Annotated in this window: 44 protein-coding genes and 2 tRNA genes (1 of these 46 running past the window's edge); 22 read left to right on the top strand and 24 right to left on the bottom strand. The window is 46.2% G+C overall.

Going from position 1 to position 50128, the window contains the following annotated elements; all coding sequences use genetic code 11:
- The 5 genes from BC792_RS03825 to BC792_RS03845 form a co-directional block, all read right to left on the bottom strand.
- Window positions 1-1429 carry the 5' portion of a sensor histidine kinase gene (locus BC792_RS03825; RefSeq protein ID WP_170249944.1) on the bottom strand. 731 nt of this gene lie to the left of the window's left edge, so the window shows 1429 of its 2160 coding nt (coding positions 1-1429); the start codon lies at window positions 1427-1429; the stop codon falls past the left edge of the window.
- A gap of 31 nt (window positions 1430-1460) precedes the next feature.
- Window positions 1461-2549, bottom strand: coding sequence for an Rv1355c family protein (locus BC792_RS03830; RefSeq protein WP_148907659.1), 1089 nt, complete (start codon window positions 2547-2549; stop codon window positions 1461-1463).
- Window positions 2550-2562: 13 nt separating this feature from the next.
- The gene (locus BC792_RS03835; RefSeq protein WP_148907660.1) at window positions 2563-3375 is read right to left on the bottom strand and encodes a hypothetical protein; all 813 of its coding nucleotides are present in this window, start codon (window positions 3373-3375) and stop codon (window positions 2563-2565) included.
- 966 nt (window positions 3376-4341) lie between these two features.
- The gene (locus BC792_RS03840) at window positions 4342-4533 is read right to left on the bottom strand and encodes a hypothetical protein (RefSeq protein ID WP_148907661.1); all 192 of its coding nucleotides are present in this window, start codon (window positions 4531-4533) and stop codon (window positions 4342-4344) included.
- Between the two features lie 92 nt (window positions 4534-4625).
- Complete coding sequence (locus tag BC792_RS03845; protein WP_148907662.1) at window positions 4626-5369, bottom strand: dienelactone hydrolase family protein; 744 nt, start codon at window positions 5367-5369, stop codon at window positions 4626-4628.
- Between the two features lie 171 nt (window positions 5370-5540).
- Here BC792_RS03845 and BC792_RS03850 point away from each other — a divergent pair, with 171 nt between their 5' ends.
- Complete coding sequence (locus BC792_RS03850) at window positions 5541-6740, top strand: metallophosphoesterase (RefSeq protein ID WP_148907663.1); 1200 nt, start codon at window positions 5541-5543, stop codon at window positions 6738-6740.
- 133 nt (window positions 6741-6873) lie between these two features.
- Window positions 6874-7368 (top strand): hypothetical protein, encoded by a 495-nt coding sequence (locus tag BC792_RS03855; RefSeq protein WP_148907664.1) that lies wholly within the window; start codon window positions 6874-6876, stop codon window positions 7366-7368.
- A 243-nt stretch (window positions 7369-7611) separates the two neighbouring features.
- Here the strand turns inward: BC792_RS03855 and BC792_RS03860 are convergent, their stop codons facing one another.
- A complete protein-coding gene (locus BC792_RS03860) occupies window positions 7612-8589 on the bottom strand; it encodes an ROK family protein (protein ID WP_148907665.1) in 978 nt (325 codons plus the stop codon).
- A gap of 367 nt (window positions 8590-8956) precedes the next feature.
- Between BC792_RS03860 and BC792_RS03865 the strand changes: the two genes are divergently transcribed.
- Window positions 8957-10174, top strand: a complete 1218-nt coding sequence (locus BC792_RS03865; protein WP_148907666.1) for a mandelate racemase/muconate lactonizing enzyme family protein — start codon at window positions 8957-8959, stop codon at window positions 10172-10174.
- Between the two features lie 454 nt (window positions 10175-10628).
- On the opposite strand, the gene BC792_RS03870 is transcribed toward BC792_RS03865, so the two are convergent.
- The 4 genes from BC792_RS03870 to cobA form a co-directional block, all read right to left on the bottom strand.
- Window positions 10629-12098 carry a rubredoxin gene (locus BC792_RS03870; protein WP_170249945.1) on the bottom strand — a complete coding sequence of 490 codons (1470 nt, stop codon included), beginning with the start codon at window positions 12096-12098 and terminating at the stop codon, window positions 10629-10631.
- Window positions 12088-15606, bottom strand: a complete 3519-nt coding sequence (locus BC792_RS03875; protein ID WP_148907668.1) for a nitrate reductase — start codon at window positions 15604-15606, stop codon at window positions 12088-12090. Before BC792_RS03875 ends, BC792_RS03870 begins: the two co-directional genes overlap by 11 nt.
- A gap of 9 nt (window positions 15607-15615) precedes the next feature.
- Window positions 15616-16926 carry an MFS transporter gene (locus tag BC792_RS03880; protein ID WP_148907669.1) on the bottom strand — a complete coding sequence of 437 codons (1311 nt, stop codon included), beginning with the start codon at window positions 16924-16926 and terminating at the stop codon, window positions 15616-15618.
- 94 nt (window positions 16927-17020) lie between these two features.
- Window positions 17021-17779: a uroporphyrinogen-III C-methyltransferase gene (gene cobA, locus BC792_RS03885; protein WP_148907670.1), complete on the bottom strand. Its 759-nt coding sequence runs from the start codon at window positions 17777-17779 to the stop codon at window positions 17021-17023.
- Between the two features lie 202 nt (window positions 17780-17981).
- On the opposite strand from cobA, the gene nirB reads away from it, so the two are divergent.
- The 4 genes from nirB to BC792_RS03905 are packed head-to-tail and all read left to right on the top strand — an operon-like array spanning window position 17982 to window position 22154.
- On the top strand, window positions 17982-20501 hold the full coding sequence (gene nirB / locus BC792_RS03890) for a nitrite reductase large subunit NirB (protein ID WP_148907671.1): 2520 nt from the start codon (window positions 17982-17984) through the stop codon (window positions 20499-20501).
- A 35-nt stretch (window positions 20502-20536) separates the two neighbouring features.
- Window positions 20537-20884, top strand: a complete 348-nt coding sequence (gene nirD, locus BC792_RS03895; RefSeq protein WP_148907672.1) for a nitrite reductase small subunit NirD — start codon at window positions 20537-20539, stop codon at window positions 20882-20884.
- Between the two features lie 43 nt (window positions 20885-20927).
- Complete coding sequence (locus tag BC792_RS03900) at window positions 20928-21740, top strand: formate/nitrite transporter family protein (RefSeq protein WP_148907673.1); 813 nt, start codon at window positions 20928-20930, stop codon at window positions 21738-21740.
- A gap of 12 nt (window positions 21741-21752) precedes the next feature.
- On the top strand, window positions 21753-22154 hold the full coding sequence (locus tag BC792_RS03905) for a hypothetical protein (RefSeq protein WP_148907674.1): 402 nt from the start codon (window positions 21753-21755) through the stop codon (window positions 22152-22154).
- Window positions 22155-22226: 72 nt separating this feature from the next.
- Here BC792_RS03905 and BC792_RS03910 read toward each other — a convergent pair whose 3' ends face one another.
- Together BC792_RS03910 and BC792_RS03915 are read right to left on the bottom strand one after the other, a co-directional pair.
- Window positions 22227-22916 (bottom strand): Crp/Fnr family transcriptional regulator, encoded by a 690-nt coding sequence (locus tag BC792_RS03910; RefSeq protein WP_148907675.1) that lies wholly within the window; start codon window positions 22914-22916, stop codon window positions 22227-22229.
- A gap of 70 nt (window positions 22917-22986) precedes the next feature.
- Window positions 22987-23406, bottom strand: a complete 420-nt coding sequence (locus tag BC792_RS03915; RefSeq protein ID WP_148907676.1) for an NUDIX hydrolase — start codon at window positions 23404-23406, stop codon at window positions 22987-22989.
- Window positions 23407-23572: 166 nt separating this feature from the next.
- Between BC792_RS03915 and BC792_RS03920 the strand changes: the two genes are divergently transcribed.
- On the top strand, window positions 23573-24034 hold the full coding sequence (locus BC792_RS03920) for a ferritin-like domain-containing protein (protein WP_148907677.1): 462 nt from the start codon (window positions 23573-23575) through the stop codon (window positions 24032-24034).
- A gap of 80 nt (window positions 24035-24114) precedes the next feature.
- Here BC792_RS03920 and BC792_RS03925 read toward each other — a convergent pair whose 3' ends face one another.
- Both BC792_RS03925 and BC792_RS03930 read right to left on the bottom strand, forming a co-directional pair.
- Window positions 24115-24309, bottom strand: coding sequence for a hypothetical protein (locus BC792_RS03925; RefSeq protein WP_148907678.1), 195 nt, complete (start codon window positions 24307-24309; stop codon window positions 24115-24117).
- A 74-nt stretch (window positions 24310-24383) separates the two neighbouring features.
- Window positions 24384-25634, bottom strand: coding sequence for an aminotransferase class I/II-fold pyridoxal phosphate-dependent enzyme (locus BC792_RS03930; RefSeq protein ID WP_148907679.1), 1251 nt, complete (start codon window positions 25632-25634; stop codon window positions 24384-24386).
- Window positions 25635-25831: 197 nt separating this feature from the next.
- Here BC792_RS03930 and BC792_RS03935 point away from each other — a divergent pair, with 197 nt between their 5' ends.
- Complete coding sequence (locus BC792_RS03935; protein WP_148907680.1) at window positions 25832-26113, top strand: GNAT family N-acetyltransferase; 282 nt, start codon at window positions 25832-25834, stop codon at window positions 26111-26113.
- A 99-nt stretch (window positions 26114-26212) separates the two neighbouring features.
- Here BC792_RS03935 and BC792_RS03940 read toward each other — a convergent pair whose 3' ends face one another.
- Window positions 26213-27943 (bottom strand): M14 family zinc carboxypeptidase, encoded by a 1731-nt coding sequence (locus BC792_RS03940; protein ID WP_148907681.1) that lies wholly within the window; start codon window positions 27941-27943, stop codon window positions 26213-26215.
- A gap of 128 nt (window positions 27944-28071) precedes the next feature.
- Here BC792_RS03940 and BC792_RS03945 point away from each other — a divergent pair, with 128 nt between their 5' ends.
- From BC792_RS03945 to BC792_RS03980, 8 genes are all read left to right on the top strand, one after another.
- Complete coding sequence (locus tag BC792_RS03945) at window positions 28072-28560, top strand: DNA-deoxyinosine glycosylase (protein WP_148907682.1); 489 nt, start codon at window positions 28072-28074, stop codon at window positions 28558-28560.
- Window positions 28561-28616: 56 nt separating this feature from the next.
- On the top strand, window positions 28617-29795 hold the full coding sequence (locus BC792_RS03950; RefSeq protein WP_148907683.1) for an AIR synthase related protein: 1179 nt from the start codon (window positions 28617-28619) through the stop codon (window positions 29793-29795).
- Between the two features lie 9 nt (window positions 29796-29804).
- Window positions 29805-30251 carry an ATP-dependent zinc protease family protein gene (locus BC792_RS03955; protein WP_246154838.1) on the top strand — a complete coding sequence of 149 codons (447 nt, stop codon included), beginning with the start codon at window positions 29805-29807 and terminating at the stop codon, window positions 30249-30251.
- Between the two features lie 46 nt (window positions 30252-30297).
- Complete coding sequence (gene rimK / locus BC792_RS03960; protein ID WP_148907684.1) at window positions 30298-31233, top strand: 30S ribosomal protein S6--L-glutamate ligase; 936 nt, start codon at window positions 30298-30300, stop codon at window positions 31231-31233.
- 247 nt (window positions 31234-31480) lie between these two features.
- Window positions 31481-32773, top strand: coding sequence for a 4Fe-4S dicluster domain-containing protein (locus BC792_RS03965; protein WP_148907685.1), 1293 nt, complete (start codon window positions 31481-31483; stop codon window positions 32771-32773).
- A 9-nt stretch (window positions 32774-32782) separates the two neighbouring features.
- The gene (locus tag BC792_RS03970; RefSeq protein ID WP_148907686.1) at window positions 32783-33577 is read left to right on the top strand and encodes a (Fe-S)-binding protein; all 795 of its coding nucleotides are present in this window, start codon (window positions 32783-32785) and stop codon (window positions 33575-33577) included.
- Window positions 33578-33857: 280 nt separating this feature from the next.
- On the top strand, window positions 33858-34817 hold the full coding sequence (locus BC792_RS03975) for a hypothetical protein (RefSeq protein ID WP_148907687.1): 960 nt from the start codon (window positions 33858-33860) through the stop codon (window positions 34815-34817).
- A gap of 65 nt (window positions 34818-34882) precedes the next feature.
- Window positions 34883-35725, top strand: a complete 843-nt coding sequence (locus BC792_RS03980; protein ID WP_148907688.1) for a universal stress protein — start codon at window positions 34883-34885, stop codon at window positions 35723-35725.
- 416 nt (window positions 35726-36141) lie between these two features.
- Here BC792_RS03980 and BC792_RS03985 read toward each other — a convergent pair.
- The 4 genes from BC792_RS03985 to BC792_RS04000 all read right to left on the bottom strand — a co-directional run bounded on the left by BC792_RS03985 (window position 36142) and on the right by BC792_RS04000 (window position 40688).
- Window positions 36142-36225, bottom strand: a tRNA-Leu gene (locus BC792_RS03985).
- Between the two features lie 64 nt (window positions 36226-36289).
- The gene (locus BC792_RS03990; RefSeq protein WP_148907689.1) at window positions 36290-37168 is read right to left on the bottom strand and encodes a Ppx/GppA phosphatase family protein; all 879 of its coding nucleotides are present in this window, start codon (window positions 37166-37168) and stop codon (window positions 36290-36292) included.
- 206 nt (window positions 37169-37374) lie between these two features.
- Window positions 37375-37974, bottom strand: coding sequence for a hypothetical protein (locus tag BC792_RS03995; protein WP_148907690.1), 600 nt, complete (start codon window positions 37972-37974; stop codon window positions 37375-37377).
- A 140-nt stretch (window positions 37975-38114) separates the two neighbouring features.
- Window positions 38115-40688 (bottom strand): phosphoenolpyruvate carboxylase, encoded by a 2574-nt coding sequence (locus tag BC792_RS04000; protein WP_148907691.1) that lies wholly within the window; start codon window positions 40686-40688, stop codon window positions 38115-38117.
- A 294-nt stretch (window positions 40689-40982) separates the two neighbouring features.
- Here BC792_RS04000 and BC792_RS04005 point away from each other — a divergent pair, with 294 nt between their 5' ends.
- Window positions 40983-43172, top strand: coding sequence for an FUSC family protein (locus BC792_RS04005; RefSeq protein ID WP_148907692.1), 2190 nt, complete (start codon window positions 40983-40985; stop codon window positions 43170-43172).
- The gene (locus BC792_RS04010; RefSeq protein WP_148907693.1) at window positions 43165-44136 is read left to right on the top strand and encodes a YpdA family putative bacillithiol disulfide reductase; all 972 of its coding nucleotides are present in this window, start codon (window positions 43165-43167) and stop codon (window positions 44134-44136) included. Before BC792_RS04005 ends, BC792_RS04010 begins: the two co-directional genes overlap by 8 nt.
- Here the strand turns inward: BC792_RS04010 and BC792_RS04015 are convergent.
- A complete protein-coding gene (locus BC792_RS04015) occupies window positions 44133-44744 on the bottom strand; it encodes a TetR/AcrR family transcriptional regulator (protein WP_148907694.1) in 612 nt (203 codons plus the stop codon). The two genes, BC792_RS04010 and BC792_RS04015, sit on opposite strands and share 4 nt — an antisense overlap.
- 102 nt (window positions 44745-44846) lie before the next feature.
- Between BC792_RS04015 and murB the strand changes: the two genes are divergently transcribed.
- The 3 genes from murB to BC792_RS04030 all read left to right on the top strand — a co-directional run bounded on the left by murB (window position 44847) and on the right by BC792_RS04030 (window position 46907).
- Complete coding sequence (gene murB, locus BC792_RS04020) at window positions 44847-45863, top strand: UDP-N-acetylmuramate dehydrogenase (protein ID WP_148907695.1); 1017 nt, start codon at window positions 44847-44849, stop codon at window positions 45861-45863.
- Between the two features lie 267 nt (window positions 45864-46130).
- Entirely contained in the window at window positions 46131-46643 is a 513-nt protein-coding gene (locus BC792_RS04025) for an RNA polymerase sigma factor (protein WP_148907696.1), read from the top strand.
- Between the two features lie 18 nt (window positions 46644-46661).
- On the top strand, window positions 46662-46907 hold the full coding sequence (locus tag BC792_RS04030; RefSeq protein ID WP_148907697.1) for a cytochrome b5 domain-containing protein: 246 nt from the start codon (window positions 46662-46664) through the stop codon (window positions 46905-46907).
- A 6-nt stretch (window positions 46908-46913) separates the two neighbouring features.
- Here BC792_RS04030 and BC792_RS04035 read toward each other — a convergent pair whose 3' ends face one another.
- The 4 genes from BC792_RS04035 to BC792_RS04050 all read right to left on the bottom strand — a co-directional run bounded on the left by BC792_RS04035 (window position 46914) and on the right by BC792_RS04050 (window position 49950).
- Window positions 46914-47828: a PfkB family carbohydrate kinase gene (locus BC792_RS04035; RefSeq protein WP_148907698.1), complete on the bottom strand. Its 915-nt coding sequence runs from the start codon at window positions 47826-47828 to the stop codon at window positions 46914-46916.
- 50 nt (window positions 47829-47878) lie between these two features.
- A tRNA-Asn gene (locus BC792_RS04040) sits at window positions 47879-47952 on the bottom strand.
- A gap of 256 nt (window positions 47953-48208) precedes the next feature.
- The gene (locus BC792_RS04045) at window positions 48209-49102 is read right to left on the bottom strand and encodes an endonuclease/exonuclease/phosphatase family protein (RefSeq protein WP_148907699.1); all 894 of its coding nucleotides are present in this window, start codon (window positions 49100-49102) and stop codon (window positions 48209-48211) included.
- The gene (locus BC792_RS04050) at window positions 49084-49950 is read right to left on the bottom strand and encodes a metallophosphoesterase family protein (protein ID WP_148907700.1); all 867 of its coding nucleotides are present in this window, start codon (window positions 49948-49950) and stop codon (window positions 49084-49086) included. Before BC792_RS04050 ends, BC792_RS04045 begins: the two co-directional genes overlap by 19 nt.
- Between the last annotated feature and the right edge of the window lie 178 nt (window positions 49951-50128).

The following is a 50128-nucleotide window of genomic DNA, read 5'->3' on the forward strand; positions in this document are numbered from 1 at the left end:
CAAAATTTATGGGGTTGTTGATTTCGTGGGCTACCCCTGCGGTTAGCTGCCCTAAAGACGCCATTTTCTCTGCCTGCACGAGCTGAGACTGCGCTTCCTTCAGGTGTGTTAACGTGACCTGCAGCGACTCGTTTGTCTCTGTTAAAGCCCGTGTCCGTTCTTCAACCTTTTGTTCCAGAACGACGTTCTGCTCGCGTATAAGACGGGCATGTTCCAATGAAATGGCCAGTTCCCTAGCCTGAGATTCGTCTTTTTCCTTGCGGTAGATATTAATTTTATCGCCTAAAGCGAAAGATAATAAAATAGCTTCAAAAACGGCCCCGATCTGTACAGCCCTAAGCGTAAAAAAGTTATAGGGAAGCACATTGTAGTCTTTAAGTACGTAAACCAAAACACCGATTAGAAAAACGCACCAGGCAAACAGGAAGTACCGCGTTTGACGGAATTTCTTTCTCGATAATTCGAATGCCAAAACAAGAACAATCGTCGATCCTCCTCCTGCAACAACGTTTACCATCTTGTGGGCGGGCGCAATAAAGCCTCCGATTAACAGCGCTATTGCTACGGCGTATCCCATTAAGAATATATTGAGCAAGATATTGAATCTCGGCGAATCCTTGGCCGTCTGGAGAAATGACTTCACAAAAAAGATCGCTGCGATGCCTGACATGGCGCCGGAAAACGTCAAGAGCCGGCTGGCCACCCACGTATTCTCGACAATCAAGAAACGGTTTAATAACCCTAGAACAGCCATTTGAGCGATCGCAACCCAAAAAACATAATTGACGTAAATGTGATAATGCGGCTCCCGCGTAGAGAAGTACAGAAAGATGTTGTACAAGATCATGGCCAACATTAACCCGATATAAATCGCAGAAAATATATCTGTCGTCAGAAGCGGCTGTAAAATTCCTTCAGTGCTATAGATCGAGATTGGCACTGAAAGCTGCGTGTTGCTAAACAACTTAAAGTAGCACTCGACCTGCTGATTTTTTTTTATGTCGATCTCGAACAAATAGAATTGGTGGGGATAAACTACTGCCTCCGATCTTTTTCCGAGCTGAACGCGGCTACTGTCAACAGATCCGTCTTCATATCGCCGGTAAAAAGTTACTTCATCGATGTTGGGATGGGACAGGTTCACAACGAGCCGCTCCTGATCGGACAGATTCTTAACCGAGAAACGGATCCACCGGTTGGCCTGTGAAAGCCCCAGATTGGGAACATCTTCCTTACAGCTTTTAAAGAGCGTCCTTTGGCCGGAAACATCCTTAAGCCCAAGCTTCCCAGTCGGATCAGTGAAGATAGAAACGAATTTTCCGATGTATTTAGAATCCTGGCCTTCTACAAAAGAAAAAACCTCGCTTGCCTGCATACGCGAAAACGGCACTAACAAAAATGCGAACAGGAAGAGCCACCTGCGTTTCATCTGTATACTCATACAATACCGAAAAAGAAACTTAAAGATTCTCACTACTTATCAGTTGGTCCAAATCTATATAATACCGGCCTGACGGCACGCGCTCGCCCAGCAAGATTCTGCGGCAGACAGCTGTCGTCATTGCCCCTCCCAAAACCACCTCAGAAGCCAATTGAGGCCAAGAAACAATCGTACGCCGGATTTCGGGAACGGATCGCTTCATTTTTAATGATAGTTTTTCAGCATCCACTATTTTCATAAGATATCGTCCTTTTTCTTCGGCCGACAAATTGGAGAGCTTAGCAGGAGTCAAATCGTCGGCCAGCCCATGGAAAACAGGCCGGCCAGGATCCAAATCAAATCGTTCGATGTCCAGCATCCCGCGGTCGTTCGTGTCCATCACAACCGGTATTTTCAGATCTTTAGCATAAAATCTACTCTCCAATTTAACATCAAAGCTATCACATACTTCGACCAGAACGTCCAAGCTCCCCTGCTCGTTAAAAAAGCGATCATAGTTGCTCCTATTGATCCCTTCGGGAAAAATTTCTACCTTCAGGTATGGGTCTATCTCCGCGATTTCCCTTGCAGCAATGACAACTTTTGGAACCGCGATGTTAAAAACGCCTGTCCGTAAGCGATTCATATTGCTGAGGTCCAATTCATCAAAATCAGCCAATCTCAAAACGCCGCAAACGCGCTCCATGGCTATTGTCAAGGCAATGGATTGTCCCACCGACAGCCCTATTATGCCTATTTTTTTCTGAGATAAAAGCTCCCGCTCGTCACCTGTAATTTTTAGCTGATTACGGTTTGTCCGTACTTCCACGAATTCCTTCTCTTCCAATATATGAACCAAGGTTTTACGCCATGGATAGTACACCCACACCCCATAGTCTTCTGCAGCCCGTCCACCAAGAATTTCCTCCATGTATTGTACCTCCCCCCCAGATGGTGCCGCTGCAGGATAACGGCATCGTATTAGTTCGTTCAGCTGTCTCTCTATCTCGTCGTATATGAATACGATTTCTCCGCTCTTTTTAAGCTCGTCCAGCCGAAGCGTATCCTGTTCGTCCGACATCCTAAAAAAATAAGGCTGGTAGGGGAATTTGGCTATTTGGTTCTTCATGCTATCTTTCTGGTTACATTATTTGTAGATCGTTCTCGTCAATATCTGCGTCGTCCGCCGTCCGCCGCGGCATTTTAGCAATAATCTCTTCCAGATCCCAATTCTTCAGATTCTTCAATTCAAGCTCGTAATGGATCTCTATTTGTTTCGAACGGAGCTCCTCTATTCTAACAATATCACCCTGATTTCTCAATGCCAGAATGGCGTCCCTGTTTTCCTCCGAGGCTAGCCCGAGGTCGTTGACATCGTCAAGAATCATGGTGGTAGCCAGAAGATCCAGTTTAGGATAATAAAACGTGCCGTTATTGCCGACACTTGTTTCCAGCCGGTATCCGACACTTTTGGTCAGATTGACAGTGTAGGGCGCACAAAGGGCAAACAACGACTTTATACCGATGTGCGGAGCTATTGCTATGGCGGCCCGCGTTAAAAAAATACTTCCGATCCCGTAGCCAGCTATTTCCCTCGAGTTCCAAAGACCACACCCTTCGCCGGTGCCCTCCTGAGCAAATTGCCAAACCAGATCAAAAATCCGCCCATCCATCTTTCCCGTTGCCTCTTCAATAGGGAGCGGCTGCGTTCCACCTGCTACATGTATCCGCGCTCCTCCATATACATTCTCGCCATCGAGAGACTCTACAATCAAAACAAAGGCAGCAGGATTATACATCCACTCGTTTTTCGATGATGTCACCTTTTCTACCCCAATTGCAGTCAGGACATGAGCATGCCCCTTTATAAAACGTTCACAAGTCTCCGGATCGTCAATAGCTCGAAAAGCCCTTAATCTGACCACCGGACGCTCTTCTTTAAATATCAGTGCCACGGAAATGGTTATAAATACTTGATTTGACGTACAAAACTAATCAATAAAAATTAAACATAATCGCGAAAGTTAATACTTTTGCGCATATTGAACATAAAAAATACCTCGTCCGGGAACCTTCCACCAGTAGGCACGTGTCTAATAGATATGCTGCAGTCGACTTGCGTGTCACGTCTATATCCTCCGCGTTAAATTAAAATAAAAAAAAATTTGCACTTAGTGTATAAAACACACTATATTTGTATCATCATAATTTAGGTTTAACCTCACTGTCATTTAAAATATTTTTTAAAAAAATTTGCACTTAGTGTATAAAACACACTATATTTGTATCATCATAATTTAGGTTTATAATTGGTTAGCTAAAGGTTTTCATTCTCCCCGTTTGAAAACCTTTTTTTATGCCTCTTACCGGCCTCCGCCCCCTCTTTCCTTTACCCGGTCTGCAGCTCACGTTCACTACCCGCAACCTCACTGTCATTTAAAATATTTTTTAAAAAAACTTGCACTTAGTGTATAAAATACACTATATTTGTGTCATCATAATTTAGGTTTATAATTGGTTAGCTAAAGGTTTTCATTCTCCCCGTTTGAAAACCTTTTTTTTATGCACTCCGGATGAGAGAAACTTAAAAAGAGAATTACATCATCCCCCCCGCCCCGCAAAGCTCAGGAACCATAGGACGCCCGCAATGTTTTTGATACGTGTTGTAGGAAGAGCGGATAATTAATTCGGAGATTGGTTCAGATATAGGCGTTCTTCGGCATCTCGATACGGGTCTTGGCGACGGCCGTGAACATCGGGGGCGACAACCGTGCGGCCCAACGAAAAGTGGACTAATAGTACCGTACCGTCAATGAACCATAGGAACATCAATAGCCGGCAAACAAAAATATAGGCATGAAACCATTGTGACTTATCAAAACCAGGGGTCTCGACAATCCCGGGAAACCAAAGAGATACAGCTAACGAATTTTATGTAAAATCCGTTGTATGGCACACCACTCCTGGTATTCCGCCTCGTTCCATGCAGTACGAAACTTATTTAACAGCTCGGAAGAACGTTTCCGAAGGCGATCAAAATCATCGACCTTTAACTCGCCAAAGGAAAAAGAATAATTCTCCGTCTGCTGCTGATTTAAAAACTGCCTTTCCATAACCTCTATTTAACACAGTCAAATTTAGCCAGTTACAGTTAAAAAACCGTAAAAAACAGATTAAAAAATAATTAAAATCTCCGTACCTCCAATTAGTGGAGAACTTCTTCCAAGAAAAGGAGCGTGTGTTTCCAGGCTCTTCTCGCCATTACCTCATTATATTCCGGAGAATCCGGATTCGTGAATGTGTGGCCACAGCGGGCATAGGTTATAAGCTGCCAGTCGGCGCCGCCCTCGTCTAACTCTTTAAGCTGCGATTTGAGCGCTTCGGCACTTACACTTTTGTCCTCAGCAGGATGTTCAATGAGTACTTTTGCCGTAATAGCATCCGTTGGACGGTCGGCCGCCTTACCCAACCCGCCGTGAATAGAAACCACACCTTGAACAGGCAGTTTTCCACGCGCGGCTTCTAGGGCACCCGTACCGCCAAAACAATAGCCGATGACGGCAATCTTGTCCGGCAACGCCCCCAATCGCTTTAGTTCGGTCAATGCCACGGCAATACGCCGCTGATATGCTTCGTAATCTTTCTTGTAGTATCCCGAGATTTTAGCGGCCTCGCTGTTGTCTGACGGCGTATTGCCCTTCCCGTATATATCAGCTATGAACGCTATGTACCCTTGTTCCTCCAAAGCCAGGGCCGCGCTTTTTGCTTCCTGATCTATACCTTTCCATGCCGGAAGAATTAATACCCCCGGACGTTTTTTTCCGGTATTCCCGGTTACTAAACCTTCTAATGATTGATCGCCATCTGCATAGACCACTGGCTGCAGCCCTTGCGACTGAGCCGACAGTACGGTAAACAGAAAGATTCCACAAATCCATACGTTTTTCATAATTGTCTCTTTAAAGGAAAACACCTGCTCATCACGATTGTTTTAACCGTTTTAAAACAATGATGATGTTGCCACCATCGTCTTAACCAAGATAGACAATTTGTTATTTTCCTCTGCTGTTTAAAGTAATTTTGCTTTTATACCGTCTCTATTATAACAATCCAAGCGACGATGGCAAATAGACTACTTTTCATACTTTTACTTTTTTTGGTTGCCGATGTTTATTTTTATCAGGCCATAGCCATGCTTACACAGATCTCTCTAATCCGCGTACTGTATTGGTTTCCAGATGTTTTACTGATAACAGGTATTACCCTGGCCATATCGGCCCGCCGGCTTGGCCGCAGCGCACAGAACATGATGTCATGGCTGATTACAGGTATGCTATTGGCATTCGTTCCAAAATTATTCGCGTCGCCCATATTGCTGGCCGAAGACGTATTCCGCCTATTCCGGGGTTTCCCTCCGAGGAATATCTATATCAGCGAGGCGACAGTTGCCGTCGCGGGAATTATCTTTCTGATTTTTTTGTTCGGATTAACACGCGGAAAGCACTTTTATCGGATCAGAAGGGAGACATTGTACTTTCCTGACTTACCCGAAGCTTTCGATGGTTTTACCATTACGCAGTTATCTGATATACATTCTGGGAGCCTGCGCGACCGCAAAGGCGTAAAAAAAGGAATAGAGCTAGCCAACGCTCAAAACAGCGATCTTCTTCTGTTCACCGGCGATCTTGTTAACAATATGGCTTCGGAAATGGATCCCTGGATAAGCGATTTTGCGAAGCTCAAAGCGCCCTATGGAAAATATGCCGTGTTAGGAAACCACGACTACGGAGATTACATCCGTTGGACAAGCAGTCTTGCAAAGCACGAGAACCTCCGGCGACTTAAGGAAATACATGCAGAACTAGGCTTCAATCTATTATTAAATCAGTCCGTGACCCTTCGCAAACAAGGGCAAAGCATTGCCCTGATCGGGGTCGAAAACTGGGGAAAGGGCGGATTTCACCAGTACGGCGACTTGGAAAAGGCGCTGAAAGGTGTTGCTGATGATTCTTTTAAAATTCTACTGTCCCATGATCCCTCTCACTGGGACGAGGTTACTGTCGACCATAATCAGCATATACATCTCACACTGGCCGGACATACACATGGTTTACAGTTCGGGATCGAGCTATTCGGATTCAAGTGGAGCCCTATCCAATATTTTTACCGACAGTGGGCGGGCCTTTACACCAAGGACGGCCGATACCTTTACGTGAATAGAGGCTTCGGGTACCATGGCCTTAATGGACGGGTTGGAGTCTGGCCTGAAATCACGGTGTTAACACTAAAAAGGAACGAGGGGACAATTGCAACAGCCTAATCGGGAACCCAAAGGACCGATAACTTTCGGTACCCTGTATTTTTCCGAGAACAATTAAGCATCGTCCGCTGTTCTACTGGTGAAGAATTTTTTAGGAGATCGCCGCCGGCGCAGATTTTTTTAGTACACAGTCATGGACATAGATTTAAGAATCGACAAATACGACTTCCACTATGAGTTTAGGAAGAATCCATCAGCATTTAACTGGGGCTTCCATCCTGAACGTATGATTATCCGAAACGAAGGACTTCGTACACGTAATGGCGAATTGTACGAGCGCTATCTCAAGGCCGTCTTTCCCGAACGTTGCAAGGATGAAATGAACGATTTCTGGCGTATTTTAGAAGGACTTAAACAAGTTACCGGCCAAGAAGCAAAAATCATTTTCGACCAGCACGGACTAAACATTGTTAAATCAGACATATGCTGGGAGGAGGAAGACGCAATCTTTGTCCCGGGAAGGGTTCCTGACGAGGAAATAGAGTACCTCATCGAAGACGAGGAACTTATCCTTAATAGGATTTATGCCGATTGGGTAACAAGTCGGCATACGCTCTGGCTGGACACAAGCGATCTCGCGTTGGAGAGAACGTCGGGTCTCTCCTCCCTTACGCCATCCATTTCCTAGATATGCACAAAAAGCAAGCGCACCCCTCGACTATTTGATTCGTCACCGGCATCATAAAAGCCTCTGGTACCGATCCCGCATACTGTCCCGCGTTTGTCTTCCGACGGAAGGGACAAAACGAGGGACCGCTCTCTTGAGCAGCCCCTAACAAAGGTGGCTGGCTGTTAGTCACATGCTGGAAGCGGCAACGCCCTTTCCTCACCTTACACCTGTTTCTGTTGGCGCTTACGAAACTACCGGTTTCTATTTTGATTTCTGTTCCCAAACCAACGCGCTTGCCCCAAGAATGGCCGCATCAGCCTCATCCAGTTCACTAAAGACGAGTTTAACTTTGTCCCGGAAAATCGGAAGTAAATTCCTTTCCATATGCAGTTTAGCTGGTTTTAAGATGAAATCTCCTGCTTTAATAACGCCCCCGAAGAGAAGAATGGCTTCGGGCGAAGAAAACATCACAAAATTGGCCAATGCTTCACCGAGCTTTTGCCCCGTATAACGGAATACCTCGATGGCTATAGGATCTCCTTTTGACGCACATTCGTACACGGTTTTCGAATTGATGGCGTCTTCCGGATACTGGTTGAGCATAGAACTGGGAAACTCGGCCCGCATTTTTTTCGCTGTAATGGCAATACCAGTAGCAGATGCATATGCTTCGAGACTTCCTTCAGACCCCGTGCTCCAATGTTTCCGCCCTCCCGGCTTGACGATGGTATGCCCTAGCTCTCCTGCAAAGCCATCGTGCCCATATATTAAACTACCATTGGCTACAATACCGCTTCCCACTCCCGTTCCAAGCGTAATCATAATGAAGTCTTTCATTCCTCGGGCTGCGCCAAAAAGCATCTCCCCCAATGCAGCGGCATTCGCGTCATTCGTGATGGAGCAGGGCAGTGCGAATTTCGCGGTTATCAGATCAGCAAAAGGAATGATCCCTTTCCAAGGCAGATTCGGAGCTTGTTCGACAGTCCCGGTATAATAATTGCCGTTAGGAATTCCGATTCCGACCCCATCAAAACTTGCTTTCGTTCCAAATTTTTCAATCAACGGCCGGATGTTTTCATATAGCGCATCGACAAAGTCTTCCACTTCGGCATAATCATCCGTCTTTATCCGCCCTTTTTCAAGTACCTCTCCGCGATGATTAACGACTCCAAATTTTGTATTAGTACCGCCCACATCTATACCCAGGGCTACGCGTCCCGACAAATCTGTTAGTGACATTTCTCTTATTTAAATTAGCAAATACTTAAAACTATAAAAAAAATTGGTAAAAACGAGCAGGAGACGGAATCCGTGCGTAGACTTCAACCGTTTTGACTTTTTATTTACAAAACATCGAAGTGCCGTTATCGCTTTTCCTTACTGGCCACCGTTGGTACTGCGCTGTAGCTTATAACGGTATTTGAAGATTTAAGTTCCTACACTCCGGGGCAAAATCAATGCCTTTTTTATTTTTTTTGTTAAATTGCAGATGCCGTTATAAACAACTGAACTTAAACCCGCTAATGATGTATCAGCGATACCTTGAAACTCTTAATGCCGATATGACTGCCAACCTACTACGCACACGAATAACAATTATTTACATATGAAAAGAAGAAAATTCCTAAGAGCCGTAAACATCGGCGTAGCCACCACCTTATTGAGCGGCCCAAAATTATTTGCTGTCCCTGAGCTGATTCCCTTCCAAGAAGGATCCCAGCATAAAGACTTAGCGGATCACACCATCCGGCAAATAAAGTTCTCCTCGGTACGTCTCCAGTATCCCCGCCTGGTAGGAAAAAATGCTAGACTCGACATACATGGTTTCGGACCAAGGGTGGATATATGCGTTATTGAAACCGACCAAGGTGCCCGCGGCTGGGGGTCGTTACGCGGATCCCGACGGACTGCAGAACAGCTCGTAGAAACCCTGAAAGGAAAAAAAATTACAGACGTTTTCCGTCCGGACATTGGCATTCTAGACGCTGCGCTTATGCCGTTTGACACTGCGCTGCACGACCTCGCAGGTATAATTGTCGGCAAACCGGTCTACGCCATGCTTGGAAAAGAGCAGCCTCTTCTTTTCGACTGTTACAGTGGAATGATTTATTTTGACGATCTGGAACCGTCCCATGCCCCGGGAGGAATCGACAAGATATTAGAAGAATGTGCATACGATTACAAGCTCGGCTATCGCCAGTTCAAGCTCAAAATAGGACGGGGCAATCGCTGGATGCCCTTCCACCAAGGTCTTCAGCGGGACATAGAAGTTACCAAAAAGGTCGCGGAAGCATTCCCTGATTGCCAAATTCTGGTAGATGGAAACAACGGTTTCTCCGTAGACGAGTTCATCGCCTATATGAAGGGCATTTCGGGCGTTCAGCTGTTCTGGATAGAAGAACCTTTTCATGAAACGGTAGCCGACTACCAGCGACTGAAAGCCTGGCTGAACAGCGAGGGCGTCAATACGTTGCTCGCCGACGGAGAGGCCGACCCCGACCAGGAACTTCTCCGCGAGTTGATTAATCAGAAACTCCTCGATGTACACTTAACAGATATCGAGGATCTCGGCTTTACCAATTGGCGGAAACTCTTACCAGAGCTGCAGAAATTAGGTGCAAAGGCGTCTCCGCACGCGTGGGGATCGTTGCTTAAGACGCACTATACCGCCCATCTTTCGGCAGGGTTAGGAAACACCGCTACAATAGAAGGCGTTACGAGTTCGTCCGATGATGTTGACCTATCGGGATATAAACTGGAGAACGGAAAGCTCGTCCCTCCGTCGACGCCCGGTTTCGGAATGAAGTTACAGCTCCAGGTCTAGAAAGTGCCGACGCGGAGCGGCAGGATAACGCCTCCGATATAGCCTGGCTACGTTCGAGCGTGTCACAGGATAGAAGTACTTTCGTGGCTGTTGGTCTTTCCCGTCATGAAAGTTCTTCATCGTCTCCTGCGTATAACCAGGGAAGAGCCGTTTAGCACAATATCCGCCATCAATACCTCACTGATTTACGACAGTAAAACTGAGATGTGTTGCTGTTTTAGTCCGCCTTCCTGGTCTAAGATGACAACGCCATCCCGATTGTCCGTTTCTCTTAACCTCTAAACCTCGCAAGACGACATCATTACAGCCTTCTAGACTCCGTCATTGCAACAGAGGTGCACTCTACCGGTACGCCCGGATGCTGTTCAGGATCGATTACTCACGCAGCGTCCCCGGCAATCCCCGCCGTACTCCCTTCTCTAAATCAGATTAATAACAGACCTATCAAACAGCATCAGGACCTGGTCAACAGTCTAAAGCTATTCCTCGCTGCCCCACACACACTACAGATATAACCCGCTGGCAGATCAGCAAACGGCACACCGGCCGGCACGGCCTGTGTAAGATCGCCCCACGACGGGTCATACCGCGTTAAGCAACGTTGGCACTGATAGATAACCACAGCTTCTCCTTCTTCGTCTACCACCACCGGTGCAACATCTTCGTTTGCCCGCGGTCTCGATAGCTCCTGAAATATGTAAAATTCATCGCACAGTCCGATTAGTTCGGAACAAAGATCTGCTCTTTTTACACGATCCCGGTATACGATAAGGTCTTTCGAATTCGGATTAAAGTCAGATGTCCGTTGAATCTGGTACCAGCTCCTCTCCCCGGCTCCGCTAAGGTAGCGTAAGATCACCGATCCCCATACGCCTGTTTTCCCATGAATTTTTATCCCGAAACAAAGCTTATACGTACGGACGTCCAATGCGTTCAGCTCTCCGACTAACTGATGTTTCAGCATAATACCGTCCAGATTATAGTCTTCTGTTTGCCAATTCAATTCATTCAGTGCATGCCGCAGGTTGATACGATGTTTATCCAATATAGCGTCCCACTCCGATCTGTCCCCGGGCAGAATGTCCTTGATGATGATCGATTTCCAGGGCGTTGTATATACCTGCCCGACCCTATTGCGAATACATATGGTGCAGATATCTTTTAAAAAAGCAACCGTAAACGTTTCCGACCGCCGATACACCCCAAGCCATAAGCGATCCTGGTATGCATTGAAACCTTCGTAGTAAGGCAATTTAAAAAGCTGCTCTATGAAAGGCTGGGACAGCGAATGAAAATGGAACTCCCCGGAATCGGCTGCCAATCGCTCCATTCGCCTTCCCAGCTCTTCCCCCGCTTGTGGTATATCAACAACGGTCTGCAACAACGGTGCTTCCAGAAACTTACACAACCCGGCTATATCATCAGAATATACCAACGTTGACCACCGGTAAAAGATGTTGGTACCGGGAAACCGAATATGTAAAAACCAATAATTGCCCATCTCTGCTGTCAGGAAGTTAAGATTCCCTGTGCTGTAGGGCGTAAACGACTGCGTCGAGTCCATTAGATTCACCTTCAATCGGGGCGCAAAATCAAAGCTATCTAAAATATCTTTATACACCCCCTCCCTTATCCACGCAGCATCCGTGAAAATACCATCAGCTACATAAGAACTCACAATATTAGGGTAAGCATCTTGTCCAACTTCATACGTTAGCTCCTGGTTAAGCAAAACATATTCCAGCTCCTCCAGCTGCGCTTCCGACACATCAAAATATAGCTGCTGTCGAGCCCCAAATCTAACATGGACGATGCCCGCGTCGGCGAGCGCTTGCAACAAACCGTCCAGATATCCCACAGAAACAGCGCCTCCGGACAGGTTGATCTTCACAAACGTCATCTGTCCAGCAGCTTTACAATCCATACGGCTGCGCCTCCTTCGCATACATCAGGCATCTTTCCATTATTGCTCCCACCTCAGGACGGCAAGACCCACATCCCGTTCCAGCCCCTGTTGTTTCGCATAGACGCTGCATATCGGTACAACCCTCCCTAATCTTTTTCTCCAGGTTACCTTCGCCCACTTGGCTACAGCTACACACCAGCCGTCCGATAACAGGCTCTCTCATGTCTCCGCTGCGGAGCAGCTGCAATCTTTTCTCGCTCAGTTCCGTTCTGTTGGCGATTAGATCTTTAAATTCGACGAACTCATTCTTATCACCAATCAGTATAGCTCCAACCAGTCGATCCTGATAGACGATACACTTCTTATAAAACCGTTTGGCCTTATCAATAAACACGATTTCTTCATACGTCTCGTCAGGAGCCTCAACCAACCCTATACTACAAAGATCAAATCCCTGTATTTTGATGATATTCATAAACAGACTTCCTTTGTAATAGCTACTTACGTCACCATGAAGGTAGCCCGCGACAACGGCAGCCTGTTCCTCCGCCGCGGCCGTAATACCGTACAATGTCCCCTCAAACTCAGCAATTTCGCCGATTGCATAAATAAACGGATCGCTGGTCTTCATGTAATGGTCCACGATCACACCCCGCCTACAATGCACCCCGGCTTCTTTCGCCAGCTCGATATTGGGCGTCGTCCCAATAGCAAGGATGACTGCGTCACATTTAATTTGCCGGCCGCTTTTCAGCTCGATCCGATTTAACTTATTCCGTCCGTAATAGAGCTGCACTTCATCGTTATAGAAAATATCACACCCTTGATCAACCATCTCTTCATGCAGAAGCTGACTTCCGAGCGAATCTAGTTGCCGATTTAAAAAGCGTGACACACGTTGCACGATCGTAATCTTAACCCCCACCTCCCGAAGAGAAGCAGCCATCTCCAACCCCAACAAACCGCCTCCGACAATAACAACGTGCGACTCCGGGGATAGGTATCTTTTTAGCCGGTCGGCATCCGTACGGCGCCTCATAGTAAAAATACCCGACAGCTGCGGCACATATTTTGGAAGGGCAGACCTACTTCCCGTCGCCAGAATAAGTACATCGTAATTTGTCCGTATACCCCGCGAGTCCCATACACACTTATTTACCCGATCAATGGACGTTACCTGTACTCCCCGAACATGACATATGTCAAAAATAGCTTCTTCCTCGTCTTTCATTTTGACAAGCTGCTCCCATTGCATTTCACCGCTAACGTAGTGAGGCAGCATAACACGGTTATAAAAAGGTAGATCTTCGTTGCTGAAAACGATAATTTCGTCTGTTTTGTTGACCGCACGATACGATTTAACAAAACCGAACGCACCTGCCCCCGCACCAACGATTACGACGCGCTCCGTAGCCTTAATATGCCGTTCTACGCGTACTGCACAGTACTTGAAATCGGGCTCCTTCGATATCGGGTCGACCAGATTATTTGTTAGGTTATTGGCCCTATTTAGGTCGGAATCGAAAACCTCTCCCCAATGCATAGGAAGAAAAACCACCCCCGGCTTAATCGACGCGCGGACACGGGCCTTCACCCTGACACTCCCCCGTAAAGAAGAAACGTTGACAAGACAGCCATCATCAATACCCAGTGAATCAGCATCCACAGGATGAATTTCCAAATAGGCTTCGCTGATATGTTGACTAAGCTTACTCACCTTACCCGTCTTCGACATGGTGTGCCATTGATCGCGAATCCGCCCTGTCGTCAAAACAAGGGGATACTCTTTGTTAGGCAACTCGCTATGGAAGTCAGCCGGCGGACTGTGTATGATGGCCTTGCCGCTCTCAGTATAAAATCTTTTGTCTTCAAAAAGACGGGCAGTTCCTTTCTTTCGGCGCTTCTGAAATGGCCATTGCACTGTTTTCATACTGTTGATGACGCTGTAATCGAGTCCATCGATGCTGATGTTCGTTCCCACCGTTGAACGCACGTGCTCTTTATAAATATCTTCAGCGCTGCTATATACGAAGCCATGGTACCCCATCTTTTGGGCAAACCTGCACAAAATATCCGCATCAGGAAGTGCCTCTCCCGGCGGGTCCACAAACTTTCTCACGTGGCTTATTCTACGTTCAGAATTTGTCATAGTCCCTTCTTTTTCGGCCCACGCTGCAGCGGGTAAAATCACATCGGCATACTTCAACGTCTGCGGTTTATCCGAGATCTCTTGTACGACAACAAACTTGGCTTTTGCCAGCCCCTCTTCCACCAGGCGTGCGTTCGGCATGCTTGTCAACGGATTGGTACACAGTATCCATATTGCTTTTAACCGTCCATCCTGCAATGCATCGAACATCTCTGTGGCAGTCAGGCCGGGCACTTTACTGACCGTCGTCCCAGACCAGAAGCGCTGCAGTTCGGCCCGGTGTTCGTCGTTATCCAGGTCGCGATGAGCCGGTAATAGATTGGCCAGCCCCCCTACTTCGCGCCCGCCCATAGCGTTCGGCTGTCCGGTAAGGGAAAACGGCCCGCTACCGGGTTTGCCGACCATTCCCGTGATCAGGTTTAGGCTCATTAGACTCAGATTTTTGTTTACCCCGATAACACTTTGGTTAAGCCCCATTGTCCACATCGTTAGAAAAGCTTTTGAATCGCCGATGAATTTCGCAGCAAGCTCGATATCGGCTGCAGAGATTCCACAGATCGCCGCCGACTGCGTCAACGTCTGCTCCATAACGCGTTCCTTATATGCATCATACCCCTCGACATGGGAACGTAAAAAGTCTAAATCCACTCTACCCTGCTCAATCAAAAGCCGGCCCAGGGCATAGTTTAGCACCATGTCGGTTCCCGGGTTAATCTGAAGGTGCAAGTCGGCTATGCTACACGAGTCGGTAACCCTCGGATCCACAACAATAATCTTAACATCCGGGTTCCTCGTCTTGTGGGCCTCGACCCGCCTCCACAGGATCGGATGACACCAGGCCGGGTTGGCCCCCTCAACTAAAAGACAATCTGCCAGCTCGATGTCGTCATAACAGATGGGAACACTATCTTCTCCGAATGTTTTCTTATACGCAGCCACGGCGCTGCTCATGCACAGCCGGGAATTGGTATCTATGTTGTTTGTCCCGATAAAACCTTTCACCAGCTTGTTCAATACGTAATATTCTTCGGTGAGACATTGTCCAGAAGCATAGAACGCAACTGAGTTAGGGCCATATTGATCAATAAATGCTTTGAACACTGCAGCCGTACGTTCCAATGCCTCGTCCCAGGACACCCGCTCCAAGGGCATGGACCTATGATAACGCATCTGCGGATACAGTAACCGATCAGAGCGGTCATTTACCGTATACTGCAGGTTGAGCCCCTTACTGCAGAGCTTCCCTTCATTAACAGGATGATGCTTATCGCCTATTACGGAGACCGTATTATTTTTGTCTACGCGTACCTCCACCCCGCAGCCGACTCCGCAATAACAACACGTACTCGTTTCCGGCCTGTCCTTTTCTCGATTCATCACATTTAATTAGCTTTGTAAATCCAACGACATCTGCTGTTTCACGGGCTCCTGTCTGGCTTGAAACCGTGTGACCAGGACAACGATGCCAATAATCGACACACCTATTCCGATGTATTGGAATGCGTCGGCATATGTCATACTTTCTGATTTGAAAAGGAAACCTACGAGCATCGCGCCAGCGTTTCCCCCGGCTCCAACAATGCCGCTTACAACACCTATATTATCTTTATTGACGAACGGAACAATACCATAGGTACATCCGTTGGCCATCTTTAGAAATAAGGCAAATAGCAGCATGGTAATAATAGCTAGAATGAGCGTATCCGAAGCTGAGAACAGATGTATCCCGACTCCCTCGAGCAAGAGCAGAACGCCCAGCAGCATCCCCTTCCCACGCATTCCGTAGGAACGGCCTACCTTGTCACTGACAATCCCGCCTAATGCACGCGCAAAGAGGTTCATCCCTCCAAAAATACTGGCCATAGCCCCTGCCATAATGAGTCCGGTATCAAAGCGGTCTATAAAAAATGTAGCTGCAACATTATCAACAGTGATTTCAATTCCGAAACAGGCAGCATAGGCCAATGTGAGTACCCAAACACGGTAATCTTTGAGCGCAAGAAGAAAGGTTCCTTTACCTTTTGGCCGGGCTTCCCTGCGCTTCAGTGATTCATGGAAGTTACCGGAAGGAGTGTCCTGCGTATATTTATAATAAATCCAGGCCATAACCAACAGGATGACTCCCGGCACTATCATAGCCACCCGCCACGAACTCTCTTCGCTTACCAACCCGAGCCCCGCAAAAGATGCCGCAACCAGCGGCATCACCAAATTTGTTACACCACCTCCGAGGTTTCCCCACCCCCCCGTGACCGCATTAGCCGTCCCCACCACCTCGGGGGCAAACATCATTGATGTATGAAACTGTGTAATTACAAAGGAGGCACCGACGATACCGATCAGAAATCTAAAAAGCAGAAACGTCTCGTAACTGTTACTTAATCCGATACACATAACAGGTATAGAGCCCGCTACCAAAAGAATCGTATACGATATCCGGGGACCTAACGTATCACACATCTTTCCCACAAATAGCCTGGCCAATATAGTGGCCGAGACGGATGCTATTATAATATTCCCTATTTCGTTCTTTGTCAGGTGCAGCTGGTCGCGGACGAGCGGCATCAACGGGGCAACACCGAACCAGCCAAAAAAGCAGAAAAAAAAGGTTATCCACGTAATGTGGAATGTACGCATCTGAATGCCCCTAAAGGAAAAAATACGAAGAGCGGTAAGAGGTTGCAATTGTTCTTTCATAATGGAGATGGATTTTTGTAGTTAGTAGTTTCTATTATTTATCGTATTAAGCTGGAGAGGAGGCTGTCGCGCTGACAACACGAGAAAACTGTTTTTAAACGACACACCTGTCCTTAGCAGCAAGAGCACGGGCATATTGCAGGTTGACAACTTCGCCGATAACGATGATAGCGGGATGGCCCAGTGCGTGTTCCTGACTGGCAGACACGAGATCGGCCACCTTGCATAATGCCTGCTTTTGCTGAGGAAGAGTTGCATGCTGAATAATCGCCGCCGGCGTATCCCCCTTCCCATATAACACGAACATCCGGGCGATTTCGTCGAGTTTCCGCATCCCCATATAAATGACAATGGTAGAGCGACTCTGGACAGCGAGCTGTAAATCTTTTGAAAAACTTCCGTCCTGCTTCATCGCTGTCAACGCCCAAACCCCGTCGCTTGTTCCGCGATGTGTCAACGGAATCTCGCTCATCCCCACGCCCTGCATACTACTTATTCCGGGAACATATTCAACCTCAATTCCAATTTGCTTCGCGTACATCCATTCTTCAAACCCACGTCCGAAAATATACGGATCTCCGCCTTTTAACCGCACCACCCGATCATAACGACCACAATAGTGTGTTATGAAATCATGAATCTTCTGCTGAGAGACGTATGCACCGTAAGGATCCTTACCCACGTAACATGTAATGCAATCTTTCGGTATGATCTTCAAAATTTCCGCACTGACAAGGTTGTCGTACAAGACAACTTGTGCCTTTTTTATTATTCTTAACGATTTAACCGTCAACAGATCGACATTTCCGGGCCCAGAACCAACTATAAACAATTTTTTATTACATGTTTTCATAAAAAACAACATTAAAAAAACATAACTAACACCAAATCTATAAAAATTAAACAATAAAAATCACATAAAATCACAAATTATCACAAAATAAGATTAAAAAATATTACAAAAATCATGTTTTATTTGATTTTATAAATTTTATTTACATAAATTAGCGATAGAAAACAGAAAACAATCAGTTTTTCAATAAAAAAACGTCAATATGAAAAACAAAACGGCAGTAATAATCGGAAATGGCATGGTCGGAAACCGGTTTTGCGAAAAAATAAAGCTAAAACTACCCGATATTAACGTAATAGTCTTTAGTGAAGAGCCAGTTCGGGCATACGACAGGGTGCATTTGACAGACTACTTCAAAATCCCTTCCATGGAAGACCTTTTCCTGACTGAAAACGAGTGGTATACCCAAAATAATATTCAACTTCATTTAAATGACCCCGTCGTCGCGGTTGACAGAAGCAATAAAAAGGTACGCTCACTGACGGGAATAACGTGCAACTACGATTACCTGATTTTTGCCACCGGCTCAGCCGCTTTTGTCCCACCTATAAAGGGAACAGAGAAGGAAGGCGTTTTTCTGTATCGCACAATTGAAGATCTAGACCTGATAAAAACATATGCTAAACGCGCTAAACGGGGAGCTGTCATAGGCGGCGGCTTATTGGGACTGGAAGCCGCCAAAGCACTTGTCGATCTGGGGATGGAAGAAACGACGGTTATTGAGTTCGCGCCGCGATTAATGCCCCGGCAAATCGATGACACGGCCAGTACTGTCCTACAACACAAGCTTAATGAACTTGGCCTGACATGTTTATTGCAAAAATCAACAAACGAACTGGTCGGAAATGAACGCCTGACAGGCATCTCATTCCAGGACGGAAGCTATTTAGACAGCGATATCCTCATCATATCTGCAGGCATACGCCCCCGGGACGAGCTGGCAAAAAAAATAGGCCTTGCAACAGGCGACCGGGGAGGCATTCTGGTCAATGCACAGATGCAGACATCCGACGGATCCATATATGCTATTGGAGAATGTGCCCTGTTCAATGATATGATATACGGCCTGGTGGCCCCCGGATACGAGATGGCCGAGGTAGCAGCGTCACACATTGCTGAAGAAGGAAAGATGTTTAAGGGTTTCGACATGAGCACCAAGCTGAAACTGATGGGAGTGGATGTAGCGAGCTTTGGCGACCCCTTTATCAGTGAGCCATATGCACGTACCATCGTTTTGGAAGACAGAAACAAGGGTATATACAAAAGGTTAAATATCAGTACGGATGGCACCCGTCTTTTAGGAGGGATTCTAGTTGGCGAGGCTACAGCTTATAATATGTTGCTGCAAACGGTAAACAACAACCTCCCTCTTCCTGAACACCCGGAACAATTGCTTTTTGGAGAGCAGACCACAGGCAAAAAGACCGCAACCGGCTTAGTAGCACTTCCCGACGAAGCTTTAATATGCAGCTGCGAAGGTATCACTAAAGCGCAGATATGCGACGCCGTTGCAACGAAAAACTGCGAAAATGCTGAATCGGTGAAATCCTGTACCCGTGCCGGCTCTGGTTGCGGTGGATGCGTACCGATGGTTAAAGATCTGATTGCACACACCATGAAGCTGCAGGGAAAATACATCCGCACAACAATATGCGAACATTTCGATTTCAGCAGACAGGAACTTTTTGACCTGATCAAGATACATGGATTGAGAAGCTACGACCAAGTGCTGGACCAACTGGGCAAAGGAGACGGATGCGAAGTGTGCAAACCGCTGGTTTCGTCCTTACTTGCCAGCTGTTGGAACGAAATGATCCTACGGCGCGGAAACGATGTAGCCCAAGATAGCAACGACCGTTATCTTGCAAACATTCAACGTGGCGGAACCTACTCCGTCGTCCCCCGGATTCCGGGAGGCGAAATCCTTCCGGAGAAGCTGATCGTCATCGGAGAAGTCGCTAAAAAATATGGACTATACACTAAAATCACGGGCGGTCAGCGCATTGATCTGTTCGGGGCTCACCTCAATGACCTCCCCGCGATCTGGGAAGAACTAATTGCAGCCGGCTTTGAGAGCGGCCATGCCTATGGTAAAGCATTGCGGACTGTCAAAAGCTGCGTTGGCAGCACATGGTGCCGATTCGGCCTTCACGACAGCGTGTCTTTTGCCATCCGCATCGAAGAACGCTACAGAGGATTGCGTGCGCCGCATAAAATCAAGTCGGCAGTGAGCGGCTGCATACGGGAATGCGCCGAAGCACAGAGCAAGGATTTCGGCATCATTGCAACAGAGAAAGGATGGAACCTGTATGTTTGCGGAAACGGCGGAAGCAAACCTCAACACGCTTTGCTCCTTGCAAGTGATATTGACGAAGAAACCTGCATCAGATACATTGACCGTTTTCTGATGTTCTACATCCATACGGCCGACCCGTTAACGCGTACAGCCACTTGGCTCAACAAGATGGACGGCGGGATAGACTACCTCAAAAACGTCATTGTAAACGACAGTTTAGGAATGGCCGAAAACTGGGAACAGGAGATGCAAGGCCTGGTTGACGCGTACCAATGCGAATGGAAAGTCGCCGTGAACGACCCCGACATACGCAAGCGTTTTGTACACTTCGTCAACGCTCCCGACGAGAAAGACAGCAACATACGGTTCGACGAACTCCGTGGTCAAAAGAAGGCGGCCGACTGGAACACGCCATCACTCATCTAAAAGACGGAAAAACCGCAACTCAAAATAAATACGCTATGCAAACACTTATCAACACACAATGGCTGGAAGCCTGTCGCGTAGAAGACACCATAGAAAATGGAGGCGTATGCCTAAAACTCAACAACGAACAGATTGCCCTGTTTCATTTCAGCAGAAGAAACGAATGGTACGCCACACAGAACGAATGCCCCCACAAACGGCAGATGGTTTTAAGCCGCGGAATGCTCGGCTCCCTTGGCGAGACACCAAAGGTAGCCTGTCCCTTCCATAAGAAAACTTTCGCACTGGACACCGGAGAATGCCTCTCCGGCGATGAGTGCGCCATAAAAACTTATCCGGTCAAGATTGAAAACGGCCTTGTTTACATCGGTATAAACGAATAATAGTGGCGTCAGCCTCGATTTTTAACAACAAAGCTACAGCAGTATGGATTACATTAGCCCCAAAGAAGTTGCCGGCGCCATGATGAGCACCGCCATACACAAATCTAGTCTCTCTATCAAAGATCTTTTAATCCGTGGCGCACTATCAGGCGCACTGTTAGCCATATCCGTCACATTGGCATTAATGGCCACGTCGCAGACCGGACTCAGCCTAGTCGGCGCATTCGTCTTTCCGGTTGGATTTGTAATTATCGTCATACTAGGACTTGAATTGGTAACCGGGAGCTTTTCGCTCGTCCCGCTGGCTTGGTTCGAAGGAAAAATTGGCTGGAGGCCCATGGTAAACAACCTCTTTTGGGTTTTCGTCGGAAACCTTATCGGAAGCACCTTATTCGCTGCTCTTTTTTGGGCTGCCAGCACAGAGACAGGACAGCTGAGCCAGCTTGGCGCGATTGAGCAGTCGCTCATCGCTGTCGCGGAGAAAAAGACCCTTGGCTACGGTCGACATGGCAGCTCAGGGCTCTTCACCGCTTTTGTCAAAGCCGTGCTATGCAACTGGATGGTATGCATGGGCGTCGTCATGTCAATGACATCCAAATCGACTCCCGGAAAGATATTGGCTGCCGGCATTCCCATATTTATTTTCTTCGCGCTGGGATACGAGCATGCAGTGGTAAATATGTTCGTCATACCAGCCGGAATGATGTTTGGCGCAAATATCAGCGTATCGGATTGGTGGCTTTACAACCAGCTAATTGTCACAGCAGGAAACATCGTCGGCGGTCTCCTATTCACCGGCATGGCTATCTATTATACGTACAGCACGAAAGAGCAGACATCCATCCCCCAACCTTAAGACGGAAAATAGATGAACCAGCACGCCAAAATGATAGGCCTGGCCTTAATCGCCGTCCTGTGGGCCAGTTTAACATCCGCACAAGAACAACGGATAACCCCAGCCCTTTTCGAAGGGGCAGCCATTGTTGGCTACGCCGACCGGGGCGCCTATATAAACTGTGTCGGCCCGGCTGTTAAATACAGCTTTTCGAAAAATGCTGTTTTCCTGGGCCTTCTGCCCACATTAAAAATTAAAAGAGATAATACCGGTGACGATAAGCCCAGGAACAGTTTTATAACTCCAACATTAGGATTCGGCGTGACTTTCATACACAGGCACCTTGTCCTGCAGCTTCCTTGCTTCTATACTCCAAAAACAACAGTTGAAGATGGGAGGTGGCAACCGGGCGCCGGAATCGGCTATAAATTTTAACAGCGAAGTTCAATTAGAGGGATACAACAGGAGAAAACCAAAGCAGGGGCAGTGGGCACCCCTGCTCTCCGCTTAACTTTCTTCGGCTACTATCTTCAGAGCCTGTATGTTGCGCAAAAAGATTTTTTTTCCTTTCAAAACAACAAGGCCCTGAGCAACAAGCTCTCCCATTGCCCTGTATACGGTCTCATAAGTAGTACCGATATATGCTGCAAGATCCGTTTTACTCAACGTTAACCCGATATAACCGTCGGCCGCAGCATCTCCAAACAACCGGTATAAAAGTAACAGGCTCCAGGCTATGCGGCCCTTGACCGACAGCCGGACGTTATTACACATCCTCTGTTCCGAAAGTTGGAGCTCATCCGCATAAAACAGCATCAGCTGATAACTCAAAGTCGGATTAACGCGCAAAGACAGGAAGAAAAAATTTAGATCAACAAAACAAAGCTCCGTTGGCTCCAGCGCGGTAGCAGCTATCGGATATACGTCATGATGCGAGGTAACCCCTCTATGCCCCACGATATCGCCCTTCTTTGCAAACCGGACAATCATTTCCTTTTCACCCCATCGTCGGTGAACCTTAACTATCCCGCTTTGAACAAAGAAAACACCCTTTACAGCTTCGCCCTCGGCGATAAATTGCTGACCTTTCCTCAGCTTGATAGTTGTTCTATTTAGCGCTATTTGGCCGCGCCAGTCTTCCAGCGTGTGCCTGCACATGAAACAGGAATGGTCGCAATTATGCGCTTTTTTTTTCATTCAAAACCCCTTATCCTTTGTAGCCAACTCACACGCCGCAACACGTGAGAACGGACTAAAGCTAATCTATTTACCCCGGAAAAAGACCCGCATCCGCTAATATATCGAACGCCTTAATTACACCTTCTACCTGAACCGGCTCCCGGCTGTATTCCGACCGGGAAAAATACCTGACCCCACCAATCTCCGCCCCCGGAACGACATCATTCAGCAAAGGATATAAAAAACAATCTTGCTCCATTATCAATCCGATCTCGCCGTACGCCGGCGCCGATATGTGAGCAAAAAGGCGGAGGTCTTCCCGGTTAAGATCTACACCCAGCTCTTCCTTGACCTCTCTTATCAACGCTTCTTCTGATGTTTCACCAGCGTCTATTTTTCCGCCGGGCAGATACCACGCTTTTTTATTATTACTGAAAGCCAGCAATAACTTATTGTCCCGGATCGTCAGCAGACCTGCGGTAGGTAGCTTTTTTGTTGTCTTTTGCATCTGGCTCAAAGATATAGCTTTTAACAATAAACTCATGCCTGCATTGTAAAAAACCAGGCGGCGGAACCCGGATAAATACCTACTTGGGTATGTTAAACACCTTTTTTTACTCAAAATCTCAACGGATTGGATAAAAGAGTTGTCCTTAAAAAAAAAGGAACGCATTATGGAAAATACAGCTGAAAAAAACGCCACATTGTTAAATGACCTTATTGAAATCAACAATGACCGCATTGAAGGGTACACAAAGGCCATCGAGCTGGTCGACGCTACGAGCGATGCGGACATCATAGCGCTCTTCGAACGCTTTAGACAACAGTCGCAACAGTTCAAAAACGAGCTGACCCCATTGGTAATAAAAGAAGGGGAAGAGCCAACCGAGAGCACTCGGCTAACCGGAAAGCTCTACCGTCTGTGGATGGATGTCAAAATAAACATTCAAGGACACGACCGGAAAAGTATATTGGCTTCCTGTGAAAAAGGGGAAGACGTATTTAAGAAAGTGTACCAGGATGTCCTCGAGGATATAGATGAGATAGACGAAAGAATCCTAGCGGTAATAGAAAGTCAGGCTGAAGTACAGCTACTTGCCCACAACGAAGTGAAGGCGCTCCGCGACAAGGCCTAACCGGAGGGACAGAGCCAACGAGCTAAGGAGACTCATATAGAGTCTCTTTTGTGCTTATCCATTCCCCTATTGCTGATCGCTCAAAAGATTGCGTAGCAAGGTGTTCCCAACAGCCATATAGCCGCACTGACACTGTCTATTTCCCCACCCTCCATAGAGGCGTGGCCGATTTCAGCACATACATTTTCCGGCAGAGCTCCCCCGGATTGCTGCTCCCCAGGCATGGGATAGGCAACGTCGTCTTTTTGATCATGTTGCATTTCTTCGTTCTTCATAGTTCGCCTTTCTTTTAGGTCAAAGCTAAAAGCAATCGTGACAACCTCATGTCAGCAGCGCTACGCGACATTTTTTATCTCCGCACACCAGGGCCCACCCTTTTTACGACCGACTCTATTACATCCAGCGTCGTGTCAAGCTGCTCTTTGGTATGAAGCGCGGACAAACTCATCCTTATACGGGCATCTTTTTTTGAAACGGCGGGGTACAGAATAGCGTTAGCATAAATTCCCTGCTTAAAAATCTCCTTGTTCACCTCAACGGTAACGATCGGGTCGCCGAATTTTAACGGGATAATAGCCGATTCGGTATTTCCAATATCAACCCCGATGTCGATTAGGTTCATTTTGAAATAAGCCATATTTGTGTTAAGCCGCTCTTTCCAATGAGGTTCCTCATCGATAAGTTCGATAGCTTTGACAATGCCCAACGTCGTCGCTCCTGCCGTTGCCGAGAATATTTGCTGCCGGGACTGGAATTTCAAAAAAGATGCGTTTTCAGGACTACAGATGACATAACCGCCAATGGCTCCAAACGTCTTACTAAACGTACCTGTTAGAAAGTCGACCTCCGACAACAGACCAAGATCTTCTAATGCCCCGCGCCCTGTCTTCCCCAAAACGCCGATACCGTGGGCATCATCGACCATGAGGTAAACATTGTACTTCTTCGACAAGGCCACGATCTGATCCAGAGGTGCGATATCTCCGTCCTGTGAATACACCCCATCGACTATGATCATGCGTGTTCGGTATAGCCCCTCTGTGTTTTTCAGTATACGTTCCAGACTTTCCATATCGTTGTGCATAAAGGTTTTCTTATTCGTTAGAAGACACCCTTCGTGTACACTCGCGTGCACGGCCATGTCAACAATCGCCAAATCTTCCTTTTGCAGTAGACATTGTAAGGACGCACTATTAGCCGTATAGCCCGTCGTGTAAATGACCGAGCAGTCGTCCTCTCTATCGAAGAACGCCGCAATTTTTTTCTCCAGCAGGCGGTGGTAGTCAAAAAAGCCTCCTATTAACGGCGACGCGCCAGCACCGGTACCATATTCTTCGATCCCACGGATCGCGCTGGCTTTAATTTCCGGATGTTGTGTAAAACCTAGATAATCGTTAGACACGTAGCTGATAAAGCGCTCTCCAAACAAGCTATCCAGTTTCATTTCCGAATTACAACCGCTTTTCCCCACGACGCGGTAGCTTTGGTAATCATCAAACCCCATATATGTAAGATATTGTTTGAATATCTTGGAGCGTTCAGCAAGGTCCATACCTGGGATGTTTTCGAAATCTTTGAAGGTGAGTCTGTCGAAGTTCATAACTTAATTAATATTTGATTAATAAAAAAACCCGTCTGTTTGCCGTGTCATTTCACCTTTAAATTTATCATTTTTTTTTGAGTTCCCCACATTTCTATTTAAGACTATAAAACTTTCTTTAACACTAATAAAAGAATGAGTTCCTTCTTTTTTTTTAAGCGCATTTACTTATCTTTATCTAGAAAAGAGTAGAAAATATGACAGAAATTAAACAAGAAGATGGCCGGAAAGGCAAATTTGAGATTTTCGACGAAGAGCGTCTGGCAGGTGAAATGACCTACACATGGGCAGGCGATACCAAGTTTATCATAGATCATACGGAGGTTAAAGAAGGTTTCGAAGGGAAAGGCTTGGGCAAGAAACTCGTTCTCGCTGCCGTCGACTTTGCCCGCTCAAGAAACGTCAAAATTATGCCTCTTTGCCCTTACGCAAAAAGCGTGTTTGATAAGTCACCTGATCTTAAAGACGTGCTGTTTTAGTTAAAAGCTTGTTATAAGCAGCCGTACCATCGCCGCTGACGTCGGTACGGCTACCCGCAGTCGCCTAATCGCGTGAAACCATTAGTGAATGACGGGGTGTCAAGGGGATTTCAGGAGGCGGGCGACCGGATAACGCAGGTGACTCTTTTCGTAGTAAGCCGACTTTTTATAAATCCAGTCCAACTGAAGCCGCCCATTCTGACGCAATTGTTCATCCCGCTGTTTTTCGTGCTCCAACTCGTCTCTCCACCCCGGATGCTCCTTCAAAAGCCGCTCGGCCTCTTCTTCGAAGATATACGGCGCGAAATATTCCTTTTGGGATAATATGGCATCGAAAAAATTCCAGTTAAAGAAGGAGTCGGTAGCAGCGGGTTCAAGCGTCTCGATAATATAGCGCACGGCCTGTTGGTCTGTTTCTACAATCCAGTCGCCGGCATAAAAAGCCATCCCTCCAACGACGCTTCTCGTCCGCACATTGTCATGCAGATAATGCCCCTCGTACGGTTGCCTGGAAGTTTGATAGGCCTCTATATAATACGTTTCCACCTCCAGAACGGTATCTCTTTCAAGAGCACGCATCTGTACGCCGTTCAACCTGAGCAACGCAATAACATCGTCATATGCCTGCGGTATAACATAGGCAACGGGCTTTTTCACGCGTACGTCAGGCTTATAATGATGGTAGTAAGGGATCTGGATAGCTGTCGGTTGCTGACGGTCATAAAACAGCCGCTGCGCACCGCTGATATTACTCGCCTTCCGGCCAGCGCGATACCCCAAAAAGGATAGTGTATCAACACTATCTGTATCCAGCTTCCAGGACAGGGGAAAGATTTCCTGCTTTTGTGCTGCTTCCCTGGTGAGCGTTCTTATCTGCACAAGTGCCTTATGTTCCTCTGCGGTAATCGCCAATAAATGGTTCAGCAATACATACATCGCTTTTACACGCTGTTCATACGGCTTCCACATATGGGTCTCGGGCATATACCCAATTGTATGGTGCAGCGCCGCATAGCCTGTGGAATAACGGGGCGTTTCTAAAAAAGCCACCAGTCCCGATTCCGGCGTTTCCTCTTTGGTGTTAACATAGGGAATCATCGGAATACCGGACTTCTCCATCCGCTTGTACAGAGGTGCTGTGAACTTTTCCTGCATAAAATCCGATAATGGCGACGATAACTTGTCGGGATGGGTAGCGATTAACGTCATGACGTATTGATAATCGGCTCCATTACTCGTATGGGTATCGAAAAAAATGTCAGGATCCCAGGTATGGAAAACGTGCTGGAAAAGTTTGGCGTTACGGGTATCGCTTTTAATGAAGTCGCGGTTGAGATCGTAATGTTGCCTACTGCCCCGAAATCCGTACGAAACAGGTCCGTTTTGGTTGGCCCTGGAGGTTCCCCGATCCAACATTCCCGACACATTATAAACGGGTACTACACAGATGACCACATCAGCAGGAAGTTTATTGCCTAACAAAAGGTCGCGGACAAACATCATGGAAGCGTCGATGCCCTCCGGCTCGCCGGGATGTATACCGTTGTTGATCAACATAACAGCTTTACCCTTGGCCTTAATATCTTTCGGGTCGAAATCGCGGTCAGCCGAAAGCACAAGCAGGTGTAACGGCTTGCCAACATCCGTCTGTCCCACCTCCATTAATTTGGCCCTTCCGTCCCGGCGTGCGATCTTCTTATAGAAGTCAATAAGCTCCTCGTAAGTAGAAGTCACATTTCGTTCTGGATCTTGCTCAAAAGCTATTTTTTGTCCGTACACCATTTCATTCGAAATAAAGAGCACAATAATAAGCAGTACTATCCGACGCATTTCATTATCCGGTTAAATATGCCGTAAATATACTCGAATTTGGCGAGGTGCAAATCATGGAGATGGAACCTTTTAGTTATCTGCCACGTAAAGCAGCAGAGAAGATAAGTTTTTATTATTTTAGGGGTATGCTCAAGAAATCATTTGCACCCATCGTCCCAGACAACAGCAGGGTTTTAATTTTAGGTTCTCTTCCGGGCGACCGGTCGTTGACGGAGAATCAATATTATGCACATCCGCAAAACCGCTTCTGGAAGACAATATCCGTTTTGTTCAATACAGCTCTGCCCACAATATACAGTGAACGGGTAGCCCTATTACACCGGGAAGGCGTCGCGCTATGGGACGTGTGCGAAATGGCCTTTCGCAAGGGAAGTATGGACACCGACATTATGCAGGAGGTTCCAAATAAGATTCCGGAATTGTTAGCCGATAACCCCAGCATCAAAGCCGTCTTTTTTAATGGACTGAAAGCACAGAAACTTTATGACAGATATTTCACGCGCGATCCAGGGCTGCAATATATAACCCTACCAAGCACCAGTCCGGCGAACGCGAGCTTCAACCAGGAAAGACTGCTGGAGAAATGGCAGCCCGTCCTAGAGGTATTGCGATAAGACTTTTTAATTTTCGGTTATAGGAATACCAATGTGTTTGCTATTTTTGCAACAAGATGTCAGATTTAAAATACAATCAAAGGGGCGTTTCCGCGGGGAAAGAGGATGTCCACAATGCTATCAAAAACATTGACAAAGGCTTGTTTCCCAAAGCCTTCTGCAAAATCGTTCCGGATATCCTCGGGGGCGACCCGGATTGGTGTAATATTATGCATGCTGACGGGGCGGGGACGAAATCTTCGCTGGCGTATGTCTACTGGAAAGAAACAGGAGACATTTCTGTATGGCGTGGCATAGCGCAGGACGCTATCATCATGAATATTGACGATCTGCTGTGTGTAGGCGCGCTAGACAACATCTTGCTGTCTTCGACCATTGGCCGGAATAAAAACCTGATCCCCGGGGAGGTTATTGCCGAAATAATCAATGGTACCGAGGAAATTTTACAAGAACTGAGAGACCTTGGGATTGGCATCTACTCGACAGGTGGAGAAACGGCAGATGTTGGTGATCTTGTCCGTACCATTATTGTCGATAGCACCGTAACCTGCCGTATGAAACGAAGCGATGTTATCTCCAACGACACTATCAAAGCTGGGAACGTGATCGTTGGTTTAGCATCATATGGTCAGGCGACTTATGAAACAGCCTACAACGGGGGAATGGGATCTAACGGACTGACGTCTGCGCGGCACGACGTATTTCATAAATATGTTGCAGAAAAATACCCGGAAAGTTACGACCCGGCAGTACCGTATGAGCTGGTATTTTCCGGAGAATGTAAACTGACGGATCAGGTACGGTTAGACGATGGGAAAGAAATAACGGCCGGCAAACTGGTCCTTTCACCAACACGCACATATGCCCCCGTAATTAAGGCCGTCCTAGACCGTTACCGCCAACAGATTGACGGAATGGTGCACTGCTCCGGAGGCGCTCAGACAAAAGTGCTCCATTTTATCGACAAGTTACATATCATTAAAGATAACTTATTTCCCACCCCACCTCTTTTCGAGCTTATCCAGCAGCAGTCACAGACAGACTGGAAGGAAATGTATAAAGTCTTTAACATGGGGCATCGGATGGAGCTCTACGTACAGGAAGACATAGCAGCCGACATCATTGCTATTTCGGAATCCTTCGGAATCGCGGCTCAGATTGTCGGGCGGGTAGAAGATTCCGTAGAGAAAAAAGTCACCATCCGCTCACCTCACGGTGAATTCATGTACCAATAAAGCTCAAAGATGGTCATACTGAAGGAAAAGCGTATCATTGGCAGTATCGAAATGGTCGACCTTCCAGAACTGGGACTTTACAATATTTACGCGAAGATCGATACAGGTGCGGAGACATCCGTTTTACATTGCGAAGATTTCGAAGTCTTTGAAAAGAACGGGCACCGCTTTATTACTTGCTATATAGCCGGCCATCCAGAGAAAAAGGATGCAGATGTCATTCAGCTTACTTTTCCGATACATAGGGAACGCGTCGTAAAGAGCTCTTTCGGACAAGCGGAAACGCGTTATATTTTCCTGACAAAAATAAAGCTATTCGACACTTTGTTTGATATTAAACTTTCTGTGAGAGACCGTTCATCGATGTCATATCCCATGCTAATAGGAAGAAACTTCATAAGCGGTAAATTTTTGGTAGACGTCTCCAAAAAGCATTTGGCCAAAAACACATTCTAAAAACTTATTATAGATTCATCTGTTCATAATATAAACAAATCTTTCCGTGAATATCGCCGTATTATCGACGAATAGAAATCTCTATTCTACAAAACGCTTGGTTGAGGCCGCAGAATCCCGTGGTCACCGATGCCAGGTTATAGATCATAGCAAATGTTATGTAGGCATCCAACAAGGGAAACCAACTATCCATTACAAAGGACAGGACATATCCCATATCGACGCCATCATTCCACGCATCGGATCATCATTGACGTTTTACGGTTCTGCCATTGTTCGCCAGTTCGAAGTAATGAACGTTGTATCGGCGAATCCTAGCCAGGCTATCACACGATCGCGGGACAAACTCCGCTGTATGCAAATCCTGTCAGGAGCTGGACTAGGCTTGCCTATAACAGGGTTCGCCCGCTCTGTCTCCGATGTGGACGATCTTATCAGCATGGTGGGAGGAGCCCCGCTGGTCATCAAGTTGCTTGAAGGCACACAAGGCATAGGCGTCGTACTCGCTGAGACGAAAAAGGCGGCTTCTTCCGTGATCGAAGCGTTTTATGGCCTCGGAAATAATATTCTGATCCAGGAGTATATCAAAGAAGCGAAAGGAACAGACATCCGCGCTTTTGTTGTAGACGGAAAGGTCGTAGGCGCAATGAAGCGTACGGCTAAAGAAGGCGAATTTCGCTCGAATTTACACCGTGGCGGGACCGCGGAAGTCGTCAAATTATCGCGGGCAGAAAAGGAAACGGCCATCTCAGCAGCAAAAGCTATGGGTCTAACCGTCGCGGGGGTAGACATGCTGCCTTCTTCACGGGGCCCATTGATCTTGGAAGTGAACTCCTCACCGGGCCTCGAAGGTATCGAAACCGCTACGGGCAAGGACATAGCCACCGAAGTCATCAAATACTTGGAAGGGCAGCACAGCGCCAAGCAAGCTTCTGGACCGATAGTTAACAAGCGGAAAGTAAAAAAAGAAAGCAAGCTGTAACGCTCCGCCCGTCAATGAGCAACTTTTTGACGCGTATGACTCCTTCCGAAAAAACTGTCTTCGTTTAACGCTGTTCTACGGTAAGTCCAACTTTCTTTTCACCAGTGGGGATGAACATAATTGTTCCCCCGTGCGGCCATGGGGAATTGACAAGTTCACGGCTTCTATTTTAATCTTTTCAGGGATGTATTATGCCAGCATAGTATTAATTTGTATATTTATCTTTGTGAGAACCTGATGCAAACTTATGATAAGTCAACTCCTTTTCTTCTGCTTATTTTTTGCCGCAATCGTACTGTTTACGGTTAACGCACGGCGAATCTATAGAAATATAACCCTAGGCAAATCCATAGACTGCAGCGACAACCCGCAGAAACGCATAAAGACGATGTTGCTGGTAGCGTTCGGACAGAAGAAGATGTTCAAAAATATACTGCCTGCGGTGTTGCATCTTTTCGTCTATCTGGGTTTTTGCATCATCAATATCGAAATGTTGGAAATTATTATCGACGGACTATTTGGAACGCACCGTGTTTTCTCTTCCGCCGGAAACATTTACAATATGCTGATTTATTCGTTTGAACTGCTCGCGTTCGCGGTATTAACCAGCTGCTTTATATTTCTGACACGAAGAAATGTTTCACGTATATACCGTTTCCGCGGCCGCGAGCTAACGGCCTGGCCTAAAACGGATGCCAACATTATTCTGGTCACCGAAATTTTGTTGATGACCGCATTTCTTTTTATGAATGCGGCCGACTTCAAACTCCAGCAATTAGGGTTCACGAACTACCACCAAGCTGGGGCGTTTCCGATAAGCCAATATCTACAAGGCCTCCTACCGGATACGCCCAGCTCCCTTGTAACAATCGAGCGGTTCTGTTGGTGGTTTCACATTATCGGCGTACTGGCCTTCCTGAACTATCTTCCACTCTCCAAACACTTACATATCATCCTCGCGTTCCCGAACACCTACTTCAGTAAACTGGCTCCCAAAGGAAAGTTCGAGAACATGGCATCTGTAACCGGAGAGGTAAGGGCCATGCTGGATCCCTCCGTCGCTCCGCCCGCCGGTGAGATCTCACGCTTCGGAGTTAAGGACGTCCATGATTTAACATGGAAAAACCTGTTAGATGCCTACACATGCACGGAATGTGGACGATGTACGGCCGCATGTCCGGCAAATATAACAGGGAAGCTGCTTTCACCCCGTAAAATTATGATGGACACCCGCGACCGGCTGGAAGAAGTAGGACGCAACATCGATAAAAATGGAAGCTTTCAGGACGACAGCAAGTCGCTTATAGATCATTATATCAGCCGGGAGGAAATCTGGGCCTGCACAACATGCAATGCCTGTGTAGAACAATGCCCTGTAAACATCAATCCGCTGGAGATTATTATGGGACTTAGACAATACGCGATTATGGAAGAATCCATGGCACCTGCAAGCATAAATGCCATGTTTAGCAACCTGGAGAATAACGGAGCTCCATGGAAATATGCACAGGCAGATCGCGCAAATTGGACACACATGTAAGATTAAATTATGACATCTACTTTTCATATACCAACGGTGGCAGAAATGCAGGCAAAAGGCGAAACACCTGACATCCTCTTCTGGGTCGGCTGTGCCGGTAGCTTCGACGAGCGGGCCCAGCGTATCACCAAAGACATCTGTAAAATATTGAACCACGTAGGCATAAAATACGCAATACTGGGCGTAGAGGAAAGCTGCACCGGAGATCCTGCAAAACGTGCCGGCAATGAATTTCTTTTTCAGATGCAGGCGATGACGAATATCCAGGTGCTTCAGGGATATGCCATAAAAAAGATCGTTACGGCGTGTCCGCATTGCTTTAACACGATAAAGAACGAATATCCGGGGCTGGGTGGACATTTCGACGTTATACACCACACGCAGCTGATACAGTCGTTGATAGACGAAGGAAAATTAAGGCCAGCAGATGGTCATGAGTTCAAAGGAAAACGAATCACTTATCACGACCCCTGCTATCTGGGCCGGGCAAATGAAGTATATGAAGCGCCAAGGAAGGCCCTTGAAGTTCTTGACGCTGAGCTCGTCGAGCTTAAACGTTGCCGAAGTAACGGCTTATGTTGCGGCGCCGGAGGTGCACAGATGTTTAAAGAGCCAGAACCCGGCCGGAAAGACGTCAATATTGAGCGCACCGAAGAGATCATTTCAACGGAAGCCAACGTGGTGGCCGCCGCCTGTCCTTTCTGCATGACGATGCTACGCGACGGCATGAAGGCAAAAGAAAAAGAACTGGATATTCAGGTGCTTGATATCGCTGAAATAACCGCTAAAGCAAACCGTCTTTAGCGGGCCCCTTCACCAACTAAAACAGCGTCTTCGTTAAGAAATGCCTGCGACGTACGCTGTTTAGCGCAACTCTTCATCCGCTACTCCGCGCGGGAATATACCTCGGATTGCCTTGCCTTCCGGAGCCTTGGGATCTGCATCATCCTCCCCCTCCCCATCGGAATACTACGCGGATCCCTGCATTCCAAAAAGCAACGTAACATAACCTAAACATAACACATACATAACGAGCAGTTAACAATATTTCAGTCTCTTGCTCCCATATTCAAACGCACGCTAAATGGATGTTTCTACTATTGTTATGTATCTGGGCTTTGTATTAGCTTCGTATTCTGTCGTGGGCAATGACACGATACAGACGCTGGGCACCTTTTTAAGCTCCAACGAACGGAAGAAGTGGTGGGTATTATGGGCCTTCGCCGGCAGCATCCTGACGTTTACTCTCCTTTTCGGATACTTTAATTATGGAGGAGACGTATCCTATGGCCGCCTGGAAAAGTACCCCTTGCCGACGCCGTTAGCCTGGTATTTTATCCTGCCGCCTATTATTTTACTTTTCCTAACGCGGACAGGCATCCCGGTGAGCACTTCCTTTCTAATTCTCACATTCTTCAATCCGGAAAATCTCCGCGACATGATTACCAAGTCGCTGTGGGGTTACATCGTGGCATTTCTCGCCGCTGTTGCACTTTACCTTATCATTTCAAAATTGTTGGAAAGAAAGTTTATAGAAAACCCGGCGACCAGAAGAGCGGGCGAAATATGGACCATTCTCCAATGGGTGTCTACGGGCTTTCTATGGTCGCAATGGCTTATTCAGGACTTTGCCAACATTTATGTGTATCTTCCGCGGCCTTTGAACCCGTGGCAACTGGCACTTTCGTTAATGGTAATGCTTGCGCTGCTAGCTTATATAATCGCTTCAAAAGGCGGTAGCATCCAAAATATTGTAAAATCGAAGACCAACACCGTCGACATTCGCTCAGCCACGATAATAGATTTTTCTTACGGCATCATCCTCTTTTTCTTTAAAGAATTAAACAATATCCCGATGAGCACCACATGGGTTTTTATCGGAATCCTGGCAGGCAGGGAAATAGCCATCAACTTTATGCTACGTAAAAACGAGAGCCGCCGACGTATGTTTAGAAACCTCGGAATGGACTTGGTCAAGGTAGTGATAGGTCTAGTTGTTAGCATAATCTTAGTTTATGTAGTTAAGTATTTGGCGGCGGCGTAAATGACCTGACACGACACGTCGGCTATCGCCGGTCCACAGCACTATTGACATTTAAAGTTATCCCAATGAACTGTATACTTTTTCCCACCGACTTCTCCACCGCATCGCTCAATGCCTTCGGTTACGCGCTAAAATACGCCAAAACAACGCAGGCAAAACTTATCGTGTATCATTGCTTCACTCCCGGGGCCGATATAAGCGAAGAGATGCAGGCGATTTACGAAAGGGTAGATATAGAAAATTTCCGATCAAAAAAAGACCGGTTTCCGCCCTTCGAAAATCTAATTCAACGGCTTAACCTGGCCGGTGTGAAAGTAAAGTATGTGGTGGAGGAAGGCCCGTTTATTGACACGTTTAAGGCATACGTCGCCCGCAAAGAGGATAAAATCGACCTGGTGATTATGGGAACTCAAGCAGCAAAAGCTGGTATGTTCGACATCTTTATGGAAACAAATACCTCCGTCATTCTCGAAGAAATCAACAAGCCCGTTCTCGCTATACCGGAACGGGCTTCCTTTGACGGAGCCATAGATAATATAGTCTTTTTGGTCGACTACAAAGAAGACGAAAAAGGCCCACTTTCCCAAGTTATGAAGACCTGCGAAGCGTTTGGTGCCAAACTCCACATCTTACACTTCGATCTAGCCCATGGAGAGTCTATCGTTCCGCTGATGGACAGGTTTAAGAAATCATTGCCTTTCGGCGTCACAGACGATGTAATCTTCCGTTCTATTGATACAATCAATCTAAAAGCATCCCTTTCGGATTATTGCAAAACAAACTATGTGGATATGGTATGCTTAGTCAATCATAAGCGAAACTTCTATCAACGCCTATTTTCCCTTAGCCTGACACAGGATCTGTTACGCAATATTGACGTACCTATTATGGCGATTTACAATGAGTGATCTGTAAGACAGCAAGTGCAGTACACAATACCGACCGGCCGTTCACAGCATTACTGTTTGTGAATGCAAAAGCTGCTGCTTAAAAAAGAGGCTTCTATATGGGCGGCGAACGGCACGTCAGACGCCGTACTCTTTCCTACATAGTGTTGAGTCAGTAGTCATTAAAAAAGGTTTCCAAACGGGGAGAATGGAAACCTTAGCTAACCAATTATAAACCTGAGTTCTTATGATATAACAAATATCAAAAACAAATCCGATAAATAAAAGTAAATCTACAGATTTAGTAGATCTTATTTAAGAAATGAGAAAATTGTACTTGGAGAGGGCATCTTAGTAACAGACTCCGGCTCACCTCCAGAGTATAACAGCAGCAAAAAAAAAAGAGATCAAATACGATCTCTTTTTTTTTGCTGTCGTGCCCAGGAGCAGATTCGAACTGCCACGCCCTTGCGAGCGCCACCCCCTCAAGATGGTGCGTCTACCAATTTCGCCACCTGGGCATTTGCGTTAGCAAAAGTAATGCTTTTTGGGACATTTGGAAAGACTTTCCTGCAAAATTATCAACTATTTCTGTAAGTTATTGTCTATCAAAGTCTGAATAATTCCATCCACTAGTCCTACACGCGGAGCCACTATATTCTTTAAGTGACCAACCTTCATGATCGTCAAAAAAATCTCAGCGGCTGGGATGATCACATCGGCACGATCTTGTTTCAGCCCCAAAACATGTATGCGATCCTTCAACGAATACGAGTTGAGATATTGATAGATTGCCTTCAATTTCGCGTAGGACATAGGCTTGTCCATCTTTTCGTTAGCAATGCGGGATAACTTATTGATATTGCCGCCAGTCCCGATTCCATGGATATTTTTATAAATTTTAGTATTTTCCCTGACCCATCGTTTCATCTCTTCCCAAGTCTCAGGACTGTCCTGATTATCAAGAATACGGATGGTACCAAGGTTAAACGACCTGGATTCAACGAGTTGCGCGTTGGCAAACAAGGAGATCTCGGTACTCCCCCCTCCTACGTCAATATATAGATATACCTTACTTTTATCCATATTATCCTGAAGGTGGCTATTATAAATAATTTTCGCTTCTTTCGCTCCATCGATAATCTCGATGTCAACGCCCACTTTTTTACACGCTTCCACAATATCGGCACCATTATCAGCGTCCCGCATCGCAGATGTTGCGCAAGCCATATAGTCTGTAACTCTATATACATCCATCAAATTACGGAAGGCCTGCATTGTCTTCACCATATTCTCAAACTTGGGTTTCGAAATGTGGTGATGTATAAAGGCATCATCGCCCAAACGTAAAGGCACACGGATTAGCGCTTCCTTTTTAAACTCGACGGGATTACTCTCCTGATTTACTTCTGCGATTAGTAACCTAACCGCATTCGATCCAATATCTATAGCTCCGTATCTCACAGATTAGCTCTTTTGAATTAGTTGTTGATGTTAAATTTTACAATAATAAAAAATCAAATATTAATATAGTGTTAAGTTATCTATAGATTTATAAAAACAGATACGTCTTGTGCCAAATAGACCTGATCAAGGTGTGAGAAGCTGAATGGGGAATATTAAAAAAGGGAACGCTTTGACGTTCCCTTTTCTGATATTATGACTTCTCATTAATGATGAGCGTGCGCGTCTTCTTTACCACCGGCAAGTTTAAATAACTCGGCCACTTTTTCTTCGTTGGCTACAGCAAAGTCACGAAGTCCTCTGTTGGTGTTACGGGTTAACCTCTGAAACTGTTCCTTTATGATCGCCGACTCGTGCTGAACATGTTGCACATAAGAAGCGTCCGAAAAGGCGTGACCGTGGCCTGCAGCCGCTTGGATGCTTCCTGAGTCAGCTTCGTGAACATGCGCCCCATTAGTCGCATCTTGTTGAACAGCCACGAATGTTTCGCTATCTTTAACCGGAAAGTCTACTTGGTATTGAGTGGCTAGACTGTCCAACGCCGGAATCAGCTCTCCGTACACTTCTTTAACCTTAGCCGCCAATTGCCGAACTTCAGAAGAAGTGGCTATAGTTTCAACATGCGCCGCATAATCCTTTTCATATACGACCTTCGCGCCTACCAATTTAAAAAATTGAAATGCATCGCCGTCCACCAAGCTGGTGTGGGTAAACTTTAGTTGGTTTTCCTTGGCAGTATTAGGACTACAAGATACCAAAAAAGCACCCGCGCATATACCTGCAACAATTAAAGTATTTAATTTCATCTCCTTAGTATTTATGCCACAAACTTAGATAAATTTGCTTTTATATACAATTATAAAAGCTTCAATGTGACAAATCACCCGCCATCGGTGGTTGTGTTTCCCCGTTAACGGATGATTTGTTGCTCCGACGCTGCTATTCACTACGCCAGGTTACGTCCTGCGTTGACAACTCCGTAAATCGTACGTGCTATCAATTTTCGATAAGCCGTTTCCTGCTCTTCAGGAAGCTCCTTCTTCAATAGTGTACGTATAGCATAATGCTGGATAATCAGCAACGGCAGTACGATCTTCTCTCTAGCCAAAATGGAAGCTCTTTCTATAGGGTAATCCTCCATCAGAACCGAGGAATTACTCAGTTTTAGAACGTATTGCTTCGTCAGCTCGTACTCCGCACGCAACATTTTCCAAAAGTCGCCAAACGTTGCATCGTATTGCATGTATGAGGTTATATCGAAGTTCGATTTCGTCATCGACATCATACAATTATCGATGATAGTCTTAAACATTCCGGAATGTTCGTAAAGATTCTTCACATACGACCATAAGTTGTTTTCCTCGGCCCACTGCAATGCCGTTCCCACCCCATAAAATCCGGGTATGTTTTGTTTCAGCTGGCTCCAGGAGGTTACAAAGCTAATGGCGCGCAGATCCTCCAAACGCAGTTCTTTGCCCGAATTCCGCTTCACGGGTCGACTGCTGATATTAACTTCCGACAGTTGCTTCAGCGGGCTTAATGTTTCCAGATATTTTAGAAACAATGGGTGCTTTCTCAAATCCATAAACTTTGCATGACTTTCATGCGCCATCTGATCGATGATCTCTTTTTGTTTCGTCGTAAGTGTATCGCCGTCCTTCTGCTCAATCTCGGATATGATCCCTGCGTGCAGCAACTGCTCGATATTGTACCGTGCCGTGTCCAACGATCCGTACTGGCTGCTGATCGTTTGCCCCTGTATTGTCAGCTGAATATGCTCGTTTGCGATCTCTTTACCCATCGAAGCGTAAAACCGTTGCGTCTTACCTCCGCCACGTGCGGGAGGGCCTCCGCGGCCGTCAAAAAAAACAAGGTCGACGTCATACTCGCGGGCGATGGCCGTCAATTCTATTTTCGCTTTATAAATCGACCAATTTGCCATCAGATAGCCGCCATCTTTCGTACTATCGGAAAATCCCAGCATGATCGTTTGCTTGTTGCCCCTTCTTTTCACGTGCTGCGCATACACTTCGTTTGTGTAAAGGCTTCTCATAACCTGAGCAGCACGCGAAAGGTCGTCTACCGTTTCAAACAACGGGACAAAATCGATCGTCAGCGCATCTTTTTTCCATCCCGACCACAAGAACAATTGCACCAGTCCCAAAATGTCGGAAGCCTGCTGACAGTTACTGATGATAAAACGCTGCGCCGCACGCTCGCTGCCGGAGCGCTGTATATCTTTTAACAGGCGGATAACTTCTAAAGTATCCACGACCAAACTATCCGCCTCCTCGCCATAGTCTAGGTTCAACTCCGAAAACTTTATCTGCGTTTCCTTGTCCTTTTCAGACGAGACCACCTTCTCTAAGTCGATGGCCGTGTCAGGATGCCGTTCTACCAGATAGTTAAAGGTCTTGCGCAGGATACTGCTATCTTGACGGATATCCAGCGTTGTGAAGTGACAGCCGAACGTAATGACCTTCCGGATAAGATCTTCAACGAGCTCCACAAAGAGTCCGCCATGACGCTCGTTCAGTACGTCTTTAACGCCGTTTAGATTCTCCAAAATCGTCGCGGTCTCGTCGGTCGGGTTATCAGATGGATTAAAGCTGTTCTCGTAAAAAAGATCCTGTAGCAGATCGAGGTATTTTTCGGTGCCGCGGAAGGTAATCCGCCGCTTTAGCAGACGAAAGTCGCGGTAATAACAACGGAATAGTATCGTCCGCAGCATGCTGGCCACCTTCTTCGTACTCTCTGCGGTTACATTCGGATTGCCGTCACGGTCGCCGCCGGGCCAAAAGCCGAGCTCAATCAACTGCTTAACGTCCTCTGTCGGCACCTCCAGCTCGCTATCAATATTGGACTGGATCTCGGATGCTACTTTGTAAAAAACGTTTTCCAGAAACCAGGCCAAACTGGCCGCCTCATCTACAGGCGTTGGCTTCTCCTTGTTTATAAACGGCGTTTTCCCCAGCTGCTGTAAAAGTAGTTGGATATTTGGCACATCGTTCCCTTTCAGTGCATCAATTAAATCGTTAATAATAGCGAGAACCGGCCCGGGATAAAACTGTGTAGGGTGGGCCGTAAGAACCAGCCGGACGGAAAAATCACGTAGTTTATTAACAATTTGCTTTTTTAGCTCCGGCTTACCTTGAGCACGCTGAAACAGACTTTGCAGCACGCCCGACTCGTCCGCTTTTCCGACCGTCTGAAAGGCTGAATCCTCGACCGCGTCAAACAAGACCACCTGACGCTCAATATATTGCACAATACGAAAAAGAAAATCGAGACGATCTTCCTCCTGCACATATTGCTCATATTGCCCAAAGAAGCTGTCAATGATATCTTCCGGTGCTAAATGTTCGTCCACGCCCTTCTCGCAGTGCGTAGAAAAAAACGGAAGGACGGTCCCCGTGTGTTTTACACGCTGAAACGGCAACGTAAGAAACAGGCTTTTGTATAAATCAAAGCGCGTTAAAACTTCGTTGTGAAAGACAGATTGTTTTTGACTTATCTTCATGCTTAAATTTAAGGAATAACATAGATTCGAATATATAAAAGTTTCAAATCGCCCTAAATTATACAATAATAATAATCAAAACAACTTTTTTGTATAAAACAATTATTAAATCACCATTTATTTTAACAAAATATAAAAATACAGCGTATTTTGCCCGTGCAGTATCCAGGACAGCACCGTCGTTGGGAAAACAGCTCTTTTACACGCAATAACATTACGTTTTTTACTATCTTTGATTAACCCTGAACAGGCGTCATTATATATTTAGGGCCATATTCAACAACAGTGAGTTTCATGGAAAGAACGAAGGAAATCACGAATTTCTTCTACGGCCAATATTTTTCTGAAGGTCTAAAAATCACACTAGGTTGCATCGTGCCCGTCATGGTATGTGCATACCTCGGCCACTTTAGCATTGGCACCTTAATATCCCTCGGAGCCCTCCTTGTCGGCCTTTCCGACACCCCGGGAGCTCCTTCGCACCGACGGCTGGGTATGCTGTCCACAACACTGCTGTGTATGCTGACATATGTCATCATCGTGCACGTGAATTTCTCTGTACCCCTCACCACTATCATCGTCAGTGTGCTGAGCTTCATCTTCGCCATGTTTGCGGTTTTTAATGCACGCGCCGCAACCGTAGGTTCGATGTGTACACTGATGATGCTTTTCAACGTTCATCACGAACTCGTGGATATAGATAAGTGGGTCTCGCTGCTGTGTATCGCTACCGGCGGTATATGGTACATGCTTATGAGCATGGCGATTATACAGATAAGGCCCTACCGCATCGCGCAGCAGGAGCTCTCAGAATCGATCCGGCAGGTGGCCGACTACATTCGTCTAAAGGCAAACTTTTACGATCCCAATACCGACATCGATACCAACTATCTGAAGCTTATTGAGAAACAAATCGAAGTGCATAAGCACCAAGAATCAGTAAGGGACATCCTTTTCCAGAGTAAACGGTCCATTAAAGATACCACAAGAATCGGTAGATTCCTCACCCTCATATTCTCCGATATTGTCGACCTTTTCGAACAGAGCATGACAACGCAGTACGATTACGGTGCGATCAAGGCGACCTACGGACATTATGGTGTGTTGTTACATTTTAAACATGTACTCCTGAAGTTGACCGCCGAGATGGACAACATGGCATATGCCATCAACGCCAATAAAATGCCCAAACAGATCTATACGTTCGACAGGGATATCGATCGACTGCGCCAATCCGTAGACGACCTTGATAAGCAAAAAATTAACACAATTCCGTTAAAGAAGATCATCATCAATATCCGCGGGATCATTAAATACCTCGATAACATCTATAATTACAGCTCGTCTAAAATATCGGATATCCCCCGCGAAGAAATTGATTCGGCATCACAGTTCATTACCCGCGATCAGATTGACTGGAAAAAATTCCGAAGCAATTTAAGTCTACAGTCTTCCGTGTTCCGTCATGCCTTGCGTATGGCCATCGTTTTAGGAGGTACTTACCTGACACTAAATATAATCGATTTCAATGCCAATGGAATCTATTGGACACTCTTGACAATTATGGTGATTTTGAAGCCTGGATTCGGACTGACAAAAGAACGTAACGTACAACGTCTGGTAGGCACAATTATAGGAGGTATCATCGGAGCCCTGATTGTGTATACCATCCACGATGCCACCATACGTTTTGTCTTATTGATATTTTTCTTTTTAACCGCGTATAGCTTTTTCCGTATCAACTACATCATCGCCGTTATGTTCATGACCCCCTATGTGCTCATTATGCTAAGTTTTCACGGTATGAACACGCTGGAGATGGCCAAAGAACGCATGCTTGATACATTCTTAGGCGGAATGATAGCGTTCCTCTCGAGCTATGTTATCTTTCCGAACTGGGAGAGCGCACAGTTTAAGGACAACATGCGCAGCCTGCTGGTGGCCAATTACCGGTATATCGCACAAGCTATACAGATTCTTGCCGGCGACAGGCTGACCGTCACATCCTATAAGCTCGCCAGAAAAGAGGTTTACATTGCGTCTGCCAATATGGGTTCTACGTTCCAGCGGATGTTGACGGAACCCAAGTGGAGACAGAGATATACAAAGGAGGTCAACAGATTTGTTATCCTTAGCCATATTTTTTCGTCCTATTCGGCGAATCTATTGACTCAGGTGAACGAAACCGACCGTGCAATATTTTCCAAAACACACGTGAAGCTGCTCAAGAGAATTTTGTCAGAACTGGAAAAGGCCATCGAATTGCTCCCGCCTCCGCCCGACGGCGATGGCATCTTTACGCCACATAACGATTTTCCCGACTTACAAGAGGCTTCCACGGAAGATGGAGACACAAAATTAATTACAGAGCAATTACAGTTCTTACACAAAATTTCAGGAGATTTACACCGGGTGACACAGGAGCTCATGACGCGTGCCACCGAATTGGAATCGAAAGAACAAACAAAGTTAGCGAATGGATAATCATTTTGATGTCGCAATTATCGGTGCTGGACCTATCGGCCTGGCCTGTGGTATTGAAGCACAGAAAAGAGGACTTTCACACATTATTATTGAGAAAGGATGCTTAGTCAACTCCTTGTATAACTATCCGGTAAACATGACGTTCTTTTCATCATCAGAGCGCCTTGAAATTGGGGACACCCCGTTCGTCACAACGTTGCCCAAGCCTAAAAGAGCAGAAGCCCTCGAATATTATCGACGGATAGAAAACAAGTTCGACCTCAATACCCATCTCTTTGAAGAGGTGCTGGACGTACAAAAGCAGGACAATAGCTTCTTTCTACGAACAACAAAGCACAGCTATGAAGCCAAGCATGTTATCGTTGCCACAGGGTTTTACGACATTCCGATGTTGCTAAACGTCCCCGGAGAAGACCTCCCCAAGGTTTCCCACTATTATCACGACCCGCATTTTTATGCCAAACAACGGGTGTTGGTTGTTGGCGCCAGCAACTCGTCCGTGGACGCGGCGCTGGAAACATATCGGAAAGGTGCAAAGGTGACGATGGTTATTCGGGGTTCAGAGATAAGCCCACGCGTGAAATATTGGGTTAAGCCGGACATTGAGAACCGGATTCTGTTTAAAGAAATTGATGTATACTACAACAGTTCCGTGCGGCGGATTCTGGAAAACGAGGTCGAACTCGATACACCGGACGGCACCGTCCGTCTTCCGAACGACTTCGTACTGGCCCTTACGGGATATCAACCAAACTTTAGTTTTTTAAAACGTATAGGCATTACCATACCCGAAGAAGCACCTAGAATCCCTGAGCACAATCCAGAGACCATGGAGACAAATATCGAAGGTCTTTACCTCGCTGGTGTGGTCTGCGGGGGCCTTAACACTCATTTGTGGTTTATCGAAAACTCCAGAATACATGCCTCGATTATCCTAGAACATATCGTGACGAAGGAAAGCTAGGGCCGTAAACCCCGAATGAATATTTTGACCATCCTCTTCTGTTTAGACAAAATCAGATCAAACTCCCCCGGTGTTGGAAACAGGCAGTCGCTTAAGTCTTTACTTAACACTCCCGTACGCATGCCCATCAGCGAAAACAGCAACAGTTCCGCTGTTTCTTCCACGTCGTCCACTACAATTTCCTTATTATTCACGCCTATGGCTAATATCCTACTAAATTGGTCGCGTACCCTGTCGAAAAACGGACCTAAATTTTTTCCGAGCTCGCCTGGATTCTGCATAAACAATGAGGACGAGTATTCGAACAAGTTGTAGTTTTCCCGCATCGTTTCCATACGGCTTTCGATAGCAAAAAGAATGGCATGTTCAACGTCAGACGCATTTGCCATATATGTATCTACCTTATTGATCATTTCGTTGATCACGTATTCCAGAACGGCCGTATACAGACTATGTTTATCAGGAAAATAGTAATAAAGCAACGCTTTCGAAAACGACAGGTCCTTGGCAATCTCGGCCATTGTCGTCTTTGCCATGCCAAAGTGTGCAAATCGACGTTTCGCCACCTCTAAAATTTTCGCTCTTTTTATATCTACGTTTTTCGACATGATATTTTTATTCTCTTAATCGTCCGCTTTATAGTATCTTTACAGCAATATGATAAAAGTAATTCTTTTTTTGAACTTTTAAAAGAATTAGTCAATAGAAAAATGACAAACGATATCCAGCGCAATATATCTTTACAACCCTATAATACATTCGGCGTCAACGTATCCTGTCGGCAGTTCGTTCAGGTCAGCGAAGAAGACCAACTTCCGCGTCTTTTTGAGTCGGGGCTTCTCACAAAAGACTTCTTTGTTTTGGGCGGGGGAAGCAATGTGCTATTTACCAAAGATTACGACGGTCTAATCTTACAAATGAGCAACAAGGGCATCAGCCACTTTATCGAAGGAAACTTCATTTACATTACAGCCAAAGCGGGAGAAGTATGGAACGACTTTGTCTGGTACTGTGTTAGCCGGGGATTCGCCGGAGTAGAAAACATGGCGCTGATACCTGGTACTGTAGGCGCGTCACCCATTCAAAACATCGGCGCTTATGGCACCGAACTCATGGATATTTTTTACTCCTGCCGCGCGTTCGACACAACCACTGGTTTGTTCACCACATTCAACAACGAGGATTGCAAATTTACTTACCGCGACAGCATATTTAAATCCACATATAAAGGTCGGTTTATTATTACCTCCGTAACATATAAGCTCCACATCCACCACCGTGTGAACACATCCTATGGAGCGATTAATGCCGAACTCCAGAAACGGGGAATTTCTTCTCCCAGCATTCGGGACGTCGCCGAAACAGTAGCGGCCATCCGTGTGGAAAAACTACCTGATCCATCCACGATCGGTAACGCGGGAAGTTTTTTTAAAAATCCTATCATAGAAGCAAAGCAGCTGAAAGAGCTCCAGCGTGAATATCCTGCCATCGTTTTCTACCCGCTTGAAGACAACCGTGTAAAGTTGGCTGCGGGATGGCTGATCGAATCCTGCGGATGGAAAGGTAAGGTGGACGGAAATGTGGCCGTGTGGAAAAACCAGGCGTTGGTTATCACCAACTTAGGCCAAGCTTCAGGTACAGAAATCTACACGGTGTCGTCCAAAATAATGAACGATGTGTACAAAAAGTTTGGAATTACATTAGAACGAGAAGTAAACGTTTTATAAAAGTTTTCCACATTTGTTGGTTTTCTTCGTGAAAACCCGCCCTCATGTTTTATTACACTGGCTCCTAGGCGATTATTTTAAAATTTTCGGTTCCTGAAAACAGTTTCTTAACGGAATTTTCACTTTGACTTAACTGGTATTAAAAAGTTTAGCACGCCGTTTGCATATTTTCTGACGAAACCGTATTTCATATTAAATGAATTACTGCAGAAAACACTGATGATATCGACTACTCAGTGCATTGTAAACTTTTTAATCCAATCTAGTATGAACAAATTAGAATTCAACACGTTAGTAATCCAGCAGGCTGATTCGCTGAAGACGTATGCGAGAAATTTCACTAGAGATCAGGATGACGCAAATGACTTGGTTCAGGACACACTCCTAAAAGCCGTGACGTATTTTAAAAACTTCAAAGACGGAACAAATCTTAAAGGATGGCTGTACACCATTATGAAAAACACCTTCATCAATAACTACAGAAGAGTCGTCAAAACCAATTCATTTATTACGAAAGAAGAAGAAATCACCAACGCCAACCTAGTCGTGTCGGCAACAAGCAACCGCGGCGAAAACAAATTTGTGATGGAGGATATTAATCACGCTCTCTCTAACTTATCGGAAGACTATTATGTCCCCTTCACCATGTATTTCGAAGGCTACAAATATCACGAAATCTCTGATTATCTCAACATTCCCATCGGGACCGTAAAAACCAGGATACATGTGGCCCGTAAAGTTATGAAGAAAACCCTCACAGCCTATAAATACGGGGATTAAAAAAAGTATCTTTGTTATGTGGAATACAAAGAAAATCTACCCAGCTATACCAAATCACAGTTAGCATTACGAAATGGCCAGGACAAACCGGAAGTTTGGGTGGCTTTGAATGGCTTAATATATGATCTGACACCAAGCCGTTTATGGACAGACGGAAAACATTATGAACATTGGGCAGGACAAGACTTAACTGAAGAACTTAAAGACGCTCCGCACACGGAGAGCGTCTTTAAGCGATTTGAAGCTATTGGAAAATTGCTTTAGGCTAACCTAGATATCGAATTTTGTCAACGATATGAACTGCTGTATGCGCACCTCAATATCTTCTTTCGACAAATTCTGAAGACGTTCAGTGCCGAACTGCTCAACGCAGTACGAAGCTAGAGCGGAGCCATAAATTACCGCATTCTTCATATTGGTAAAGTTCACCGACTTTACCTTGGCTAGATAGCCGATAAATCCGCCGGCAAAGGTATCCCCTGCACCTGTAGGATCGAAAACATCCGCCAACGGAAGAGCCGGAGCGGAAAACACTTGCCCCTCACCAAAAAGCAGGGCGCCGTGTTCTCCCTTTTTTATGATCAGATACCTCGGCCCCATGTCCAAGATGACCTCCGCGGCTTTAACCAACGAGTACTCGCCCGATAACTGACGGGCTTCGGCGTCGTTTATAGTTAGGACGTCTACCTGTTTCAATACGGTTTTAAGATCTTCGAGAGCAACGTCCATCCAAAAATTCATCGTATCCAACACCACCAACTTCGGCTTGCTGTTTAAGCGCCGTAGCGCATCTATCTGCACCTGCGGCGTCAAATTTCCTAACAAAAGATATTCGCAGTCCTGATACGAAGCGGGTATCTTGGGATCAAAATCGGCCAGAACATTTAGCTCCGTAACTAACGTATCCCGGCTGTTCATGTCGTTGTGGTACTTTCCTGACCAGAAGAATGTTTTTCCACCGGGAACGACCTCAACTCCGTCTACGTCGATACCTCTTGCGGTAAGTATTCTCATATTGGCTTCGCCGAAATCTTCGCCGACAACACTGATAAGCTTCACCTTATCGAAAAGATAAGAAGCCGCTAGTCCTGCAAATGTAGCCGCTCCGCCAACGATTTTATCGGTTTTGCCAAACGGCGTTTCTAGCGCATCAAATGCAACTGATCCGACTATTACTAAACTCATATCGTATATTTTTCCAAAAAAAAACCGGCTTGTCAGCCGGTTACCTTTAGCTCCTGAAGCTGGGCTCGAACCAGCGACCCTCTGATTAACAGTCAGATGCTCTAACCTGCTGAGCTATTCAGGAATTTCTTCTTCAGCTGTCGAGGAATACCCCTTTCTGCTAAAGTGACACAAAGATAGAACTTCACTACAAATATTCAAAGAAAAAAAATAAAAAATAGACCCGCTGTGTTTCATTACCGGAATTTTGCAGAAATCACGGCTGGGCCCAGCTGTCGGCCCCGTCCGGTTGCTCAGAATGTAGCCCCTACCCCTCCAAGCCAAAATTCCGGCATTTATCCCACTTCGACGCTATAATACCAGCAGTTCCCTATTATGGTTTAATCTGTCAAGTAAAAGGCAACCACGACTGCGGCGTGATCTGAAGGAAACACCTCGGCATGTGTATTAATCACCTCAGCAGCAGTCGGCCTGATCGAGCTCCCCTTGTAAAACACATAGTCTATACGATCCTGATGGGCCTCTTGACGGATGGGAGTCCAGGTGATACCGCGGCACATCAAGGGGTCTTGATAAATTGCACGGTACGCATCGGTGAAGCCTCTAGACTCCATCAACAGCGTAGCAGGAAATGGCATGACATACCCCTTATTTAAGTCACGTGCGTCCTTAATCCAGTCCAGATGGGATCCACTGTTGAAATCTCCGCAAATAATGACAGGAATCCTCCCGGAATTTTCAATTGCAGGATTCAGCTTATTTAATATTTCCCGAAGAATCCCCGTATTCTTTTCGCCACTAAACGCGCGCTGCCATTGAGCGGAATCAATAGGCTCATCTTTTTCCAGCATATCCCAATAGTCGAACGGAAAATTCAGCCAGTTACTGGCCACAACAACTTGTTTTCCATGAACGTCTATGATGACCGCTCCGCTGTTAAATGGCTCGTAGGCATCTAAAGTGTCCACTATAGGATAACGGCTCATAATGGACAAGTTTGCGCTACGCAAATAAAGATGATAGCCCAGCGCCTCAGCAATCCGTGCACCTGACCCATAGGTCTCCTGCATGGCCACAACATCAGCCCCCGAATCGCGGATGACATCTACAACCCGTCGCGGCCCTTCTTCCTCCCCTGTCTCCCGGCCACCATGCCAGATATTGAAAGTCATGACCTTTAGTTCCTGGCCAATTCCATCAAATGAAAGAAGGAGCAATACTAACGGCAAAGATCTGAGCATCAGGGAAACGACCGTCATCTTTTTACTTCCCATCCATAGTCTATATATTGCCACGAAAAATCATCGTCATTAATATCCACTTTCAGGTATCCCTCCTCCGTTCCGTGAAATGCTCCGTTCCACCAGTTGGCACTGACGGCACCCCCAGTGATAAACTGCACCCCCTTTACCTTAATTTCTTCGTACAGATGTTGATGACCTTGTAACACCAGTTTCAGATTGTGCCCGGCAAACATGTCGAAGACTTCTTTCTGGTTACCGAAAGTGTCTGCATCCGTATATCGTCCCTCCAGAACAGGGTAGTATAGAGAAAGGAACGGTACGTGCGCAGAAACGATGATGGGCTGATCCGGCGGGGTGACGGCAAGAAGATCAGAAAGCCACTTTCTCTGTGCTTCGTCGATACAATACCTGCCATCGCACACCTGTACCGAATTGAGCACAATGAACAGCCATCCTTTATGTTTGAAAGCGTAATACGTATCACCGAAATACGAGCTGAACAACCCGGCTCCATACGCAGTCGCTGGCTGTCCATCATGCCAGAAACGGTCATGATTACCGATCGTAAGGTACCATTTCAGCCCCGACGCCTCCGTTACCTGTTTGTAACTTTCGTATAGTTTAATGGCATCCGCCCTACGGTTTTCTTTTATTCCATCAACATCCACATTATCCCCGCCGGATATGATGAAGTCCACACCTGCCTTTTCGGCCGACCTGACAGCCAGCTTCAGGCCTTCCATGCTTCGGCTCTCGGGATTCATATTAATGTGAATATCCGTTAGAAAAGCGAACGAGAATTTTTGCTGAGCGCCAGCAGTCCGCCATACGCAAAGACTGGTGATCGCAACAAATAGTATATTTTTCATTGATTTCATAGTGCTACAATTTAATCATTCCCAGCCAAAGATCTGTTCCAAATTGGGATTCATTTCGTTCGATGTCTGTGTTCTTGGTATGGGTGGATATTACGGTTCGAATAGTGCCAGTCATTTTGGTCGGATGATGCCACTTATTTCGGTTCAATTTGTGCCAATTTAGTTTGAAATAGCATAG

Source organism: Sphingobacterium allocomposti (assembly GCF_008124885.1).
Taxonomy (GTDB): domain Bacteria; phylum Bacteroidota; class Bacteroidia; order Sphingobacteriales; family Sphingobacteriaceae; genus Sphingobacterium; species Sphingobacterium allocomposti.

Bases quoted from the DNA above. Each gene is read 5' to 3' on its own strand.
- BC792_RS03830 (WP_148907659.1), bottom strand. From the start codon at position 2,549: ATGAAGAACCAAATAGCCAAATTCCCCTACCAGCCTTATTTTTTTAGG.
- BC792_RS03840 (WP_148907661.1), bottom strand. From the start codon at position 4,533: ATGGAAAGGCAGTTTTTAAATCAGCAGCAGACGGAGAATTATTCTTTT.
- BC792_RS03845 (WP_148907662.1), bottom strand. From the start codon at position 5,369: ATGAAAAACGTATGGATTTGTGGAATCTTTCTGTTTACCGTACTGTCG.
- BC792_RS03850 (WP_148907663.1), top strand. From the start codon at position 5,541: ATGGCAAATAGACTACTTTTCATACTTTTACTTTTTTTGGTTGCCGAT.
- BC792_RS03855 (WP_148907664.1), top strand. From the start codon at position 6,874: ATGGACATAGATTTAAGAATCGACAAATACGACTTCCACTATGAGTTT.
- BC792_RS03860 (WP_148907665.1), bottom strand. From the start codon at position 8,589: ATGTCACTAACAGATTTGTCGGGACGCGTAGCCCTGGGTATAGATGTG.
- BC792_RS03865 (WP_148907666.1), top strand. From the start codon at position 8,957: ATGAAAAGAAGAAAATTCCTAAGAGCCGTAAACATCGGCGTAGCCACC.
- BC792_RS03870 (WP_170249945.1), bottom strand. From the start codon at position 12,098: ATGGATTGTAAAGCTGCTGGACAGATGACGTTTGTGAAGATCAACCTG.
- BC792_RS03875 (WP_148907668.1), bottom strand. From the start codon at position 15,606: ATGAATCGAGAAAAGGACAGGCCGGAAACGAGTACGTGTTGTTATTGC.
- BC792_RS03880 (WP_148907669.1), bottom strand. From the start codon at position 16,926: ATGAAAGAACAATTGCAACCTCTTACCGCTCTTCGTATTTTTTCCTTT.
- cobA (WP_148907670.1), bottom strand. From the start codon at position 17,779: ATGAAAACATGTAATAAAAAATTGTTTATAGTTGGTTCTGGGCCCGGA.
- nirB (WP_148907671.1), top strand. From the start codon at position 17,982: ATGAAAAACAAAACGGCAGTAATAATCGGAAATGGCATGGTCGGAAAC.
- nirD (WP_148907672.1), top strand. From the start codon at position 20,537: ATGCAAACACTTATCAACACACAATGGCTGGAAGCCTGTCGCGTAGAA.
- BC792_RS03900 (WP_148907673.1), top strand. From the start codon at position 20,928: ATGGATTACATTAGCCCCAAAGAAGTTGCCGGCGCCATGATGAGCACC.
- BC792_RS03905 (WP_148907674.1), top strand. From the start codon at position 21,753: ATGAACCAGCACGCCAAAATGATAGGCCTGGCCTTAATCGCCGTCCTG.
- BC792_RS03910 (WP_148907675.1), bottom strand. From the start codon at position 22,916: ATGAAAAAAAAAGCGCATAATTGCGACCATTCCTGTTTCATGTGCAGG.
- BC792_RS03915 (WP_148907676.1), bottom strand. From the start codon at position 23,406: ATGCAAAAGACAACAAAAAAGCTACCTACCGCAGGTCTGCTGACGATC.
- BC792_RS03920 (WP_148907677.1), top strand. From the start codon at position 23,573: ATGGAAAATACAGCTGAAAAAAACGCCACATTGTTAAATGACCTTATT.
- BC792_RS03925 (WP_148907678.1), bottom strand. From the start codon at position 24,309: ATGAAGAACGAAGAAATGCAACATGATCAAAAAGACGACGTTGCCTAT.
- BC792_RS03930 (WP_148907679.1), bottom strand. From the start codon at position 25,634: ATGAACTTCGACAGACTCACCTTCAAAGATTTCGAAAACATCCCAGGT.
- BC792_RS03935 (WP_148907680.1), top strand. From the start codon at position 25,832: ATGACAGAAATTAAACAAGAAGATGGCCGGAAAGGCAAATTTGAGATT.
- BC792_RS03940 (WP_148907681.1), bottom strand. From the start codon at position 27,943: ATGCGTCGGATAGTACTGCTTATTATTGTGCTCTTTATTTCGAATGAA.
- BC792_RS03945 (WP_148907682.1), top strand. From the start codon at position 28,072: ATGCTCAAGAAATCATTTGCACCCATCGTCCCAGACAACAGCAGGGTT.
- BC792_RS03950 (WP_148907683.1), top strand. From the start codon at position 28,617: ATGTCAGATTTAAAATACAATCAAAGGGGCGTTTCCGCGGGGAAAGAG.
- BC792_RS03955 (WP_246154838.1), top strand. From the start codon at position 29,805: ATGGTCATACTGAAGGAAAAGCGTATCATTGGCAGTATCGAAATGGTC.
- BC792_RS03965 (WP_148907685.1), top strand. From the start codon at position 31,481: ATGATAAGTCAACTCCTTTTCTTCTGCTTATTTTTTGCCGCAATCGTA.
- BC792_RS03970 (WP_148907686.1), top strand. From the start codon at position 32,783: ATGACATCTACTTTTCATATACCAACGGTGGCAGAAATGCAGGCAAAA.
- BC792_RS03975 (WP_148907687.1), top strand. From the start codon at position 33,858: ATGGATGTTTCTACTATTGTTATGTATCTGGGCTTTGTATTAGCTTCG.
- BC792_RS03980 (WP_148907688.1), top strand. From the start codon at position 34,883: ATGAACTGTATACTTTTTCCCACCGACTTCTCCACCGCATCGCTCAAT.
- BC792_RS03995 (WP_148907690.1), bottom strand. From the start codon at position 37,974: ATGAAATTAAATACTTTAATTGTTGCAGGTATATGCGCGGGTGCTTTT.
- BC792_RS04000 (WP_148907691.1), bottom strand. From the start codon at position 40,688: ATGAAGATAAGTCAAAAACAATCTGTCTTTCACAACGAAGTTTTAACG.
- BC792_RS04005 (WP_148907692.1), top strand. From the start codon at position 40,983: ATGGAAAGAACGAAGGAAATCACGAATTTCTTCTACGGCCAATATTTT.
- BC792_RS04010 (WP_148907693.1), top strand. From the start codon at position 43,165: ATGGATAATCATTTTGATGTCGCAATTATCGGTGCTGGACCTATCGGC.
- BC792_RS04015 (WP_148907694.1), bottom strand. From the start codon at position 44,744: ATGTCGAAAAACGTAGATATAAAAAGAGCGAAAATTTTAGAGGTGGCG.
- murB (WP_148907695.1), top strand. From the start codon at position 44,847: ATGACAAACGATATCCAGCGCAATATATCTTTACAACCCTATAATACA.
- BC792_RS04025 (WP_148907696.1), top strand. From the start codon at position 46,131: ATGAACAAATTAGAATTCAACACGTTAGTAATCCAGCAGGCTGATTCG.
- BC792_RS04035 (WP_148907698.1), bottom strand. From the start codon at position 47,828: ATGAGTTTAGTAATAGTCGGATCAGTTGCATTTGATGCGCTAGAAACG.
- BC792_RS04045 (WP_148907699.1), bottom strand. From the start codon at position 49,102: ATGGGAAGTAAAAAGATGACGGTCGTTTCCCTGATGCTCAGATCTTTG.
- BC792_RS04050 (WP_148907700.1), bottom strand. From the start codon at position 49,950: ATGAAATCAATGAAAAATATACTATTTGTTGCGATCACCAGTCTTTGC.